Below are 57,671 nucleotides of genomic sequence, written 5' to 3' on the forward strand. Positions count from 1 at the left end.
GCCGTCGAGGTGCAGCACGTCGAAGAAGAAGGGCGTCAGCGCGGTGCCGGCCGCCACGTCGGCGTCGCGGGTGGCGGTGCGGGACGACGTCTCCTGGAACGGCCGCGGCCGACCGTTGCCGTCCAGCGACAGCGCCTCGCCGTCCAGCACCAGCGACTGCGCCGGCATGGCGCGGACGGCCGCGACCACCTCCGGCACCCGGTCGGTGATCTCGTCGAGGCTGCGTGTGAACACCCGCACCTCGTTCCCGTCCCGATGCACCTGGATGCGGATGCCGTCGAGCTTCACGTCGACCACGGCTGGTCGGTCGGCGGCGCCGTCGGCGCCCAGCGACGCGAACGCCGCCGCCACGTCTGGGGCCGACTGGGCGAGCATCGGCCGCACCGCGCGGCCGACGGTCAGCCCGAACCGTTCCAGCGCCGCGAGTGCACCGGGCCCGTCCGGCGCACCCAGGGCGGCCACCGCCACGGGTGCCGAGTCGCCGGCCAGCATCGCCGCACGTCGGACCGCCGCCTCGGGCACGCCGGCAGCGGCCGCGACGGCATCGAGCACCAGCGCGTCGAGGGCGCCCTGGCGCAGCTCACCCGTGACGAGGCCGCGCAGCAGGCGCTGCTCGACCACGGTGGCGGCGCCGAACAGCCGTACAGCTGCTGCCGTCCTGGTCGACGCGGAACCGACACCCGAGAGCGACGCCATCGTCTCGAACGCCGCGTCCACCTCGACGAGCGTCAGGCGGGGCTCGGCTGCCGGACCGGGCAGGCCGGCGAGCGACCGCCAGCCCAGGCCGGTGCGCCGCTGCCGCAGCTGTCCGGCCAGATAGCGCGTGGCCAGCGCGACGTCGTCCGGCCCGTCGTCCGCCGCGGCGCGCAACGTCGCGGCGAGCGCCTCACGCTTGGCCAGCCGGGAGCGTGTGGCGGCCACGGCCGCCGAGGTCTCCGCGATCTGCACCAGGCGCATGGGCGCCATGGTGCCGCGGGCCACCGACATGCGCCCGGCGGCGTCGCCGTGCCGCCGGCGGTGCGTCCCGGTCCTGACGCTGTTTACATGCCAGGGCGGCCGACCGACGATGGCCCGATGCACCTGGTGAGCGAGCTGACCGCCACGGGCGGCACGACGACGGGCATCCGGATTCCCGACGAGGCAGTGGCGGAGCTGGGCGGAGGGAACCGACCCAAGGTCGTCGCGACGGTGAACGGCCACACGTGGCGGACCAGCATCGCCCGGATGGGCGGCGCCTTCTGGCTGGGTGTCAGCGCCGAGAACCGCGCGGCGGCCGGACTGGCCGCAGGTGACCCGGTGCAGCTCGACGTCGAGCTCGACTCCGCGCCCCGCGCGGTCGAGGTGCCGGACGACCTCGCGGCAGCCCTCGCGGCCGACCCTGCTGCCAAGGCGGCCTTCGACGCCCTGGCGTACTCCCACCAGCGCCAGCACGTGCTCGCCGTCGAGTCCGCGAAGAAGCCGGAGACGCGCGCCCGCCGCATCGCCTCGACGATCGACGCGCTGAAGGGCTGAGCCGCCGGACGCCCCCATCGGCGAGCGGCACTTGCTCATTCCGCGGTCGCGCGTCGCAGGCTGGTTCCCGCCAGAGCCTCGATGCGTTCCAGCAGGCCTGGAGCCACTTCCGTTGGTGAGCCCTGCGCTCGCACTCTGATGCGCGACGGCGGCGTGCCGATGAGTGTCACCTGCGTGGCGGGCTGGAACTCAGGGAGCAGGAAGGCGGCGCGATTGAAGGCGTCGTCCGCGAATCGCAAAGTGCCGTCCGCTGCCACGAGGTCGAACTCGTACGCCACGGCCGGAGCGTACTCACCTGGTGGTAGACCAGGAGGACCCAGGCAAGCGAGCAGGGCAGCGACGAACGACCCGCGACGCGCGCATCATCTGCGTGTGAGCGACGACTCCGCGTCCATGGAATGTCAACGCTGCCACCGACCCGTCGTCGGAGAGCGGGCCGACTATGAGGCGTTCGAGTGCATGCACTGGTCGTGCTTTCACTTCGAGTTCGAGCACAGGAGCGCACCTGACGTCGCGTGCGGTGACCCTAGTTGCCCAGTACGCGCCTTCGACCCCGCGGGCTCGCTCACCTGGTTCGAGGGTCGCAGCTGACGTGCCGCTTGCGGGCGCCGTCTCGGACCAGGCGCATGAGCGGCTGACGGGTACGCCAGCGCTCTGCCGGGCCGGTCGTCCCCGCATCGGCGAGGACGACCGGCGGTCAGTCAGGCGCCCGTCGGGATCGGGCAGGCGACCCCGGTCGAGTTGATCGGGCAGTACCCGGCCGGGTTCTTGTCCAGGTACTGCTGGTGGTACCCCTCGGCGTAGAAGAACGGTCCGGCGTCCGCGGCCGGCCGGATCTCCGTCGTGATGTCTCCGTACCCGTTCGCCCGCAGCCGCGGCGCGAACTCCGTCCGCGTCGCCAGCGCCGCCGCCTGCTGCTCCGGCGTCGTGGTGTAGACGGCGGACCGGTACTGCGTGCCGACGTCGTTGCCCTGCCGGAACCCCTGCGTGGGGTCGTGCTCCTCCCAGAAGTGCCGCAGCAGGTCCACGTCGCTCAGCCTCGTGGGGTCGTACGCCACCATGACGGTCTCGGCGTGCCCCGTGCGGCCGGTGCACACCTCCTCGTACGTCGGGTTGGGCGTGTATCCGCCCATGTACCCGACGGCGGTGGTCACCACGCCCGGCAGCTGCCAGGCGGCCTTCTCGGCACCCCAGAAGCAGCCCGACGCCAGGTACAGCACCCGCGTGCCCTCCGGCCAGGGGCCGGCCAGCGGGGTGCCGAGCACCGTGTGCGTCGTCGGTACCTTGAACGCGGGGGACTCCCGGCCGGGCAGCGCATCGGTGCGCTCCACCATCGTCGTGCGCAGCGCGGATCCGAACAGCCAGCTCATGTGTTGCTCCCTTCCACGGCGTTCAACCGGCCCCCGCGCCTGGGTGTTCCGCGCTCGCGCCGGCGCGGTCCGCCGGGCTGGGGCGCCGTCGGTCCGACGGCCTAGCCTGACCCCGTGACCGACGACCAGGGCTTCGCCACCCGCGCCATCCATGCCGGACAGGAGGCGGACCCCGCCACCGGTGCGGTGGTGCCCCCGATCTACCAGGTGTCCACCTACAAGCAGGACGGTGTCGGCGGGCTGCGCGGCGGCTGGGAGTACTCCCGGTCCGGCAACCCGACCCGTGCGGCGCTCGAGGCGGCGCTCGCGGCCGTCGAGCGTGGTGCCGCCGGCTTCGCGTTCTCGTCGGGCCTAGCCGCGGAGGACACGCTGCTGCGCGCCGTGCTGCGACCCGGCGACCACGTGATCGTCCCGAACGACGCCTACGGCGGCACGTACCGCCTGGTCGCGCGGGTCTTCGGACCGTGGGGGATCGAGCACACGCCGGTCGACCTGTCGAACCCAGATGCGGTGCTCGAGGCGATCCAGCCCGGCCGCACCAAGCTGGTGTGGGTCGAGACACCGACCAACCCGCTGCTCGGCATCGCCGACATCGCGGCGATCGCGGCGCACGCGCGTGCCGCCGGTGCGCTGCTGGCCGTGGACAACACCTTCGCGACGCCGTACCTGCAGCAGCCGATCGCGCTGGGTGCGGACGTCGTCGTGCACTCGACCACCAAGTACATCGGCGGGCACTCGGACGTGGTGGGCGGTGCGCTGGTGGTGGCCGACGGTGCCCAGCTGCCGGTGGGTCTGGAAGGTCCGACGGGGACGACGAACGTGCGCGACGCGGTGGCGTTCCACCAGAACTCGTCGGGGGCGGTCGCCGGACCGTTCGACGCGTGGCTGACCCTGCGCGGGCTGCGCACCCTGGCCGTGCGGATGGACCGGCACCTGGCCAACGCCGCAGCCGTCGCCGAGTTCCTGGAGCAGCGGGGCGGCGTCACCCAGGTCCTCTATCCCGGGTTGGAGAGCCATCCCGGTCACGAGGTGGCCGCGCGGCAGATGAGCGGGTTCGGCGGCATGGTGTCGTTCCGCACCGGCTCCGCCGAGACGGCCGTCGCGGTGTGCGGCGCCACGCAGCTGTTCACGCTTGCCGAGTCGCTCGGCGGGGTCGAGTCGCTGATCGAGCACCCGGCGCGGATGACCCACGGCTCGGTGGCCGGTACCGCGCTGGAGGTGCCGGACGACCTGGTGCGCCTGTCGGTCGGCATCGAGGACGTGGACGACCTGGTCGCGGACCTGGCGCAGGCGCTCGACGCTGCGGGTGTGGGGCGGTGATCGGGCCGGCCGACGTCCGCGCGGCAGCCCAGCTGCTCGAGGGGGTCGCCGACCGCACCCCGGTCCAGTACAGCCGCGCGCTGACGGCGATCGCCGGCACCGACGTCTGGCTCAAGTGCGAGAACCTGCAGCGCGCCGGCTCGTTCAAGATCCGCGGCGCCTACACGCGCATGTCGCGCCTGTCCGACGACGAGAAGGCCCGCGGTGTCGTCGCCGCCAGTGCCGGCAACCACGCGCAGGGCGTCGCACTGGCCGCCTCGCTGCTGGGGATCAAGGCCGTCGTCTTCATGCCTGTCGACGCGGCGCTGCCCAAGATCGCCGCGACGCGCCAGTACGGCGCGCACGTGGAGCTGGTCGGCGCCAGCGTCGACGAGGCGCTGCTGTCCGCCGTCGCCCACTCCGAGGCGACCGGTGCCGTGCTGATCCACCCGTACGACCACCCGGACATCGACGCCGGTCAGGGCACCATCGCCCTGGAGATCCTCGAGCAGGTCCCGGACGTCGCCACCATCGTCGTGCCGGTGGGCGGCGGGGGACTGGCGGCGGGCATCTCGGCGGCGCTCGACGAGCGGCCGGACGTGCACGTGGTCGGCGTCCAGGCCGCCCGGGCCGCCGCGTATCCGCTCTCGCTCGCCGCGGGACACCCGGTCAGGGCGCCCGAGCTGCGCACGATGGCCGACGGCATCGCGATCGGGATGCCGGGTGCGGTGCCGTTCGAGGTGCTGTCCACCCACCACGTGCCGGTCCGCACCGTCTCGGAGGAGGACCTGTCCCGGGCCCTCCTGCTGGTGGCGGAGCGCGCCAAGCTGATCGTCGAGCCCTCGGGTGCGGCCTCCGTCGCCGCCCTGATGGCGGCGGGTGGCGACTTCGCCGGACGGGGACCGGCGGTCGCGGTCCTCTCCGGGGGCAACATCGACCCCCTGGTGCTGATGCGGGTGGTCCGGCACGGCCTCGCCTCCGCCGGTCGCTTCCTGCAGCTGCGCATCCGGATCTCGGACACGCCCGGCGCGCTCGCGGGCGTGCTGCGGGACGTGGCGGCCCTCGGCGGCAACGTGATGGACGTCGCCCACGCACGCACGGGTGGCGACCTGGCGTTCGACGAGGTGGCGATCGAGGTGCACGTGGAGACCAAGGGCCCCGAGCACTGCTCCCAGCTGGTGCGCCGCCTGCGGGACACCGGCTACCGCCTGTCCGACTGACCCCCCCGTCCGGCACGCCGCGAGGAGAGACCCATGCGCTTCAGCCAGGTCGACGTGTTCACCGACACCCTCACGCTCGGCAACCCGGTCGCGGTGGTGCACGACGCCGGCGGCCTGGACGAGTCGACGATGCAGGCCTTCGCCCGGTGGACCAACCTGTCCGAGACGACGTTCCTGCTCCCGGCGACCCAGGCCGGCGCGGACTACCGCCTGCGCGTCTTCACCCCGGGTGGCGAGCTGCCGTTCGCCGGTCACCCGACCCTCGGTTCCGCCCGTGCGTGGCTCGCAGCGGGTGGCGTCCCAGCGAACCCGGGCACGGTGGTGCAGGAGTGCGCGGTGGGCCTCGTGCCGATCCGGCTCGACGAGGCGGTGCCGGGCCGGGCGGCGTTCGCGGCACCGCCGCTGCGGCGCAGCGGACCGGTGGACGACGCGACCCGCGAGCGGCTGACCAGGGCGGTCGGTGTGCCGGCGGACCGGGTGCAGGCCGCGCAGTGGGTGGACAACGGTCCGGGCTGGGCGGCGCTGCTGCTGGCCACCGCGCAGGACGTGCTCGACGCCCGGGCGGACCGGGACCTGATCGGCGCCCAGGCCGTCGGGCTGGTCGCACCGCACCCTGCCGGCGGGCCCGCGGACGTCGAGGTCCGCGCGTTCCATCCCGGCGTCGGCGTGCAGGAGGACCCGGTCACCGGCAGCCTCGCGGCCGGCCTCGGGCAGTGGCTCACATCGGCCGGGCTGCTGCCCGACCGCTTCACCATCCGGCAGGGGACCGTCCTGGGCCGGCGCGGGCTGATCCGCCTCACGCGGGACGGCGAGCAGGTGTGGGTGGGTGGCGACACGGTGCTCGGCGTCCAGGGCACTGTCGCGCTCGACTGAACCGCCTCACCGAGCCCTTCCGGGTTCGCCGGGTAGGATGACCGTTTACGCCGACCCCGCGTGGGGACCGGTGACCCGCCGCCGAAGGGCTTCGGGCCACCGTCGTCCGCCGATCGCCGGGTCGACAACCCGACCGTCGCGTCCTTCGTCGCGCCGTGCCCGAGCAGGTGTCAGCGAGGTCATCACCCCGCTCGCCGAGCGGTACGCCCGACGAGGACGCACGTGAACTGCATGGAAGGAGCGATCGTGACCGAGACGACCGAGGCCACGTGGCTGACGCAGGAGGCCTACGACCGGCTCACGGCCGAGCTCGCCCACCTCGAGGGCGAGGGGCGCCGCGACATCGTCGACAAGATCGCCAAGGCGCGCGACGAGGGCGACCTCAAGGAGAACGGCGGCTACCACGCCGCCCGCGAGGAGCAGGCGAAGCAGGAGGCGCGCATCCGCGAGCTGAAGGCCAAGCTCGCGCACGTGCACATCGGCACCCCGTCCGACGACGGCGTGGTGGAGCCCGGCATGCTGGTGACCGCGACGGTCGCCGGCGACGAGATGACGTTCCTGCTGGGCTCGCGCGAGATCGCGGGCTCCGCCGACGTGGACGTCTTCTCGCCGACGTCACCGCTGGGTGCCGCGATCAACGGCCGCAAGGTGGGCGACACGACGTCCTACACCGCGCCGAACGGCCGCGACATCGGCGTGGAGATCGTCGCGGCGCGTCCGTTCTGACGTCCGGCACGCGCGTCCCGGCGAGCCCGGCGGGCTGCCCGGCGCCGGTGTCAGGACGTCACGACGTCGCACCCGGTGACCGTGCCGCTCACCGCCTCCTCGGCGGTCGGCACGGTCGCCGTGACGCGCACGGTCCGTGCGCTGGCCGGTCCCACGGTCACGTCCTTGACGCCGACGTGCCCGAACGACTTCGACAGCCCCACCACGCGGCAGCTGACGGTGGCCGTCGGCGCCTTGGTGACGTCGAACGTCACCTCGATCGACGAGGCGCCGTCCACGTGGAACCCCACGTCACGCCACTGCACGGGGTCGCGGAACACGCCCGAGCCGAGCCACACGAGGACGCCGAGGGTCGCCACGACGAGCGCCGCGAGGCCGATGCGTGCCCAGCGGCGTCGACTGGTGGTCGGCTCCGGGCCGTAGCGGCCCGCCGGCGGGCGGGTCGGGACCGTGGTCACGGGGCGACTCCTGCTGTGGTCGGGGTGCTGTGCGCCGTCGTTCCGGACGGCGGCCTGCGGGTGGCGGGGCGACGTGCGCGATCATTGTCACTCGTCGGGCTGGGCCCGGCGGCGTCCGAGACAGCAGGGACGCGGCGTCCCGGGCTCCCGGGGCGCGGTACGCAGCGAGCAGGGGAGGTCCGGTGGCCGACGAGCGACTGCGGCTGATGGCGGTGCACGCGCACCCCGACGACGAGTCCAGCAAGGGCGCCGCGACGCTGGCGCGCTACGTGGACGAGGGCGTGGACGTGCTCGTCGTCAGCTGCACGGGCGGTGAGCGCGGCGACGTGCTGAACCCCCGCTACGGCCGCGAGATCACCGATCTCGACGAGATGCGCGCGGTGCGCCGCGAGGAGATGGCTGCCGCCGCGGCTGCCCTCGGCATCCGTCAGACCTGGCTCGGCTTCATCGACTCCGGTCTGCCCGAGGGGGATCCCCTGCCGCCCCTGCCGGAGGGCTGCTTCGCGCTGCAGCCGCTCGAGGTCGCCGCGGCACCGCTGGTGGCCCTGGTGCGCGAGTTCCGTCCGCACGTCATGACGACGTACGACGAGACCGGCGGCTACCCCCACCCGGACCACGTGATGTGCCACCGGGTCAGCGTGGAGGCGTTCGCGGCCGCCGCCGACCCCGAGCGCTACCGCGGCACCGGCCGCCCGTGGGCGCCGTTGAAGCTCTACTACGACCACGGTTTCTCGCTGTCCCGGATGCGTGCGGTGCACGACGCGCTGACGGCCGAGGGCCTGACGAGCCCGTTCGGCGACTGGATCGACTCCCGTGCCGCCCGCGAGATCCCGGAGCGACCGGTCACGACGCGCATCGTCTGCGCCGACTGGTTCGACCGCCGTGACGCCGCCCTGCGGGCGCACGCGACCCAGATCGACCCCGAGGGGTGGTTCTTCGCCGCGCCCCGCGGCCTGGAACGCCGCGTGTGGCCCTGGGAGGAGTTCGAGCTCGCCGAGACGCGCGTCCCGGTGGAGCTGCCCGAGGACGACCTGTTCGCGGGCGTGCGGGGTCGGGTGGAGGGCCGATGAGCGCGGTGACGGGACTGGCGGTGTGGGTGGTGACCGCCGCGACGCCGGCACCGGGACCGGTGGGCAACCTGGACGACAACCCGGCGGGCGGTGGCACACCCGGTCTCGCGGGCTTCTTGTTCACCTTCGCGCTCGCGGTGGTGGTGATCGGCCTGGCGATCTCGTTGGTGCGCGGCATGCGCCGGATGGAGCGCAACAGCGCCCGCCTCGAGACACCGGGCACGATCCCCGTCCCCAGCGGCCCGCCCACCTCGTCGGTCGCCGAGCCGGCGGACGACCGGACCGACGCACCGAGTGCCGAACCGACCGGGCGCGGCACCCCGCCGACCGCCGGCTGACGCAACCGTCGGGTACCTCAGCACGCAGCCCACCCCGCACAGGAGGTCCGCATGGCCGACCGTCCCGTCCCGCCGGCGCGTCCCTCGGTGCGGGTGACGCTCGGTCAGCTGAGCACCGGCACCGACCGGGCGGCGAACCGGGAGGCGGTCCGCGACGCGTTCCGCACGGCCTCCTACGCCCGGGCCGACGTGCTGGTGCTGCCCGAGTACACCAGCGCCTTCGACCCTCGAGCGGTGGCCGTGGACCTCGCCGAACCGCTCGACGGACCGTTCGTCACCCTGCTGCGCGAGCAGGCGGTGCGGACCGGCGTCGCGGTGATCGCCGGGACCCTGCTGCCGTCGGCCGACCCGGCGCACGCCGTCAATGCGGTGGTCGCCGTGGACGGTGCGGGCGAGCTGGTCGGCGCGTACCGCAAGGTGCACCTGTACGACGCCTTCGGCGCGCGGGAGTCCGACGTGCTGGAGGCCGGCCCGGCCGACGCGACGCCCCTGGTGCTGTCGCTGCAGGGACTGCGGTTCGGCGTGCTGACGTGCTACGACCTGCGGTTCCCCGAGTCGGCCCGGCGGCTGGTGGACGCGGGAGCGAACGTGCTCGTGGTGCCCGCGGCGTGGGCGGACGGACCGCTCAAGGCGATGCACTGGCGCGCGCTGGCGATCGCCCGGGCGATCGAGAACACCTGCGCCGTGGTGGCGGTGGGCCAGGCCGGCAGGGGGGTGGTCGGCCGCTCGATCGTCGTCGGCCCGGACGGTGTGGTGGGCCTGGAGATGGACGACAAGCCGGCGCTGCGCACCGTCGACCTCGATGCGGACCGGCTGGACCAGGTGCGTGCTGCCAACCCGTCGCTGGCCAACCGCCGGTACGCCGTCGTCCCGCGCTGACCCTGCGCTCGTCGCGCCGGCCCCCTGCTCCGGCGCGACGCCCCTGCCGCCGCTCAGCGCAGCCGGTAGGTGGCGATCGACACGGCGGCGTAGTGGCAGGCGAACGCCAGCACCGTCAGCGTGTGGAACACCTCGTGGAACCCGAACCAGCGCGGGCTCGGGTCGGGCCGCTTGGTGCCGTAGACGATCGCGCCGGCGATGTAGGCGACGCCGCCGCCCAGCACCAGCCAGGCGACGGCCGGGCCGCCGGTGCGCGAGAACGCGGGGATGTAGCCCACGGCGACCAGGCCGAGCGCCACGTAGCTGGGCACGTACACCCAGCGCGGGGCGTTCAGCCAGAAGATGCGGGCCAGCGCACCGACGAGGGCACCGCTCCAGACGACCACGAGCAGCAGGCGTGCCGTGCGCGCACTCAGCATCAGCACCGCCAGCGGGGTGTAGGTGCCGGCGATGATCAGGAATATGTTCGTGTGGTCCAGCCGCCTCAGCACCGCGGCGGTGCGGGGCGACCAGCGGCCGCGGTGGTACACCGCGCTGGTGCCGAAGAGCAGCACCGCGGTCACCCCGAAGACGGCGGTGGACCAGCGGGCGGCCTCGGTGGGGGCCAGTGCCACCAGCACGATCGCCGCGACGAGCACGACGGGTGCAACACCGGCGTGGATCCAGCCGCGCAGCCGCGGCTTGACCTGCTCGGCCACTGTCTGACCCACCCGGGACAGCCCCTCGGCCACGTCGTGCGCCGCCTGGGAGGGGTCGGGCACGCCGTGCCCCGTGGAGGGGACCTGGCTCGAGCTCACGGCGTCTCCTCGGCTGGCTGACACGAACCTACGACACCGTAGGTTACGTGGGCGTAGCTCGGGGTGTCGACGCCGGGGCCTTCCGTCAACGGCCCGCACGAGGGCGGCGGAGTACCGTGATCCCGTGCCGAGCGGGGGTGCTCTCCCGCCACCACCCCGACCCGGAGGAGTCGTCGGCGTGCGTCTGCCACACCCGCTCTACGGGCTCTACGAGCGCCGTCTGGCCGCGAGCCTGCCGCGCGACCGTGTGCCGCGCCACGTCGGCGTGATCCTCGACGGCAACCGCCGCTGGGCCCGCAGCATCGGGCTGTCCTCGGCCACCGGCCACCGCGCCGGCGCGGACAAGATCGCCGAGCTGCTCGAGTGGAGCGAGGACATCGGCGTCGAGGTGGTCACCCTCTGGATGCTGTCCACCGACAACCTGTCCCGGGACCCGGAGGAGCTGGGGCCGCTCCTGGAGATCATCGAGGACGCGGTGCGCAACCTCGCGGCGACCCGGCGGTGGCGGCTGCAGGCGATGGGTGCGCTCGACCTGCTGCCCGAGCAGACGGCACGGGCGCTCAAGGACGCGGAGACCGCAACCGAGGGCGTCGTCGGCCTGCACGTCAACGTCGCGGTCGGCTACGGCGGGCGGCACGAGATCGCCGACGCCGTCCGGTCGTACCTGCGCGAGAACGCCGCGAAGGGCGCGAGCCTCGACGACCTGGCCGCCGACTTCGACGTGCAGCACATCGCGGCGCACCTGTACACCAAGGGTCAGCCGGATCCGGAGCTGGTGATCCGCACCTCCGGCGAGCAGCGGCTGGGCGGGTTCCTGCTGTGGCAGAGCGCGCACTCGGAGTTCTACTTCTGCGAGGCGTACTGGCCGAGCTTCCGCAAGGTCGACTTCCTGCGCGCGGTGCGCTCGTACGCCGCGCGGGAGCGCCGGCTCGGCCTGTAGGAGACGGACGACGACGTCCGTGTGACGACCAGGTGAACTCTTCGCCGTCGACCGGATGATCCGCCGGTACGGGGCGTGTCGTGGTGCGGAGCGCGCCGCGCACGGATTTAGCGTCGGCTCAGTGGACGGCTCCCGCCGTCCCCGGGAGGCCAGCCCATGGAGCATCCGCTCCGCGGAGGAGGGCCGGTCCGGCCCGAACCAGGGTCGGCCGACCGCACCCCGTCGCCGCTCGTCGGCGGTCCCTGCGGGGACGTCGGCGTGAGGTGCCCGACACGGCGCTGATGCGCCGGAGGGAGCCTGCCGTGGTCAGCACTGCGCAGAACGGATCGACCTCCCCCGGTACAAGCACGAGGACGAGCCCGAGCCCGACGTCCGGAACGACGGGCGGGGACGGACGCCGCACGCACGTGCTGGACACCTCGGTCCTGCTCTCGGATCCCAAGGCAATCGCCCGTTTCGCCGAGCACGACGTGGTGCTGCCCGTCGTCGTCATCACCGAGCTCGAGGCCAAGCGCCACCACGCCGAGCTCGGCTACTTCGCCCGCAGCGCCCTGCGTGCGCTCGACGACCTGCGCGTCACCTACGGCCGCCTCGACGCGCCCGTGCCGGTCAACGACGCGGGCGGCACGCTGCGGGTCGAGCTGAACCACATCGACCCGACGGTGCTGCCCGCCGGCTTCCGGCTGGGCGACAACGACACCCGCATCCTCGCCGTGGCCGCCAACCTCGCGGCGGAGGGGTGCGACGTCACGGTCGTGTCCAAGGACCTGCCCATGCGGGTCAAGGCGTCGGCGGTGGGGCTGCGGGCGGAGGAGTACCGGCACGAGCTCGCGGTCGACTCCGGCTGGACCGGCATGGACGCCCTGGACCTCACCGAGGAGCAGATGTCGCATCTCTGGGAGGACGAGAGCGTCGCCCTGGCCGACATCGACCTCACCTACGGGCTGGCACCGGGCGACGGTCCGCGGGACCTGCCGTGCCACACCGGCCTGGTGCTGCACAGCCCGCGCGGCTCGGCGCTCGGCCGCGTGACGGCCGACAAGCACGTGCAGCTGGTGCGCGGCGACCAGGACGTGTTCGGCGTGCACGGTCGCAGCGCCGAGCAGCGGATCGCCATCGACCTGCTGCTCGACGAGGAGATCGGCATCGTGTCGCTCGGCGGCCGGGCCGGCACCGGCAAGTCGGCCCTGGCCCTGTGCGCCGGCCTGGAGGCGGTGCTGGAGCGGCGCCAGCACCGCAAGGTGATGGTGTTCCGGCCGCTGTACGCGGTGGGCGGTCAGGAGCTCGGGTACCTGCCCGGCAACGAGGCCGAGAAGATGAACCCCTGGGCGCAGGCGGTGTTCGACACCCTCGGCGCCCTGGTCAGCAAGGAGGTGGTCGAGGAGGTGCTCGACCGCGACCTGCTCGAGGTGCTGCCGCTGACCCACATCCGCGGCCGCTCGCTGCACGACGCCTTCGTGATCGTCGACGAGGCGCAGTCGCTCGAGCGCAACGTGCTGCTGACCGTCCTGTCCCGGATCGGCCAGAGCTCGCGGGTGGTGCTCACCCACGACGTCGCGCAGCGGGACAACCTGCGGGTCGGTCGGCACGACGGCGTGGCGGCCGTGATCGAGGCGCTCAAGGGCCACCCGCTGTTCGCGCACGTGACGCTGACCCGGTCGGAGCGGTCGCCCGTCGCCGCCCTCGTCACCGAGATGCTCGAGGGCATCGAGGCGTAGCGCGCCACCGAAGGGCCGCGGAGGGCGGGGACCGTGGGGTCCCCGCCCTCCGGCGTCTCACCCTCGGCGGTCACCGCCCGGTTGTCACACGTGTTGTCACAGGTCCGGTCCGCGTGCGCCCGCCGCACACGGGCGCGCGAGTGTGCGCCCGACGATTCGTCCTGGTCAACCCCTGGTCAGCGCAGCCCCGCACCCGTTACGGTTCCCGCCAACTTGTGTAACACCTGTGGTGACTGACAGAGGGGGCGTCGATGACTCGACGGTCGGGGACCCGAATGTGGGCAGTGGCGGTGGGGGCTGCGGTCGCGACCGCGCTCGGCACGATCCCGGCGCAGGCGTCGCCGCCGGACCCGGGTGCCACCAACCGCTTCACGGCGGCGGCGGTGACCCCCTCGTCGGCGCCGATCGACACCCCGAAGGCGAGCCGCGCGCGGCTCGCGAAGAGCGATCCCGCCCTGCTCGCCCGGACGGACACCGCCCCCACGACGATCATGGTCAAGCTCGACTACGACGCGGCGGCCGCCTACTCCGGCGACGTGGCGGGCTTCGCGGCGACCAGCCCCGAGGTGACAGGCAAGGCGCTGCGCACGGGCGACTCGAACGTCTCGTCGTACCTGCGCCTGCTGGGCGGCAAGGCGGACAAGGCCTCGGCCGCCGTGCGCGCCGCCGTGCCGTCCGCGACCGTCCGCGGCACCTACAACCTCGCGTACGGCGGTCTGGCGGTCACTCTCCCGGCCAACCGTGCGAAGGACCTGCTCAAGGTCCCCGGCGTGGTGGCCGTGCAGCAGGACGCGCTCGAGCACGTGCAGACGGAGCTGGGCTCCGGGACCTCGACGACGGCGCTCGCCGGTACCCCCGCGACCCCGACCGCAGGTGCGCTCGAGAACGGCACCACGGCCTTCGTCGGCGCGGAGAAGGTGTGGCCCTCGCTGGGCGGCCGTGACCACGCAGGTCAGGGCGTCATCGTCGGCGTGCTGGACACCGGCATCTGGCCGGAGCACCCGATGCTGACCGACGTCGGGCTGCCCAAGCCGGCCGGCGGCCCGTGGGCGTGCCAGTTCGGCGACGGCAGCGACCCGGCGCTCGGTGCCGCGTTCACCTGCAACGACAAGCTGATCGGCGCGTACGCCTTCCTCGACACGGCCCGAGCCCAGGGCGCGATCGGCAAGGACGAGTACTGCTCGGCGACCGCGTGCTCGGTGCGCGACGCCGACGGGCACGGCACGCACACGGCCACGACGGCGGCGGGCAGCTACGTCGCCAGCGCGCCGCTGCTCGGCACGGACCGCGGGCCGGTGGCCGGCATGGCGCCGGGCGCCTCGGTCATCGCCTACAAGGTGTGCGCCGTGGCGGGCTGCTACCAGTCCGACTCGGTGGCGGCCGTGCAGCAGGCGATCCTCGACGGGGTCGACGTGATCAACTACTCGATCAGCGGCGGCACCTCGGCGTACACCGACCCGGTGGAGCTGGCGTTCCTCGACGCCTACGAGGCCGGCATCAGCGTGAACGCGTCCGCCGGGAACGACGGGCCCACCGCCGGCACCGCGAACCACGCCGGGCCGTGGGTGACCACCGTCGGCGCGTCCACGTCCGACCGGGCCTTCGCCTCCGTGCTGCACCTGACCGCGGCCGACGGCGCCACCTACAGCAAGCAGGGCGCCACGCTGACCACCGGCGTCACCGACGCTCCGGTGGTGCTCGCCGCGGACGTGCCGGGCTACACCGGCGGCCAGTACTGCCTCAAGCCGTTCGCCGCCGGTTCGCTGACCGGCAAGGTGGTGGTCTGCGAGCGCGGCGGCGGTGGCGGCGGGCGCGTCGAGAAGGGGTACTTCGCCAGCCAGGGTGGTGCCGCCGGCATGGTGCTGTACAACCCGACGGCCTCGGACACCGAGACGGACAACCACTTCCTGCCGGCCATCCACCTCGAGGGTCCGAACGACGAGCTGCTGGCGTTCCTCGCGGCCCACACGGGCGTGACGGCCACCTGGGCGACGGGCGCGCTGACGCCCGCCACCGGCGACGTGATGGCCGGGTTCAGCTCCCGCGGACCGGTGGGCGACTTCCTCAAGCCGGACATCACAGCGCCGGGCGTCCAGGTGCTCGCGGGGAACACCCCGACGCCCGTGGACATCCCGGCCGGACCCAAGGGCCAGCTGTACCAGGCGATCGCGGGCACCTCGATGTCCAGCCCGCACGCCACCGGCATCTCCGCCCTGGTCCGTGCGGCGCACCCGGACTGGACGCCGGGACAGGTGAAGTCGGCGCTGATGACCTCCTCGCTGCAGCAGGTGGTCAACGCCGACGGCAGCCCGGCCGGGGTGTTCGACCGCGGCGCGGGCTCCATCCGGGCGGACCGGGCGGTGCAGCCGACGCTGACGTTCGACGTCTCGGCGAAGGACATGGCGGCCAGTGCCACCGACCCGCTGCACCGCGTGGACCTGGACCTGCCGAGCATCGCGGTGAACCCGCTGCCGGGGGCGCTGCTGACCACGCGCACGGCGAAGAACGTCTCGGGACGCACCCTGGCGTTCTCGGCGGCGGCGACCGGCGCCGACGGGCTGAAGGTGACCGTGCAGCCGGCGCGGTTCACGCTGCGGCCGGGCCAGACGCAGAAGCTGCGGATCCTGGTGGACGGCACGGCGACCGCGCACGGCTGGCACAGCGGGCAGATCACGCTGACCAGCGGGGGAGCGGTGCCCGTGGTGCTGCCGGTGGTGGTGAACACGGGTGACGCGGCGGTCCACCTGACGCAGACGTGCGACCCGTCGACGGTGGCGCGGGGCGCCAGCACGGACTGCACGGTGACGGCGACCAACTTCGCCGCCGTGGCTGCACCCACCACGGTCGAGGTCTCCTCGACGCCCGGTCTGCCGATCACCTCGGTGGCGGCGCCCGGGACGGCCACGCGGTCGGGGCTGCGCTGGACGGGCACGCTGAGCCCGGCGCTGCCGCCGACGATCACGTCCATCACCCCCGGCGCCAGCCCCGCAGGTGGGTACCTGCCGCTGTCGTCCTTCGGCATCCCGGCGGCCACCGGGTTCGGTGACGAGACGATCACCAACTACGACGTGCCGGCCTTCCAGTACGGCGGGGAGACGTACACGCGGATCGGCATCGACTCGAACGGCTACGTCGTCGTCGGCGGCGGCACGGCCGAGGACAACGACTGCTGCAACACGCAGACGTTCCCCGACCCGGCCCGGCCCAACAACGTGCTGGCGCCGTACTGGACGGACCTGTCCCTCGACCCGGCCACCGGCGGCGGCGCCATCCGGGTGGGCACGCTGTCCGACGGGACGAACCACTGGCTCGTCGTCGACTACGACCAGGTGCAGGCGTGGGGCCACGGCCCGGCCAGCTCGTTCGAGATCTGGATCCAGACGGGGACCACCGAGGGTCAGTGGTTCTCCTACGGCACGCTCGGTGGGTCCGCCGGTGCGCCCCTGTCGTCCGGTGCCGAGAACCGGGACGGCACCAGCGGCGTGAACATCACCGCGGCCTCCGGGACGGAGTGGGCGATCACCACCGCCCCGCCGACCCCCGGCGGCTCGATCAGCCTGGGCTACCGGGCCACCGCGCGACAGCCGGGGACCCAGACGCTCACGGCCAGGCTGTCCTCCCCGATCATCCGGGCTACCCCCGTGGTGCAGACGGCGGTCACCGTCACCAGGCGGTAGTCGCGGCGGAGGAGGCCGCACGCAGACGGGCGGTGCCGGGGGAGGGCCCGGCACCGCCCGTCTGCTCGTGCGCTTGCCGAGCGCCGCCGTGTCCCCTTATGGTTTCCACGGACTATTCCGCAGGGAACATACCGAGGGGAGCGCCGATGCCGCAGCTGTCGGTCGTCGCCGTCATGACGCTCGCGCTGCTGCACGAGGAGCCGATGCACCCGTACGAGGTGTTCCGCACGCTCGAGCAGCGCGCCGAGACCCGTCTCACCCGGGTGACCGTCGGTGCCGTCTACCACGCGGTGGAACGCCTGGTCGCCGACGGCCTCGCCGAGGCGGTGGGGACGGAGCGGCAAGGCCGGCGCCCTGAGCGGACGACGTACCGCGCCACGGACGCGGGCACCGCGGCGCTGATCCCGCGGCTCACCGGCCTGCTGGCGGACGACGAGCGGACGTACCCGCCGTTCGCGGTCGGTCTGGCGGAAGCTCCGCACCTGCCACGGGACCAGGCCCTCGCCGCGCTCGCGGCCCGGCGGCAGCGGCTCGCCGCTGCCCACGAGTCCGCCACGTCGACGCTCACCCACCTGCGGACGGAGCGTGAGCTGCCGCTGCGGTTCGTCCTCGACGTCGACCACGAGCGGGCGATGCTCGCCGCGGAGATCGCCTGGCTCGACGACGTCGTCGCCCGTCTCGAGGCCGACCCCGAACCCTGGGAGTCGGACCTCTACCTGGCACGCACCGGCTCTGTCGGTGGCGTGCCGCATGCTGCTCCCTAGCCCCAGCCAGCCCCTGAGGAAGGTCCCATGTCCCGCAACGGGCAGTCCACCACCGCGCCACGCGCGCTCGTCGACCTGCACGGGCGCAGCCCGTGGAGCATCCTGCCGGCCCTGTGCCTCGGCTTCTTCATGATCATGGTCGACACGACGATCGTGAACATCGCCGTGCCGACGCTGGTGAAGTCGTTCGGCGCCGACCTGACCACGGTCGGGTGGGTGAACAGCGCCTACCTGCTGACCTTCGCCGTGCTGCTGCTGGTCACCGGCCGGATGGGCGACACCTTCGGCCCCAGGCCGGTGTTCATCGCCGGTCTGGTGGTGTTCACGCTGTCCTCCCTGGCGTGCGGCCTGTCGGGGTCCATCGGCCTGCTGATCGCCGCCCGCGCGGTGCAGGGCATCGGCGGCGCGCTGATGACGCCCCAGACCATGTCGATGATCACGCGCGTCTTCCCGCCGCAGCAGCGCGGTGCCGCGCTCGGGATCTGGGGCTCGGTCGCGGGCGTCGCGACGATCACCGGTCCGCTGCTCGGCGGGATCCTGGTGGAGTCGGTCGGCTGGGAGTGGATCTTCTACGTCAACGTGCCGGTCGGGCTGGTCGCCCTGTGGTTCGCCCTCACGCGGCTGCCGTCGCTCGAGCGTCACGTGCGCTCGGTGGACCTGCTCGGCATGGTGATGTCGGTCGGCGGGATGTTCCTGCTGGTGTTCGGCCTGCAGGAGGGGTCGACGTACAGCTGGGGGACCATCCGCGGACCGGTCACCGTCTGGGGCGTGATCGGCGTCGGGGTGGCGGTGCTGCTCGTCTTCGGCTGGCTGCAGGTGCGGCGGGGCGAGGAGGCGCTGCTGCCGATGCGGCTGTTCCGGAACCGGAACTTCCTGCTGGCCAACGTGTCCGGTGCGGCGGTCGGCTTCGCGATGATCGGCATCTTCTTCCCGTTCACGCTCTTCCTGCAGGAGGTCGCGGGTCTGTCGCCGCTGCACGCGGCGCTGGTCGGGCTGCCGTCCTCGCTGGTGTCCGGGGTGGTGGCGCCGATCGCCGGTCGGCTCTCCGACCGCATCCCGCCGAAGTGGGTGGTCACCTTCGGCTTCGTGATGTTCATCATCTCGATCACGTGGGTGTCGCGCTGGATCGACCCCGACGCGTCACCGTGGCGGTTGCTCCTCCCGATGGCGCTCTTCGGGCTCGGCACGTCCTGCGTGTTCTCCCCGCTCGCCAACCTGGCGACCAGCGGGCTGGACCACCGGACGGCGGGTGCGGGTGCGGGCGCGTTCAACACCAACCGCCAGATCGGCGGCGTGATCGGCTCCGCGGCCATCGTCGCGATGCTGACGTCGCGGCTCGGTCACACGGTGCCGGCGGCGGCGAAGGACGCCGCGGTGTCGCTCCCGGACGCCGTGCGGGGCCAGTTCCTCGACCGGTTCTCGCACCTGTCGGGGTCCGCGTTCTCGTCCGGGTCCGCCTCGGCCCCGCAGCTGCCCTCGTCGGTGCCGCCGGCCGTCGCCGACCAGATCAAGGCCGCTGCGCTTCAGGCCGTGCACCACGGCTTCGCCACCGCCGTGGCGGAGACGATGCTGCTGGCGGTCGCGGTGTTCACGCTCGGGCTGGTGTCCGCCCTGCTGATGCACGGTCAGCGCGCGCAGCGGCGCAGCGTGCCGGACGAGACGCCGGCGGCAGCCGCGGCCTGAGGGGTCCGCTGCGGCACGGCTGCGGCCCACGACCGCCGGGCCACCGAACGGGCGCGGCCCGGCGCCCTCTACAGGGTGGCCGGGCCGCTGCTGCGCTCAGCGGGTCTGCGGCGGCCTCGTCATCGCCAGCACGTCGAGCGCCGTGTCGAGCTGCTCCTCGGTGATCTCGCCGCGGTCGACGAAACCGAGGTCGATCACCGACTGGCGGACGGTGATGCCGGCCTTGACGGCGTGCTTGGCGATCTTCGCGGCTGCCTCGTAACCGACCACCCGGTTGAGGGGCGTGACGATCGAGGGCGACGACTCGGCGAGCGCGCGGGACCGCTCGACGTTGGGCGTGATGCCGTCCACCGTGCGGTCCGCCAGCACCCGTGAGGCGTTCGAGAGCAGGCGGATGGACTCGAGCACCGCCGAGGCCATCACCGGCATCTGCACGTTGAGCTCGAAGGCACCGCTCGCACCTGCCCAGGCGACGGTCGCGTCGTTGCCCACCACCCGCGCCGCGACCATCAGCGTCGCCTCCGGGACGACCGGGTTGACCTTGCCCGGCATGATCGACGAGCCGGGCTGCAGGTCCGGGATGGCGATCTCACCCAGGCCCGTGTTGGGGCCGGAGCCCATCCAGCGCAGGTCGTTGCAGATCTTCGTCAGGCTCACCGCGATGGTGCGCAGCGCGCCCGACAGCTCGACGAGGCCGTCGCGGGCGCCCTGCGCCTCGAAGTGGTTGCGCGCCTCGGTCAGCGGCAGGCCGGTGTCCTCGCGCAGCAGGGCGATCACGCGCTGCGGGAAGCCGGCGGGCGTGTTGATGCCGGTGCCCACTGCCGTGCCGCCCAGCGGCACCTCGGCGACGCGGGGGAGAGCGGCCTGCAGCCTCTCGACGCCGTACCGGATCGCTGCGCCGTAGCCGCTGAACTCCTGGCCGAGGGTCACGGGCGTGGCGTCCATCAGGTGGGTGCGGCCGGACTTCACGACGTCGGCCCAGGCGGTGGCCTTCGCCTCGAACGCCTCGGCGAGGTGCTCGAGGGCGGGCACCAGGTCGCGCACGACGCCGGCGGTCGCCGCGACGTGCACGGAGGTGGGGAACACGTCGTTGGACGACTGCGAGGCGTTGACGTGGTCGTTCGGGTGGACCTCGCGGCCCAGCGCCCGGGTGGCCAGCGTGGCGATCACCTCGTTGGTGTTCATGTTCGAGCTGGTCCCGGAGCCGGTCTGGTAGACGTCCACCGGGAAGTGCTCGTCGTGCGCGCCGGACGCCACCTCGTCGGCCGCCGCGACGATCGCGTCGGCGACGTCACCGGCCAGCACGCCGAGCTCGGCGTTGGCCCGGGCTGCCGCCTTCTTGATCCGCGCCAGAGCCTCGATGTGACCCCGCTCCAGACCGCTGCCGGAGATCGGGAAGTTCTCCACGGCGCGCTGCGTCTGTGCGCGGTACAGGGCGTGGGCGGGGACGCGCACCTCGCCCATCGTGTCGTGCTCGATGCGGAAGCCCGCGTCCGCGGGCACGGCGGCACTGCCGGTTGTGGGGGTCATGGACTCATCTTGCCGCAGCCCGCCCGCCGGCTCGGAGGCGGCTCGGGGACGACGTCACCGCAGCCGGAACCGCCCGGGGACGGTTCCGGCCGCGTGAGACGTGGCGGGTGTGGAACAGCGCAGGTCAGTCGAGGCGGCCGACCGTCTCCACGAGCTTCGCGCGGCCGTCCTCCAACGTGTACTCCACGGCGACGATCGCGCAGCTGCCGTCGGCCGTCCGCCGGGAGAGCACTGCCGAGTAGTCGGCGAGCATGTGCGCCGTCTGCCGGACGTGCTCGTGGCCGAGCTCCGCGGCGTCGAAGGAGTCGAGCGGCCGCCCGGTGCTGGTCAGGCCGACGATGCTCGGGATCACCCGGTCGACCACCGCGCGGACGAACCCCGGCGCCTGCTCGCCGCTGGCGAGCGTCTTGGCGGCGGCGGCCACCGCCCCGCACTTGTCGTGCGCCAGCACGACCACCAGCGGCGTGCCGAGCACCTCGACGCCGAACTCGATCGAGCCGAGCACCGTGGTGTCGATGACGTGACCGGCGGTGCGCACGACGAAGGCGTCGCCGAGCCCCTGGTCGAACACGATCTCGGCCGCGACACGGCTGTCCGAGCACCCGAACACGACGGCGAACGGCTGCTGGCTCGAGCTGAGGGCGGTGCGGTGCGCCGCGTCCTGCGACGGGTGCACCATCTCGCCTCGGACGAACCGCTCGTTGCCCTCGAGCAGCGCGGCCCAGGCCTGTCCCGGGGTCGTCGGTCGGTCGGTCGTGCTCGTCATGCATCCACCTCCGCAGCAGTCGGGGGATTGGCCCCGGCGCGCGACACGGTGATGGCGGCGATCCGCGCGCACCGCTCCATCACAGCCGTCAGCGTCCCCTCGTCGATCGCGTGCAGCGCCTCGCGCCGGTCGGCGCCCAGCAGCCCGGCCGTCCAGAGGCCGTCGATCAGGCCGCTCATGAACGAGTCCCCGGCACCGACCGTGTCCGCCACTGTGACGCGTGGCGCGACGATCTGCACGCGGAGACCGGTGGACGTGACCGCGAAGGCGCCCTCACCACCGTGGGTCACCACCACGACGGCCGGTCCGGCCGTCGCCCAGCGGGCCGCGACGTCGTCCGGCGCCTCGTCGGGGTGCAGCCACAGCAGGTCCTCGTCGCTGACCTTGATCACGTCCGCGGCGGCGACCAGGGCGTCCACCACCGGCAGGGTCTGCGCGGGCGAGCCCATCAGCGCCGGGCGCATGTTGGGGTCGTAGCTGATGGTGGACGTGGCTCGGCGCGCCTCCACCAGACGCGCCACGGCGGCGCCGCCCGGCTGCAACGTGGTGGCGATCGAGCCCGTGTGCACCACGACCGGGTCGACGTCGTCGCCCTCCCACGTCGCCGGCAGGTCCCACTCCAGGTCGAACTCGTAGGTCGCGGCGCCGGTGGCGTCGAGATGGGCCACGGCGACCGGCGTGCGGGTCGCGTGCACCGGTGCGTTCAGCACGTGCACCCCGGACGCCGCCAGGTGGTCCCGCACGCGGTCGCCGTAGGCGTCCGGCGCGAGCCAGGTCAGCAGGTCCGCCTGGCGACCCAGCCGAGCGAGCCCGAGAGCCACGTTGGCCGGGCTGCCGCCGGGGTGCTCCTCGCGGCTGCCGTCCTCCCGGACCACCACGTCCACCAGCGCCTCGCCGATCACCAGCGCCCGTTCGTCGTTCACTCGTCGTCCCCGTCCTCGTCGTCGGTACCGGCCTGCTGCTGCGGCCGTTCGTCGTGTGTGCCGGCCGCACCGGCCGTGCTCGTCTGACCTGCGCCTCTGGGTGCCGCCGCGGTCGCCAGCCGCTCCCGCGCACCGTCCAGCCACTGCTGGCAGCGGGCGGCCAGCGCCTCGCCCCGCTCCCACAGCGCCAGGGCCTCCTCGAGGGAGCCGGCGCCGCTCTCCAGGCGTGCGACCACGGCCACGAGCTCGTCACGCGCCTGCTCGTACCCCAGGCCCTGCACGTCGGCGTTCGGGTCGGTCGGCGGTACGGCTGGCTTCGGCACGGGAGAAGTCAACCAGCCCTCACCGACGCGGCGTGCGAGGGCGCGTGCCCGCCCCGTCCGGCTGCGCAGCCGCCGCGGGCGTCGAGACGGTGACGGCGAACCGACCCCGCGCCACGCGGACCGCGAGCGGCTCGCCGTCGGCCACCTCCGCCGGGTCGCGCACCACCGCACCGTCGGCGCGTTGCACCACCGCGTACCCGCGGTCGAGCGTCGCGGCCGGGGACAGCGCCCGCACCTGTGCGGCGAGCCGCGCCGTGGCGATCCCCGCCTCGGCGAGCGCTGCGCCGACGGTTCGGCGGCCGTGGTCCACCAGCCGGTCGAGCGCGAGCTGGTGCGGTTCGACCAGCGTGACGGGACGTGCCAGCACCGGCCGCCCGCGCCAGTTGTCCAGCGTCGACTGCTCACGCGTGAGGCGCCCGAGCACGGCCGCGCGGGCACGGTGGCGCGCCTGCGTCAGGCGGGCGCGTTCCTCGGTGACGTCGGGGACCACCCGCTTCGCGGCATCCGTCGGTGTGGAGGCGCGCCAGTCGGCCACCAGGTCGAGCAGCGGAGCGTCGAGGTGGTGCCCGATCGCGCTGATCAGAGGCGTGCGGCAGGCGGCGGCTGCGCGCACCAGCGCCTCGTTGCTGAACGGGAGCAGGTCCTCGAACGACCCGCCGCCCCGCGCGACGACGATCACCTCGACCCGCGGGTCGGCGTCGAGCTCGGCGATCGCGGCCGTCACCTCCGGCACCGCGCGAGGGCCCTGGACGGTGACCCGCCGGATCTCGAACTGCACCGCGGCCCAGCGGGCCCGCGCGTTGGAGACCACGTCGTGCTCGGCGTCCCCCTGCTGCGCGCACACGAGCCCGACCACCGCCGGCAGGAAGGGCAGCGGCCGCTTGCGGTCCTCGTCGAACAGGCCCTCCGCCCCGAGCACGCCCTTGAGGTGCTCGATCCGCGCGAGCAGCTCGCCCAGGCCGACCAGTCGGACGGCGTCGGCGGCGAACGTCAGCTCGCCCCGTTTCTCGTGGTACCGGGGCCGGGCGTGCACCACCAGGTGCGAGCCGTCGGACAGCCGGTCGGCGACGGAGGCGATCGCGCCCGCCGGGACGGTGACGGACAGCGACATGTCGAGGTCCGTGTCCCGCAGCGTCAGGAAGTACAGGGAGTTCCACCGCTTGAGGTTGAGCACCTGGCCCTCGACCCACACCGGGGGCATCCGGGCGACGTAGTCGGCGATCTTCGGCGCGAGGTGCCGGACCGGCCACGGTCGGTCCGGCGTGGTGTCGGCGGCGCGGAGGGGGAGCGGGCCGCGGGCCGTCAGGTCCGGGTCCTGCGGGCGGACGACGGGGCTGCCGGGCGGTGGGAACGCGGCATGCCCTGCTGCCCGGTCCGCCGCCCGATCGGCCGATGCGCTCACGGTCACCAGACTGCCCCATGCCGCCCACGGGACCTGCACGCGTCCGCCGCCGGCCGCCCGGGGACGGTCCCGAGGCCCGACCTAGACTGGGGCGGTGAACCCCCACCGTCCGTCCGTCGACCGTGCCGTCGACCGTGCTGTGGACCTGGCCGTGGACAAGGCCGTGGACCTGGCCGTGGACAAGGCCGTGCCCGACGCCGGTGCGGCGACCCCGTCGTCCGACGTGGTCCGGCGCGTGCTGCTCGCCTCGCCGCGCGGGTACTGCGCGGGCGTGGACCGCGCCGTGGTGGCCGTGGAGAAGGCGCTCGAGCACTACGGCCCGCCGGTGTACGTCCGCAAGGAGATCGTGCACAACCGGCACGTCGTGGACACGCTGGCGGCCCGCGGGGCCGTGTTCGTCGCGGACACCGACGACGTCCCGGAGGGTGCCCGGGTGGTGTTCTCCGCGCACGGCGTCTCGCCGGCGGTGCGGGCAGCGGCGGCCGCTCGTTCGCTGCTCACCATCGACGCGACGTGCCCCCTGGTCACCAAGGTGCACAAGGAGGCCGTGCGGTTCGCCGACGACGACTTCGACATCCTGCTGATCGGCCACGCCGGGCACGAGGAGGTCGAGGGGACGTCGGGGGAGGCGCCGGAGCACATCCAGGTGGTCAACTCCCCGGACGACGTGGACGCCGTCGAGGTCCGCGACCCCGAGCGTGTCGTCTGGATCTCGCAGACCACCCTGTCGGTGGACGAGACGATGGAGACCGTCCGACGGCTGCGTGAGCGGTTCCCCGCGCTGCAGGACCCGCCGAGCGACGACATCTGCTACGCGACGCAGAACCGTCAGGTGGCGGTGAAGAAGATGGCGCCGTCGTGCGACGTGGTCGTGGTGGTCGGTTCCGCGAACTCGTCGAACTCCGTGCGGCTGGTCGAGGTGGCCCTGGAGTCGGGCGCCCGCGCGGCGCACCGGATCGACACCGCCGCGGAGATCGACCCGGCATGGGTGGCCGGTGCGACGACCGTGGGCGTCACCTCCGGCGCCTCGGTGCCCGAGATCCTCGTCAGGGACGTGCTGGCCCGCCTGGCCGAGCTCGGCTTCGGCGACGTGGAGGAGGTCCGCACCGCGACCGAGGACCTGATGTTCTCCCTGCCGCGAGAGCTGCGCGCCGACCTGAAGGCGGCGGGCGCCGAGACGCGGCCGGCACGCGAGGGCCGGCGCTCGCTGGACGTCCAGGGCGTCTAGCGCTCGTCCGACGTCGGGCCGGTCCGCTCGTTCGCGGCGCGGGTGTCCGGCCGCGCGGGCTGTTCACGCGACACCGCTGCCGCCCGGGCTCAACCTGCGACCTCCGTCGCGCCGGCGTGCGGGGAGGCCGCCTCGGCGCGCAGTGCGGCGGCATCCCGGCGGCCGTCCTCCTCGGCCAGCGCGGCCTGCTCCAGCACCACCAGCCGCTCGTCGGTGGAGGCCAGCAGCTCCGGTGCGGTCAGCGTGGTCAGGCGAGGGTCGACGGGCGCCGGCGAGGGCAGCTCGGCGTCGGTGACGTGCAGGTCGGCGAACCGCCGGGCGCTGACCAGCACCCGTGTCTCGAGGGAGCCGACCGTCTGGTTGTACGCGGAGGCGGTCGCGTCGATCGCCCGGCCCATCCGCGCGAGGTGCGAGCCCATCGTCGCGAGCCGACCGTGCAGCTCCTTGCCCAGCGACAGCACCGCCTGGGCGTTGGCGGCGAGGGCGTCCTGCTTCCAGGCGTAGGCGACCGTCCGGAGCAGGGCCAGCAGCGTGGAGGGGGTCGCCACCACGACGTGCCGGTCGAACGCGTACTCCGCCAGGCCCGGGTCCTCGTCGAGCGCGGCGTGCCAGAAGGCGTCCGCGGGGACGAACATCACGACGAACTCCGGTGCGGGCGCGAACTGCTCCCAGTACTGCTTGGCCGCCAGGTCGTCGACGTGCCGGCGCACGTGCCGCGCGTGGTCGCTCAGCCGCGCGGCCCGGACTGCGGGGTCCGACGCCTGCGCGGCGTCGAGGAACCCGAGGAACGCCACCTTCGCGTCCACCACCACGTTCTTGCCGCCCGCCAGGTGCACCACCATGTCGGGCCGCAGCAGACCGTCGTCGGTGCGGACGTTCTCCTGCTCGACGAAGTCGACGTGCGGCAGCATCCCCGCCGCCTCGACCACCCGCCGCAGCTGGACCTCGCCCCACCGGCCGCGCACCTGGGACGCCCGCAGGGCGGTGACCAGCTGCGCCGTCTCGCCGCGCAGCTGCTCGGACACCGCGTGCATGGCGCGGACCTGCTCACCGAGCGCCGCCTGGCCGGCGGCACGGGCCTGCTCCGCCACCTGCAGCTGCTCGCGCACCTGGTCCAGCGTGCGCCCGACCGGCTCTACCAGGGCGCGGACCGCCTGCTCGCGCTGCGCCAGCTCACCGACCTGGGTCTGGTGCTCGGCGGCCAGCCGCTGGTGCGCCAGCGCGAGGAACTGCTCGCTGCTCGCGGCCAGGGCGTCGGCGGCCAGCGCCTTGAACCGTTCGGCCGCTCGCTCGTCGTCCGCGCGGGCGGCCGCCGCCGCGGTGCGCTCCGCCGCCCAGCCCGCCTCCGCGCGGACCGCCGTCACCTCGGCCGCCCGGACGCGGGCTGCTGCCCGGGTTCCTGCCCCCACCCAGCCGAGGGCCGCCCCCAGCGCGACCCCGACCGCCAGTCCCAGCAGCAGCACGCCCACGTCCATGCCGCCAGGGTGCCGCCGACCACCGACATGCCGGTCGCGGCGCGCACGGCAGACGTCCTCCCGTCCCTCCACCGGCGCGGGGCCGCGCCAGAACCCCGGACCCGCGTGGGTGCCCGCACCTATGCTGACGCCCGTGCCCGACGGCAACCAGGGGCCGCAGCTCCCTCCCGATCCACCACCGCCGCTCGCCCCTGCTCGGCCGCTCGCCGAGCCCCCGGCACTGGTGCTCCGTGGCCTGTGGCGTCGCTTCGGCAGCACCATCGCGGTCGCCGGTCTGGACCTCGACGTGCCGACCGGCTCCTGCTACGGCCTCGTGGGGCCCAACGGTGCCGGCAAGACCACCACACTGCTGATGGCGACCGGTCTGCTGCGCCCCGACTTCGGCAGCGTGTGGGTGCAGGGCGTCGACCTGTGGGCCGATCCGCTGCGCGGCAAGGCGTTGCTCGGCGTGCTGCCGGACGGCATCCCGCTGTTCGACCGTCTGACCGGCGCGCAGGCGATCACGTACGCCGGTCTGCTCCGCGGCCTCGACCGGGACACGGTGGCTGCCCGCACCGCCGACCTGCTGCGGACCATGGACCTGGAGCGGGACGCGGACACGCTCGTGGTCGACTACTCGGCCGGCATGACGAAGAAGATCGCGCTCGCGTGCGCCCTGGTGCACGCACCCCGGCTGCTGGTGCTCGACGAGCCGTTCGAGGCGGTCGACCCCGTCTCGGCCGCGAACATCCGGGACATCCTCGCGGCGTACGTGGCGGGCGGCGGCACGGTGATCGTCTCGTCGCACGTGATGGACCTGGTCCAGCGGATGTGCGACCACGTCGCGGTGATCGCCGGCGGCCACGTGCTGGCCGCGGGCACGGTGGACGAGGTGCGCGGAGCCGGCACGCTGGAGGACCGGTTCGTGCAGCTGGTCGGCGGACGCATCACGGGCGGGGGACTGGCGTGGTTGGGCACCTCGTCCGCCTCAAGCTGAGGCTGCTCGCCAACGGGCTGAAGCGCAGCGCCTGGCAGGTGGTGCTGATGATCCTCGGCCTGGTGTACGGCCTGGGCCTGCTCATGACGGTGGCGGGCGGCTTGGTCTACGTCAGCACCCAGGCGCTGGTGCTTCGCGAGCTCGTGGTCGTCGTCGCCGGTGCTGCGCTGGTGCTCGCGTGGTGCGTGGTGCCGCTCGTCGCGTTCGGCGTCGACGCGACGATGGACCCCGCGCGCTTCGCGCCCTATCCCATCCGTCGGGCGCACCTGCTCACCGGCCTGGCGGTCTCCGGGCTGGTCGGCGTCCCCGGCCTGATGACGGTGCTCGCCGCGCTGGGCTCGGCGATCCTGTGGTGGCGCGAACCGGCGGCCCTGGTCGCCAGCCTGCTGGGCGCCGTCCTCGCGGTGGCGACCTGCGTCGTCGGCTCGCGCGCGCTGACCACCGCGCTGGCTCGGGTGGTGGTGCGTCGGCGGGTGCGCGAGCTCGGCGCCGCGCTGGTGCTGATCCCGATGATGTTCATCGGCCCGGCGATGTCCGCCCTCACCATGGGTGCGTCCCGCATCCGTGCGGCCGACATGACGCCGGTGGTGCAGGCCGTCGGCTGGACGCCGTTCGGGGCGGCCTGGGCCCTGGCGCCCGACGTGGCGTCGGGACGCTGGTGGCAGGCGCTGGCGCGGCTGGTGGTCGCCCTCGCCACGGTCGCGGTGGCGGTGCTCGTCTGGGACCGGTCGCTCGCCCGGGCCCTGGTCGACCCGCCGCACGACGTGGCCGGGCGGCGTCAGCGCGGGCTCGGCTGGTTCGCCCGCGTGCCGGCCAGCCCACGGGGAGCCGTGGTGGCCCGGTGCCTGACCTACTGGATCCGCGATCCGCGCTACGCCATGGCGGTCGTGGCCGTGCCGATCTTCCCCGTGCTCTTCGCCGTGCTCGGCATGGGCAGCGGCCTGGTGCTGGCCGCGGGACCGCTCGCAGGTTTCCTGCTCGGCTGGTCCATCTCCTCCGACATCAGCTTCGACGGCCCGGCGTTCTGGGTGCACGTCGCTGCGGGGGTGCGCGGCGGGGTGGACCGCGTGGGACGCGTGCTGGCCGCCCTGGTGCTCGGCGTGCCGGTGGTGACGGTCATGACGATCGCGTGCGCGCTCTTCCTGCACCGTCCGGACGCCGTCGCGCCGCTGCTCGGCAGCGCCCTCGGCACCCTGACCACGACGCTCGGGGTCTCGTCCGTCGCCTCCGCACTCGTCGTCTACCGCGTGCGCAAGGCGGGAGAGAACCCGTTCTCCACCCAGCAGGGCGCCACGGTCCCCGCGATGCTCACGCAGCTCGCGGGGTGGACGACGGTCGGGCTGCTGTGCGCGCCGGTCACGGTGCTCGCCGTGATGTCGGTGGCCGGGCACCGCGAGGCGCTCGGCTGGGTCACCCTCGCGGTCGGCCCGGCGCTCGGGACGGGGCTGATGGCCCTCGGTGTGCGGCTCGGCGGTCGCACGCTCGACCGCACCGCCCCTGACCTGCTGCGCCGGCTGATCGCCATGGCCTGACCCGTAGACTCTCCCGCCGTGGCGCTCACCATCGGCATCGTCGGCCTGCCCAACGTCGGCAAGTCCACCCTCTTCAACGCTCTGACGCAGGCCCAGGTGCTCGCCGCCAACTACCCGTTCGCGACCATCGAGCCCAACGTCGGCGTGGTTCCGCTGCCTGACCCCCGGCTGACCGAGCTCGCGCGCGTGTTCGACTCCGAGCGGACGATCCCGGCCACCGTGTCGTTCGTCGACATCGCCGGCATCGTCAAGGGTGCGAGCGAGGGCGAGGGGCTGGGCAACAAGTTCCTCGCCAACATCCGTGAGGCCGACGCGATCTGCGTGGTGACCAGGGCGTTCGCCGACCCGGACGTGGTCCACGTCGAGGGTCGTGTCGAGCCGCTGGCGGACATCGAGACGATCCACACCGAGCTGGCGCTCGCGGACCTGCAGACCCTGGAGAAGGTGGTGCCGCGCCTGGAGAAGGAGGTGCGGCTCAAGCGGGCCGACGCCGCATCCCTGGCCGCCGCGCAGCAGGCGCAGGCGGTGCTGGAGGACGGTCGCCCGCTCTCACTGGCCGACGGTGTGGACGTCCAGACGCTGGCGGAGTTCGGCCTGCTCACGACCAAGCCGTTCATCTACGTGTTCAACACGGACGACGAGGGCCTGGCGGACACCGCGATGCAGGAGAGGCTGCGGGCGGCCGTCGCGCCCGCCGACGCCGTGTTCCTCGACGCGAAGTTCGAGGCCGAGCTGGTCGAGCTCGAGCCGGACGAGGCCCGCGAGATGCTCGCCGCAAACGGTCAGGAGGAGTCCGGGCTGGACCAGCTGGCCCGCGTCGGGTTCCACACCCTCGGCCTGCAGACGTACCTCACCGCCGGCCCGAAGGAGGCCCGCGCGTGGACCATCCACCAGGGCTGGACGGCACCGCAGGCGGCCGGGGTGATCCACACGGACTTCCAGAAGGGCTTCATCAAGGCCGAGGTGATCAGCTACGCGGACCTGGTCGAGGCGGGCTCCGTGGCAGCGGTGCGCGCCGCCGGCAAGGCGCGGATCGAGGGCAAGGACTACGTGATGGCCGACGGCGACGTGGTGGAGTTCCGCTTCAACGTGTGACCCTGGTGGCCGCACCGACCGGCCCGGCGAGCCGCCGGTCGGACCGCAGGCTGCGACTGGAGGGAGCACGCGCGTGACGGTGATCGCAGACGCGGCCTCGCCCCTGCGCCGGCTGACCCTCGGTGACGCACCGGTCCTCGCGCGGCTGGTCCGGGCAAACCGGGACTTCCTCGCGCCGACGAGCCCGGTGCGCACCGAGGACTGGTTCACCGACGAGGGGCAGGAGCGCGCGGTGCGGACGGCGCTTGCGTCCGCCGAGGCGGGAACGATCTACCCCGCCGTGCTGGTCGAGGGCGGCGACGTGGTGGGGATCCTCAACCTCAACAGCATCATCCGGGGCGCCTTCCAGTCCGCGAGCGTCGGCTACTGGGTGGCGCAGGACCGCAACGGCCGTGGGATCGCGACGAGGGCGGTCGCCGCAGCCAAGCGGCTCGCGGCTGAGGAGCTCGGGCTCCATCGGCTCGAGGCGAGCACGCTGCTCGACAACACCGCCTCCCAGCGCGTGCTGACCTCGAACGGGTTCGTCCAGTACGGCGTGGCGCCGGACTACCTGCGAATCGCGGGCCGGTGGCAAGCCCATGCACTCTTCCAGGTGACATTCCCGGGCTCGTGACGGCCGCTCGACGCCTGCGCGGGGATGCGGTCCCGCCCAGGCCCAGCAGTGGAGGGACGAGGTACCGAGCGAGTCCTCAGGCGCGACGGTCAGGCAAGAGGGAGCACCGTCAGCGTCACCCAGGCGTTGAGGCCGCGATGCTGCGCGTGGATCTCGTGCGGGCCGACAGCTGTGGGCTGGCACAACCCGTGCAGGCACGGCTGACCGTCCCAGGTGATGGTGGCCTCGTCGGTGGCGTCGCCGATGAGTGTCCCGTCCGGCTGATAGGCCTGGACGGTGTAGGTCTGACCCCAACCGAGATACACGCTGGTGTCCTGATTGGGCGACAACGAGATGCTTCCGACCCAGGGGCGCGTCGACTCGTTGTTCCAGTACTCGTCGGAGGCGACGATGCCGCCGATGATCTGCTCGTCGCGCGCCCCGTTCTGGATGGCCGCGACCCAGGTGCCTTGTCCCGGTTCGATGCTCCGGCGGAGGAGCCGCTGGTAGTAGCCGTCGACGACCGTGGTCAGATACTCGGTCGACAGCAGGAAGCCCAGCGAGACCTGCGTGCGGGTCGCTCCGCGGTCGAGCGCCGCCACCCAGCCGGTGACCTCTGAGCTACCGGCATCGCGGCCGAGGACATCGCGGTACAGGGCCCTGACCCAGTCCGCGGAGGTCCCGCCGTTGGTCGCCCAGTACTCAGGTGAGGCGATGAAGCCCGAGTCGAGCTGCTCGACGGTCATGCCTGCGCTCATGCCGCCTAGCCAGGACTGCAGGCCGCCTGCGTCGGGACCACGCCCCAGGTAGGTGTCGTAGGCGTCGTCGATCAGGCCGGTCCGGAACTCCTCCGAGGAGGTGATCGCGTTGGCCACCGCGATGCGTGGCGTGCCCGAGATCAGTGCGGTCGACCACCCCACTTCGCCCGACCACTCCGGCGCCCGGTGGAAGAGATCCTCGTAGATGGAGATCACGTAGTTGTAGACCGCGTTCGCGGATGCGGGGTCGAGGACGGTGTGCCGGGGCGCAGCAGAGGCGGGTGCGGCCGTCGAGGCGACCAGCAGGCTGACGGCGGCGAGCGCGAGGGCCCGGTGAGTGATGCGCACGTGGTCTCCAGGGGCTACCCGAGGAACAGGCGCGGCGGTGTCGCCGTGTCCGACGCCGGAATCGGTGTAGTGCGCACCAGCGCACCAGTGCACCGCGGCCGTGAGCGGAGCGTAGCCAGCCGCGGCGCCCTCGTGGCGCGATTCGCATTGCTGGTATGCGCCGACGCGGTGCAGCTCGGAGCACCCGCTCAAGAAGCAGCACGCTGCACCTCGGGGTACGGCCTGGACCCGGCCAGCAGCGGTTCCGGCAGGCCGCGCGCCACGTGGTCGACGAACGCGGCCAGGTAGGCGTCGGTGATGGCCAGCGCGTGGTCGCCGTCGATCGACCCGAGCCCGACCAGGGCGCGGAGCGGGGCGGCCAGGTAGTAGGCGCCGTAGTCGCTGAAGTTGAGGTGCCGGGCCCCGTCGAGCTGGAAGCTCCAGACAGGCCCGGTGCTGGCGGTCAGCAAGGTGCGGGCCGCATCGCGTGCGGACTGCTCGTCGGAGCCGCTCGGCCGGCAGGTGCCGGTGATGCAGGTGCCCTGGCTGGCCAGCAGCAGCACGGGCTTCTGCAGTCCGGACTGGACGACCGTGCCGAACTGGGTCCCGTCGAGGTCGGCCGCGCCTACGCAGTGCGGGTCGTCGTGGCAGGCCTGCAGGGCGGCGGCGCCGCCGAAGGAGTGCCCCAGGTACACGGTGGTGGCCGCGTCGACATGCCCCGCGAACCGGCCGGTCGCATCCAGCGCCGCGACCCGGGACGCGGCGAAGCGGTCGTCGGCTGCCCATACGCTGACCAGCCGGTCGGCGGCCGGACGCATGGCCGCCGCGTCGGACTCCTGCAGGTTGCCGGCGGGTGTCGCACCCACCGGCCGTCCGTCCAGCACGGTCAGGTGGGCGCTGTAGGTGGGTGTGATGCCGGCGACCAGGTATCCGTGGCTCGCCAGGTTCTCCGCGAGCGTGGTGTATTGCGGCGCGGCCAGACCCAACCCTGGTTCGAGCACGACCACGGGGAACCGACCGGCCGCGGCGGGGGCGTCGGCGACGGCGTGCACCCGGACGTGGTCGAAACGGGTCTCGCCCAGCCCGAGCGGGCCGTGCAGGTGCAGTCCTGACCATGCGCCCGGGGTGTAGCGCGCAGGTGCCGCGCCTGGCGCCGGTGCGGCCGGGTACCAGAGCCACACGGACAGCTCGCGTGGCGTGCCCGCCCGTGGGGCGAGCGGGTCGCTGCGGGCGTCGTCGGTCCAGTCGGCCATCGTCCGGCCGACGGGATACCGGCCGGTCGGGGCGGGGAGGGCGACCTCCTGCTGCTGCCGGACCGTCACGTAGCCGACGTACCCGCCGAGCGCCACCACCAGCACGATCGCCAGGACCAGCAGGGTCTTCAGCGCTCGGCGCAGCCCTCGACGGTGGGTGCGCATCCACGCTGCTCCGAGTGGTGGCACGTGAATCGAACCTCCCTGCCGCGTGGTGGGCCCGCGATGAGCCGTGCTGGGACGATCCCACCGTTCAGGGTCTCCGGTCAGGCGTGCACCGCGCGGAGCCTGTCCAGCAGCGCCTGGCCGTCGGGAACGCCCAGGCCGGTGCACGGGTCCCAGCCGGGGCCGGCGGAGTAGGCCCCGTTGGTGCCCGACGTGATGTCCCGCAGGCCGCCGGTCGGCGCCCCCGCACGTGCACCGGCGTAGAGCTGCGGACCCAGCGGGCCGGGCAGCCGACCCAGCCCTTCGGACAGGCGGCACACGAGTGCCGCCCACAGCGGTGCGACGGCGCTCGTCCCCCCGATGACGGTGTCCGTCCCGTCCACCCGGACGTCGTACCCCGTGGCGGGGTCGGCATCCCCGGCGACGTCGGGCACACCACGCCCCGACCGCCCGGTCGCGGCGTTCGCCGGCACGCCGACGCGGGACTGCCACGCCGGCGTCGGGTAGACGTCGCTCACCCCACCGCCCGTACCGCCCTGGCCGGCGCCGTGGAACCACACCGTCTCGGTCGCGACCCGGCCAGTCGTGGCGTCGGCGTGCAGCGTGGTGCCGCCGCAGCCGAGCGCCTGCGGGCTGGAGGCGGGGTAGTCGACGTGCGGCCGACCGTCGGTGGAGTTGTCGTTGCTGCCGTCGTCGCCGGAGGCCACGCACACCGTGACGCCCAGGGCGCCGGCGTCCGCCATCGCCTGGTCCATCGCGGCCCGGGCCTGCGCGGTCCACTGGTCCTCCGACTGCCCCCAGCTGATGCTCACGGCGGCCGGCGTCGGGCTCGCGTGCACCGCGGTCGCCAGCGCGTCGAGGAAGCCACGGTCGGTGTTCGGTGCGAAGTGCACCACCAGGTCAGCGCCGGAGCAGAGAGCACCGGCGACCTCGATGTCGAGCATCACCTCACCGTCCGCGCCGGACGGGTTGCCGTCCGGGGCGTTCCCGGCGCCGTCCACGCCGACGGCCGTCACGGTCGGCGGGGAGATCACCCCGACGCGGGTCCAGTAGGCGGCCAGGTCGGCGTCGGTGTAGCCGCCGCCGAGCTCGAGGATGGCGAGCCTCTGCCCGGCGCCGGTGGTGCCGGCGGGGAACCGGTAGACGGTGCCGAGCTGCTGCGGGGTGAACGCTCTGGCGCCGGCGGCGGCGGGTCGAAACCGGGTCCTCGCCTGGGGCCTGTCGTCCAGACCCAGGACCGCGACCACCACGCCGGCCAACGGGCCGGGCACCGACAGCTCGCCGGTCCGCTGCCGGTGCGTGACGGTGCCGGTCCCGTCCGGTGCGGGTGACTCCACGAGCCCGAGGGAGGTGCCGAACACCCGTTCCAACGTCTGCAGGCTGCCCTGCGCCTGGACGCGCCGCGAGACCGGGTCCTCGGCCGTCACGCTGACCCCGGCCGCCGCCAGCGTGCGGCGCACCAGCTCCAGGTCCTGCGGATCCGCGCCGGCCGTCGCGGCGAGCTGCTCGCGGCTCAGCGGCGCACCACCGGGCGGTGGCAGCTCACCACGGCGGCGCAGCACGAGCGTCACCTCCACCGTCGCGGTCGGCTCGGGGCCGCCCACCGGCCGGGCGTCGGGCACCGGGTGCCGGGTGCTGCCGGGCAGGGAGTGTCGTTCCTCGCTCATCCCCGCACCCTCCCTCCGTGCACCCACACCCGCCACCGCGGGAGCCGGGCCGGTGGGCTCAGTGCGCGACGGCCCCGGGCCTCTCGTCCCGCCGGGCCCGCGCGCCGACGACGACGCTCAGCCACACGTGCCGCAGCATCGCGAGGAACACCACGATCCAGGCGACCAGCGCCACCCACAGCTCCACGCGCCCGACCATCCCCACCACCGGCAGCTGGTCCGCCTGGCCCAGGTAGATGCCGGCGACGCCGTACATGCCGAGCGGGAACACGATGCTCCACAGCGTGGCGTCGTACGGCAGGGGCAGGCGTCGGGCGACGTGCCGCCACCAGCCGGCGGCGACCAGCGCCGGGATCAGCCAGGTGGCGAACGCCCACAGCACCACGGTCAGGCCGGCGATCAGGCCTCGCGTCGCCTGCACCATCGGCGCGTCGGCCATCTCGACGATGCGCGCGCCCGCCAGCACCGAGATCGCGAGGGCGCCCATCGACACCCAGTAGGGCGCCGTGAGGTCCTCCGGCCCGAACCGGTAGAGCATCAGCCGCAGCGCGACGAAGATCCCCGCGGCCGCGTAGAGGAACACCCCCACGGACCACGAGGTGACGGCGAGCACAGCCAGCTCGCGGCGGCCGGTGCCGAAGACGGGCTCGATGGTGGCCGCCGCGATCGCGACCGACTGGCTGGCGACCACCCAGATGAACCAGGTGCCGTTCGCGTCCGCGACGATCGGCCGTTGCTGCCGACCGAGGGCGGCGGTCCACGGGACGACGTACCCGAGCACCAGCCACGAGGCGCCCGAGACGACCAGCAGCGCGGCGGTCGCCGCATGGTGGCCGTCGGCCCCGAGCCGGACGCCCAGCACGTTGGTGGCGGCGACGAAGGTGAAGAAGCCGAAGGCACGTCTCGGGTCGTTGAAGTCGTCGCTCACGGCGCGCCGGTACACGAGCAGGCGCCACGCGGTCAGGACGACCAGCACGGCGTAGCCGGCAGCGGTGATCGCGAGCAGGGTGTCGGAGATGACGACGAACCCCTCGAGCCGCATGCCGACGGAGATGATGCCGGTGGCCATCACCAGAGCGAAGTACCCGGGCGTCAGGCCCTCGACGGCGCCGCGCACCCGGCCGCTCAGCTCGGTGGTCACCCGCCGCAGGCTACTGGGAGGCGATCTCCCAGACCGTGCCGGTCGGGTCGCGGAACGCGGCCGTGCGCGGGCCCCAAGGGCGGTCCATCGGCCCGTTCAGCAGGGTGACGCCTCGGCGCTCGAGCTCGGCGCACATCGCGTCGACGTCCGCGACCTTGAGCGTCAGCTGGCTGCGCACGCCGGCCTCCGGCGGTGCGATCGGCGCGGGTCCGACGAGCCCCGGCGCCTGCGACACCGCCAGCAGGTTGATCAACGTCTCGCCGAGCTGGAACACCGCCGAGTTGGCGTCCTCGTAGACGACGGGCAGCCCGAACACCTCGGTGTAGAAGCGCTTGGTATCGCCGAGGTCCTCGGCGAACAGGGTCAGGGCGAAGATCGGTCCCGGCCACTCGCTCATGGCGCCTCCTCGGATGACGGTGCGGTCGGCGGCTCACGGTGCGGCGCCGGCGGGTGTCGGCCGGGCCTACCTTGGCACCCGGTGGCGACCCTGTCACCGGTGAGGGGGTCGGCATGGCGGCGGTGACGGGGCAGGGGCGTCGGTGGCTCACCCGCAACCTCGTCGTGCTCACGCTCGTGTCCCTGTTCCAGGACACGGCGAGCGAGCTGCTGTACCCGTTGCTCCCGGTGCTGGTCACGGGGGTGCTCGCGGCGCCACCCGTGGTGCTCGGCGTGATCGAGGGCGGTGCGGAGGGCGTGGCCGGCCTGACGCGCTACGTGACCGGCCGCTGGTCGGACCGGGCGGGGCGCGTGCGGTTCATCGGCGCCGGCTACGGTCTCGCCGCGGTCGGCAAGGTGCTGGTCGCGGCGGCCGGGGCGTGGCCGATGGTGCTGGCCGGCCGGACGGTCGACCGTCTGGGCAAAGGCGTGCGGTCGGCACCGCGGGATGCGCTGATCGCCGCGTCGGTCCCGTCGGAGAACCTCGGCCGGGCGTTCGGCTTCCACCGGGCGGGGGACACGCTCGGAGCGGTGGTCGGGCCGCTGCTCGGGCTGCTCGCGCTGTCCGTGATGGGTGGCAACCTGCACGCGGCCCTGTGGTGGGCGGTGGTGCCGGCGGCGCTGTCCGCCGGCCTCGTCGTGCTGGTGCGCGACCATCGGGCACCCGCGCCCGCAGGCGCCCCGGTCCGACCCGCCGCGGCATCCGCGGCGCCGTCCCACCCGCTGCCCGGGGCGTACTGGTGGGTGGTCGGCGTGCTCGTCGTCGTCGGGCTGGTCAACTTCTCCGACACGTTGCTGCTGCTGCGGGTCTCGGAGCTCGGGTTCGGCACCACGCAGGTGGTGCTCGCCTACGTGCTGTTCAACGTCGTCTACGCGGTCGGCTCGTACCCGGCCGGTGCGCTGACGGACCGCTGGCCGCGGGCCTACGTCTACGCGGTGGGCCTGCTGGCGTTCGCCGTCGGCTACGTCGGCCTCGCGCTGGTCGGCAAGGGGCCGGTCGTGTTCGTCCTGCTGGCCGTCTACGGCCTGTTCCCGGCCCTGACCGACGGTGTGGGCAAGGCGTGGATCTCCTCGCTGGTGCCGGCGGAGCACCGTGGCCGCGCCCAGGGCGCGTTCCAGGCGTTGAGCAGCGGGGCCGTGCTCGTGGCCGGCCTCTGGGCGGGGCTGCTGTGGGACGTGGGTCGCGGCAGGGGAACCGTGCCGCTGCTGGTCTCCGGTGCGGGAGCCGTGATCGCAGTCCCGGTGCTCGCGGCATTGCGCTTCCGCGCCAGGCCGCGTCCGTGATCTGGTGGTCGGCATGAGCGACACGTGGACCACTCCCGAGCTCGACCCCCGCACCTACGGGAACCCCGTGGGGGAGCTGGCGACGTACCGGGAGTACCTGACCAACTACCGGCTGACCATCGAGCTGAAGTGCCAGGACCTCGACGCCGAGCAGCTGGCGCTCCGCTCGGTGCCGCCCAGCACCCTGAGCCTCCTGGGCCTCGTGCGCCACCTCGCGCACGTGGAGCAGAGCTGGTTCCGGCGCGTGCTGCAGGGGCGCCAGGACGAGCCGCCGCTCTACTGGGCCCCGGACGCGCCCGACGACGACTTCGACGGCGCCGTGCCGGACCAGGGCGTGGTCGACGAGGCGTTCGCGACGTGGAAGCAGCAGATCGCGCTGGCCGACGAGCTGCTGGACGGCCTGGACGACGACCACCTCGGCGACACGGTGCCGCACCGTGACGGCACCGTGTCGGTGCGCGACGTCCTGGTGCACCTGATCGAGGAGTACGCGCGGCACGCCGGGCACGCCGACCTGCTGCGCGAGTGCATCGACGGCCGCACCGGCCAATGACCACCGCCACCCCGTCCGCGGTCTCGGACGCCGCCGTCTCGACGGGCCCGGCCGTCTGCGCCGCGCTCGAGGTGAGCGCGGAACGCGGGCTCAGCTCCGACGAGGCCGCTCGGCGGCTCCTGCAGCACGGACCCAACGCGGTCTCCTCGCACCGCGCCCGGCTGCTCCCCGTCCTGTGGCACCAGGTGCGCTCCCCGCTCCTCGGGCTGCTGCTGGCCGCGGCCGCGGCGTCGTACCTGGTCGGGGAGCGCAGCGACGCCGTCATCATCGGCGTGATCGTCGCGATGTCCGTCGGGCTCGGGTTCGTCAACGAGTACCGGGCGGAGCGAGCGGCACAGGCCCTGCACTCGACCATCCGGCACCAGGCCGTGGTCGTCCGCGACGGTCGGGCACAGTCGATCGACGTCACCGCGCTGGTCCCGGGAGATGTGATCGAGCTGCGGCTGGGCGAGGTGGTGCCGGCCGACGTGCGGCTGCTCGCGGTCGCCGGACTCGCCTGCACCGAGTCCGTGCTGACGGGCGAGGGACTGCCGGTCGACAAGGCGACGGACCCGGTGGGCGTCGGCACCCCGCTCGCGGAGCTGAGGTGCTGCGCGCTGATGGGCACGGTCGTGCACGCGGGCAGTGGCCGCGGCGTCGTGGTCTCCACCGGACGCGGCACGGAGTTCGGGGCGATCGCGGCGGGGCTGGGGACCCATCAGCTCGAGACCCAGTTCCAGGTGGGTCTGCGCCGGTTCTCCATGCTGCTGGTGTACGTCGCGGGGGCGCTGACCACGTCGATCTTCGCGGTCAACCTGGTGCTGCATCGTCCGTTCCTCGACGCGCTGCTCTTCTCGTTGGCCATCGCGGTCGGCATCACACCGCAGCTGCTGCCCGCCGTCGTGTCGACCAGCCTCACGGCGGGCTCGCGCCGGATGATCCGCCGCAAGGTGCTCGTCAAGCGACTGGTGTGCATCGAGGACCTCGGCGACGTCGACGTCCTGTTCACGGACAAGACCGGCACCCTCACGCTCGGACAGGTGGCATACGCGCGCGCGTGGGCCACCGGTGACCTGCACCCGCGCGACGTGCTGCGCTGGGGCTTGCTCTCCACCGAGAACGCGACCGAGGACGGCCGGTCCGTCGGCGGCAACCCGCTCGACGAGGCGCTCTGGGAGTCACCGGCTGCGCTCGCGGTCAAGGCGGAGGTCGCTCGCTGGACCACGCTGGGCGTGCTGCCCTTCGACCACGAGCGCCGGATGGTCTCGGTCGTGGTCCGCGACCCGGCGGGTGCGACCGCCCTGGTCACCAAGGGAGCGCCGGAGACCGTGCTCGAACGCTGCACGGACGTGCCGGAGCAGGCTCGCGCCGCGCTGGAGGCGGAGTTCGTGGCCGGCAACCGGGTGGTGGCGGTCGCGACCCGACCCGTCGCCTCGGAGGCGCCTCCGACGCCCGACGACGAGCACGACCTGCACCTGACCGGCCTGCTGGTGTTCCTCGACCCGCCGAAGCCCAGCGCGGCGACCGCCCTGCAGCGGCTGGCCCGCCTCGGCATCGCGGTCAAGATCGTGACGGGGGACAACGCCGCGGTCGCGGTCAAGGTGTGCCGGGACCTGGGCCTGGACGTCGGGCGGGCCCTGAGCGGTCCCGACCTGGCCGCGATGGGCGAGGAGGAGCTGGGCGCGGCCCTCGCCACGACGACCGTCTTCGCCCGGGTCTCACCCGAGGACAAGGCTCGCATCGTCCGCGCGCAGCGACGGACGGGGGGTGGGGTGGCCTTCCTCGGCGACGGCGTCAACGACGCCCTCGCGCTGCACGCCGCAGACGTCGGCATCTCGGTGGACTCGGCGACCGACGTCGCCAAGGACGCCGCCGACGTGATCCTGCTCGAGAAGGACCTCGACGTGCTCGCGGACGGGGTTGCCGAGGGCCGGCGGATCTTCGCGAACACGATCAAGTACGTGCTGATGGGCACGTCGAGCAACTTCGGCAACATGGCCTCGGCCGCACTGGCCTCGCTCTTCCTCAGCTTCCTGCCGATGCTGCCGTCGCAGATCCTCCTGAACAACCTGCTCTACGACACCAGCCAGCTGGCGATCCCGACGGACGACGTGGACGAGGAGCAGCTGCAGCGGCCCTCGCACTGGGACATCGCGTCGATCCGCCGCTTCATGGTCCGGTTCGGACCCCTCAGCTCGGTGTTCGACCTGCTCACGTTCGCCGTGATGCTCTGGGTGTTCCACTCCGGCCCGGCGCAGTTCCGTTCCGGCTGGTTCGTCGAGTCGCTCGCCACGCAGACGTTGATCATCTTCGCGATCCGTACCCACCGGGTCCCGTTCTTCCGGAGCCGCCCGAGTCTCCCGCTGACGCTCGCGGCGCTCGGCACCGTCGTCGTCGGTGCGGTGCTGCCCTCGACGCCGCTCGCGCACGCCCTCGGGTTCCAGCCCCTCCCGGGGGCGTTCTTCGCGGCTCTCGCCGCCATGGTGGCGGCCTACCTCGTGCTCGTCGAGCTGGCCAAGCGGCTCTTCTACGGCGCGGTACCCGCGGTCCCGCGCGTGGAACCCGTCGACCGCCGGCCGCAGCGCATCCGTCGGCGGGCGGCGCGGTTCAGCACGGCCCTGCCTCGGCCTCGGGTTGTGCGACGCCGCGTCGGCTGAGGGCCGTCACTCGGACGCGGTCCTGCGGGACGTGAACCGCTTGCGCAGGTGCCACACCAGCAGACCGACGAGGACGATCCCGAGCACGACCAGGGCCGAGTCCGTGCCCAGCTTCTTCTCCACCGCGGCGTAGGAGGCGCCGGCGAGGTAGCCGACGCTGACGACGACCGACCCCCAGATGATCCCGCCGACGGCGTTGAACGGCAGGAACACGTGGTACGGCATGCGGGCCAGACCGGCCAGGGCCGGCATGACGGCGCGGAAGAAGGCGACCCAGCGGCCGAGCAGCACGGCCCAGCCGCCGCGCCGGGCCAGGAACTCCTGCGCGCCCTCGATGCGCTCGCGCCGCTTCGCCACGATCCGGGACGCGAGCACGCGCGGTCCGATCAGCCGTCCGACCTCGTACCCGACGCTGTCTCCGACGATCGCGGCCACGATCACCACCGCCAGCACGGCCGCGAACGCCACGTGCCCCCGGTGCGCCGCGACGCCACCGAGGATCGCCGCGGTCTCGCCCGGCAGCACGAAGCCGACGAACAGCGCGTCCTCGGCGAACACCACGAGCCCGACGACGAGCAGCACGGCCCACGGGGCGGCACCGAGCACCTGGTCCAGGAAGGCCGTCATGGCGCGACGGTATCCGGCGATCGGCAGATCGGCCCGGTGCCGCCCACCGCGGCACGCGCCGTCAGCCGGTGTACCCGACGTCCTGCCAGCGCACGTCCTGGAACTGCGACGGGCCGTAGTTGGCCAGGTCCGAGCGGACCACCCACGTCGACGGCTCGACGAACAGCGGGATCATGGTGAACAGGTCCAGCGCACGCTTGTCGACGTCCGCGGCGAGCGTCAGCCGCTTCGCCGGGTCCAGCTGGGCGTTCAGCGCGTCCCAGTCGCTGCCGAGGGTCTTGTCCGTGACGCCGCCGTAGTTGGACCCGGAGTCGGTCGGGTAGAAGTACGCCTCGGCGGTCGCGATGGGGAACGCCCCCGCCACCCAGGCGAACGACGTCACGTCGAAGTTGCGCTTGTCCGTGGTGACGTAGCTGCTGAAGAAGTCGCTGCCGGGCACCGTCTGGACGCTCACGTCGAAGCCCGCCGCCTTCGCCTGCTGGCTCACCAGCTGTGCGATCGTCGCGACCGCCGCCGCGCCCTGCGGGGCGACGAAACGGGCGGTCAGCCGGGTGCCGCCCTTCGTCGCCACCCCGTCCTGCCCGATCGTCCAGCCCGCCGCCTGCAAGGTGCTGCGCGCGTCCGCCGCAGAGCCGGTGAGCACCCCTCCCGTGTGGTCGGCGTACCCCTTCTGCCCAGGGACGAAGATCACGCTGCCGAGCGTCTGCACCGGCGCCCCCACCTGGCCGAGCACCGCCTGGGCGAGCACCGTGCGATCGACCGCCTGGGCGAACGCCTTGCGGACCGCCGGGTCGGCGAACACGCCTGCGGTGCCGTTGAGCGTCAGCTGCCGCGCCACCGTGCCGCCGGACTGCTCCACGGTGGTGCCCTGCCGGGCACGCGCGGCGGTGAGCACGTCCGGCATGCCCATCACGTCGACCGCGTCCAGCTCCTGGTTGGCGAAGCTCTGGCCGAGGCTGTCCCGGGCCACCGTGCGGAACACGACCGTGTCGAGACGAGCCGGGTCGCCCCACCACCGGGGGTTGCGGCCGAGGGTGACCACCCCGGCGTTCGTGTCGATCGAGCGCACGACGAAGGGCCCCGCGGAGACGTACGTCGTGCCGTCTGCCGCGAACGGGCCGTTCTTCCACGCCGAGGCGAAGTGCGCCGGCGTGTCCACGGCCCACGACGGGTACACGCTGGCCAGCAGCGCCGGCCAGTCGGCATCGGTCTTGGCGAAGGTGATCAGCACGTCGCGGTCGTCGTCCCCGCGCGTCACCGACTTCACGTCCTGCCACACCGCCGTCGACGCCGGTGCGTACGCCGAGTTGGTGCCGTTGAACGCCTGCCAGCTCGCGGCGAGGTCGCGCCAGCTCAACGGCGTGCCGTCCGACCAGGTGGCGGCCGGGGCGATGCGCAGCTCGACCACCTCGGGGTCCTGCGACGTCACGGTCAGCGAGGCGGTGTAGTCGGGGTCCGGCGACCAGCTGCCGTCCGCCCCGATCCGCACGAACGACGGCAGGTACAGGTTGGAGATCCGCTGCAGGTCCAGCGAGGAGTTCGGGTCGTTGAGCTGGTAGGTCTGCGGCAGCGCGTCGACGCTGAGGGTGAGGGAGCCGCCGTCGCGCACCTGCGCGCGGGGCACGGCTCGCCACGCCGTGCCCGGCAGTGCGGCGGTCGTGGCCACGCCCGTCGTCCCGGTGGTGGCACGGGGGGTGGGGGACCCGGAGGTGCACCCGGCGAGGCCGAGCAGCACGGCGACGAGGCCCGCGCACAGCCGTGCGGACGTCCTGGGGTAGGCCATGGTCCTCACATCGTGTTCAGCGCCGAGACGTGGCGAACGTGCACCCCTGCGTGGCCATCATGTCGTCCGGAGCGCCCGCGGCCAACCTCTGACCGAGAACCGGTCTCGGATGCGGAGTGCCTGGTGGGCGCGGCGTGTCGCACCTGTCCGGTTCGTCCCGGCGTGGTCGGCGCCGCGGGAGCGACCCGGTGTTAGCGTCGGCGCGATGCTCCGGTTCCTCCTGCGCCGGGCCGCGGGCTACGGGGTGCTGGCGACGGTCGCGACGGCGCTGGGCTACGTGCTCGCCAGCCTGACGCTGCACCCGGCGGCGCGGTACGCGGGTCGGACCCCGCCCGTGCCCCCCTCGGTGGTGCACGCGGAGCTCGCTGCGCTCGGCGTGGACCCCGGGGTCCCGGTGCCGGCCCGCCTGTGGCACTGGCTGACCGAGCTCGTCACCCACGGTTCCCTCGGGCTCAGCGTGCGGGGCGTGCCGGTGACCGCCGAGATCGCGGCCCGTGCGGGCACCAGCCTGCGCCTGCTGCTCCTCGGCAGCCTGCTCGGCGCCCTGCTCGGGGTGGCGGTGGGCACGTGGGGCGCCTCCCGTCAGTACCGCTGGCCGGACCGGGTGACCACGGTGGGCTCGTTCGTGCTGCTGGCCACCCCACCGTTCGTCCTCGCGGTGGTGCTGATGACCCTCGCGGTGCGACTGGACTCGGCCGCGGGTCGCACCCTGGTCCCCTTCACCGGGGAGTACACGCCGGGCCTGGCCGGTGGCTGGCCGGCGCAGCTGGGGGACCGGGCGGCGCACCTGCTGCTGCCGACCCTCTGCCTCGCGCTGGGCACGGCCGCGACGTGGTCCCGCTACCAGCGCGCGGCGATGCTCGACGTGCTCGCGGCGGACCACGTCCGCACGGCGCGGTCGATGGGCCACACCCGCCGTTCCGCCCTGTGGCGCCACGGGGTCCGGGTGGCGCTGATCCCCATGTCCACGTTCTTCGCGTACTCCTTCGGCCTGATCCTGACCGGCGCGGCGATCACCGAGCTCGCCTTCAGCTGGCACGGCATGGGGGAGTACCTGGTCCGGTCGGTCGTCGACGACGACGTGAACGCGGCGGCCGGCACGGTCCTGTTCACCGCCGTCCTGGTGCTGCTCGCCGGGGTGCTCGCCGACGTGCTGCACGCCGCCCTCGACCCCCGTGTGCGGACCTGACGTGGCCGTCACCGACCTGACCGCCGCACCGACCCCCGGGTCCGGTGCGCCCGGGGTGCTGCGTCGTACCGTCCGAGCACCGCAGGCCCGGGTGGGCTTGGCGGTGCTGGCGCTGGTCGTCCTCGCGGCCGTCCTCGGTCCCGTCCTGTCGCGCTGGGACCCGTTCACCTCGGACGTGACGGCCTTCGGGCGTCCGCCGACGGCGCTGCACTGGTTCGGCACGGACTCCTCCGGTCGGGACCTGTTCGTCCGCACCCTCGTCGGGCTGCGCACGTCGCTCGCCGTCGGGCTGGTCGCCGGCCCGCTGTCGACGCTGGTCGCCGCCGTGGTCGGCGCCGTCGGCGGCTACCTCGGAGGCCGGGTCGACCGCGTGGTGGTGTGGGGCATCGACCTCGCGCTCGTGCTCCCGTCCTTCTACCTGCTGGTGCTTCTCGCCCCGACGGCGGGCCGTGCCGGCTGGTTCGCGGTGGCGCTCGCCATCGCGCTGCTGGGCTGGATGGTGATGGCACGCCTGGTCCGGGCGCAGGCCCGCTCGCTGCGCCGCCGCGACTTCGTGACGGCGGCGCGGTTCCTCGGCGTGCCCACGGGTGCGGTGCTGCGCCGGCACGTGCTGCCGCACCTCGCGTCCCTCCTGGTGGTGGACGCGACGCTGGGCGTCGCAGCGGCGGTGCTCACCGAGGCGACGCTCGGCTGGGTCGGTCTCGGCCTCGGGCCGCCCGCGGTGTCGCTGGGCACCCTCCTCGCCGCCGGCAGCGCCTCGGCGGTCACGCGGCCCTGGCTGTTCTGGTTCCCGGCCGGTCTACTGGTCGTGACGGTCCTCGCGACCAGCCTCGTCGGCGACGCGCTGCGCGACGCCCTCGACCCCACGACGGGGACAGCCGGTGAGTGAGCCGCTGCTCGCCGTGGAGGGGCTGGGTGTCACCTTCCGTGCCCCCCGTGCGGCACGGCTGGGGCCGCGCCCGTGTGGCCGGTCCGCCGCACCCGGGGGTGTGCCGGCCGTCCGAGACGTCTCGTTCACCGTCTCGGCCGACGAGGTGGTCGCCCTGGTCGGCGAGTCGGGGGCGGGGAAGACGACGACGGCGCTCGCCGTCCTCGGGCTGCTCCCCTCGAGCGCGCGCGTGCGCGGCTCGGTCCGGCTGGAGGGAACCTCGCTCCTCGACCTGCCCGACCGCGCGTTCTCCGCGCTGCGCGGCGCGCGGATCGCGATGGTGTTCCAGGACCCGCGCTCGGCGCTGCCCCCGGTGCACCGCGTCGGCGCCCTGCTCGTCGAGGCGCTCCAGCTGCACGACCGACGGCTGTCCCGTGCGGCCGCGCTCGCCCGGGCGGCGCAGCTGTGCACCCTCGTCGGCCTGCCGGGCCGGACCCTCGACGCCTACCCGCACCAGCTGTCCGGCGGCCAGCGCCAGCGCGTGCTCGTCGCGGTCGCGGTCGCCAACCGCCCCCGGCTGATCGTCGCCGACGAGCCCACCTCGTCCCTGGACGTCACGGTCCAGGCGCAGGTGCTCGAGGTGCTGCACCGGGCGCGCGAGGCGGCCGGCGCGTCGCTGCTCCTCATCACGCACGACCCGGGGGTGGTGGCGGGGCATGCGGACCGCGTCGTGGTGCTGCGGGACGGGCAGGTCGTGGAGCAGGGCGACGTGACGACGTTGTTCGACGCGCCCCGTCAGGACTACACCGCCAGCCTGCTCCGGGCCGAGGCGTCCGCCGCCACCCGGTCCGAGGTGGAGCCCACCGGGCCTGCGGCCGTCGAGCTGGTCGACGTGCATCGCACCTTCCGGTCGCGGAGCAGGTGGAGGGGGCGCGCGGCCGACCAGGCCGTCGCGGCGATGGACGGGGTGAGCCTCGTCGTGCCGCGGGGCGCCACGTTGGCTCTGGTCGGGGAGAGCGGGAGCGGGAAGACGACGACGGCGTTGGCCATCGCGTCCCTCGAGCCGCCCGAGGCCGGGACCGTGCGGGTGGTCGGCACCGACGTGTCCACGGTGCCGCGGCTCGGTCGCGCCGAGCGCCTGGCCCTGCGCCGACGGGTGCAGCTGGTGTTCCAGGACGCCGGCGGCTCGCTCGACCCGCGCATGACGGTGCGGGAGTCCCTGGCCGAGGGCCTCCGGGCGGCCGCCGCGACCGGTACGGACGTCGCCGGCGTCCTGCGACTGGTCGGCCTGCCCGCGGCCCTCGCGGACCGGTACCCGCACGAGCTCTCGGGCGGTCAGCTGCAGCGCGTCGCCCTGGCCCGCGCGCTCGCCGCCCGGCCCGAGGTCCTGGTGCTGGATGAGCCGGTCTCGGCGCTCGACGCACCGGTCCGAGCCGCGCTGCTCGCCCTGGTGGACCGGTTGCGCGACGAGCTGCGGCTGACCTGCGTCCTCGTCGCCCACGACCTGGGGGTGGTGCGCGCCCACGCCGAGCTGGTCGCGGTGATGTACCGCGGCCGCGTGGTCGAGCAGGGGCCGGCGCACGTGGTGCTCGACGACCCGCGGCACCCGTACACGCGTGCCCTGCTCGCAGCCGTCCCGGTCGCCGACCCGCGCGTGCGACCGGCTCCGGTGCCGCTGCTGGACGACGACGCGCCGCCGACGACCGGGTGCCGCTTCCGTCACCGGTGTGCGCTCCGCGCCGAGCTGCCCGACGACCTCGCGCAGCTGTGCACACGGGTGGACCCGGTGTCTCGCCGGACCGAGGGCCGGGACGTGGCGTGCCACCACGCGGACGTCCCCGTTCAACGACACCCCTGATCGCAGGCATCGTGTTACCAACATGTTTCGCGCGGGTGTCGGGGCGGGCATCCTCCCAGCGCGGGACCTACTGGGCAGTATCGATCACGTAACGATTCGAAACTGGTGTCCAGCCTGTCGCGAATGTCCGTCTCGACCGCCCTACGGTGGCTCCCAACGTGTGGCGGTCGGCGACGTCCCCACGCGCACCCGGCGACGCCGGTGGCGCTGGCAGTCGCCCGGCCACTCCCATCCCAGGAGGAACATTGAAGATCAGGCGTAGCGCAGGCCTGCTCGCGACGATCACGGCTGGTGCCCTGCTCCTCGCGGCCTGCTCCAGCGGCGGCTCGTCGAGCTCCAGCTCGACCACGGCGGCCAGCGGCGGGACCAGCACGGGCATCGTCACGGCATGGGGCAGCGAGCCCGAGAACCCGCTGATCCCCACCAACACCAACGAGACCGGTGGCGGGACGATCCTCACCCAGATCTTCGCGGGCCTCGTGTACTACGACGCCAAGGGCAAGACGCACAACGAGGTCGCCGACTCGATCACGTCGTCGGACAACACCAACTGGACCATCAAGCTGAAGTCCGGCTGGAAGTTCACCAACGGTGAGCCCGTCACGGCCAAGAGCTTCGTGGACGCGTGGAACTACGGCGCCGTCTCAACCAACGCCCAGCTGAACAGCGGCTGGTTCCAGGACCCGAGCTACGGCATCCCGATCGTCGGCTACGACGACACGCAGGCCGCGGACGCCTCGAGCCAGCCGAAGGCCACGACGATGTCCGGCCTGAAGGTCGTGGACGACACCACCTTCACGGTCCAGCTGACCACCCCGCTGTCGGACTTCCCGGTCCGCATCGGCTACTCGGCGTTCTTCCCGCTGCCGTCCGTGGCGTTCAAGGACATGAAGGCGTTCGGCGAGAACCCGATCGGCAACGGCCCGTACAAGGTCGCCGACAACGGCTGGACCCACAACGTCGACATCAAGCTGGTGCCGAACGCGGACTTCACCGGTGACCGCAAGGCGCGCAACGGTGGGCTGGACATCAAGTTCTACACATCTCAGGACACGGCCTACAACGACCTGCTCGCCGGCCAGCTCGACGTCCTGCAGACCGTCCCGTCGTCCGCTCTGGGCACCTTCCAGAACGACCTGGGCAGCAACGCGGTGAACATCCCGGGCGCCGTGTGGCAGGGCTTCACGATCCCGCAGAACCTCGCGCACTTCACCGGCGCCGAGGGTCAGCTCCGCCGTGCGGCTCTCTCCCACGCGATCGACCGTGACACCATCACCAAGACGATCTTCCACGGCACCCGTACCCCGGCGACCGACTTCACCTCCCCGGTCATCCCGGGCTGGTCGGACAAGATCGACGGCTCCGACGTGCTGAAGTACGACCCGGCTGCCGCCAAGAAGCTCTGGGCCCAGGCGGACGCCATGTCGCCGTGGTCGGGCAGCTTCACCATCGCGTACAACGCCGACGGTGGGCACCAGGCATGGGTCGACGCCGTGACCAACAGCATCAAGAACGCGCTGGGCATCGACGCGGCCGGCCAGCCGTACCCGGTCTTCAAGGACCTGCGTACGGACATCAACGCCAGCAAGAAGGGCAAGAAGACCGGTCTGACCGGTGCCTTCCGCAGCGGCTGGCAGGGTGACTACCCGGGCGCGCTCGACTTCCTCGGTGCCATGTGGGCCACGGGAGCCGGCTCGAACGACGGCAGCTACTCGAACCCGCAGTTCGACGCGCTGCTGAGCAAGGGTGCGCAGGAGAAGTCTCTGGACGACGCGAACAAGGACTTCGCCCAGGCCCAGACGATCCTGTTCAAGGACCTGCCGTCGATCCCGCTGTGGTACTCGAACTCCACGGGCGGCTTCGCCAAGACGGTGAAGAACGTCGAGTTCGGCTGGGACGGCGTCCCGCTGTACTACGCGGTCACCAAGTCCTGACCTGATCGCTCCACGAGTGGGGGCGGGGCCCGCTGGGGCCCCGCCCCCACTCGTCTGCGGTGGTCGGACGGCGCCGATGGACTACAGTTCACCGGTCGGCGCTCCGCCTCCGTGAGGGAGCGGACCCCCCTGTCGCGGCACTGATCGCCGCGACCCCTGACTCGAAGGAAGGCTGATGGCCCGCTATCTCGGCCGCCGCCTGCTCCAGGCGATCCCCGTGTTCTTCGGGGCGACGCTGCTGATCTACTTCATGGTGTTCTCGCTGCCCGGCGACCCTGTGCTCGCGCTGGGCGGTGACAAGGGTGTGAGCGATGCGCTGGCGGCGCAGCTGCGCTCCAAGTACAACCTGGACAAGCCTTTCCTGGTCCAGTACGTGCTGTACCTCAAGGGCATCTTCACCGGGAACTTCGGCGTGACCTTCTCGGGACGCCCCGTCGGTGAGCTGCTGGCGCACGCGTACCCGATCACCTTCAAGCTCGCGATCATGGCGCTGGTCTTCGAGGGCGTGTTCGGCATCGGCGCCGGACTGCTCGCCGGCCTGCGCAAGGGCAAGCTGTTCGACTCCACGCTGCTGGTCGTCAGCCTCGTGGTGATCGCCGTGCCGACCTTCGTCATCGGCTTCGTGCTCCAGTTCTTCGTCGGCGTGAAGTGGCACCTGCTGCCGGTGTCCGTCGGGTCGGACGTGTCGTTCCGGACGTTGCTGATGCCGGCGATCGTGCTGGGGGCGGTGTCGTTCGCCTACGTGCTGCGGCTGACCCGGACGTCCGTCTTCGAGAACCTCACCGCCGACTTCGTCCGCACCGCGACCGCCAAGGGTCTGTCCCGGCCCCGCGTGGTGATGGTGCACGTGCTGCGCAACTCGCTGATCCCCGTCGTGACGTTCCTCGGGTCCGACCTCGGCAGCCTGATGGGCGGCGCGATCGTCACCGAGGGCATCTTCAACATCTCGGGCGTCGGCGGAACCCTCTACCAGGCGATCCGCCAGGGGAGCGCGCCCACCATCGTGTCCTTCACCACGATCCTCGTGATCGTGTTCATCGCGGCGAACCTGATCGTGGACCTGCTGTACGCCGCACTCGACCCGAGGATCCGTTATGCCTGAGCCCCTCGTCCGTCAGGACCAGGCGCACTTCTTCGCCTCGCTGGACGAGGACGTGCTCGCCGCCGTCGACGCCGTCGACGAGACCGAGGCGCCTGCCAGCATGTGGCAGGACGCCTGGCGCAACCTCCGGACCCGCCCGCTGTTCTGGGTGTCCGCGGCGATCATCCTGCTGGTGGTCGTCGTCGCGATCTTCCCGAAGCTGTTCACCTCGGTGGACCCGAACTTCTGCGAGCTGCAGAACAGCCTGAAGCGGCCGGCGTCGGGACACCCGTTCGGCTTCGACTTCCAAGGCTGCGACATCTACGCCCGCACCATCTACGGCGCCCGTGCGTCGGTCGCGGTCGGCGTGCTGACCACCATTCTCGTCACCATCCTCGGCGCGGTGATCGGCGCGATCGCCGGCTTCTACGCCGGCTGGTTCGACGCGCTGCTGTCGCGCGTGACCGACATCTTCTTCGCGATCCCGTTCGTGCTCGCCGCCGTGCTGGTCATGGCGATGTTCCGGGCGCACCGCAACATCTTCACCGTGGTGCTGGTGCTCGGGGTCTTCGGCTGGCCGCAGATCGCCCGCATCACTCGCGGCGCCGTGATGAGCGTCAAGAACGCCGACTTCATCACTGCCGCCAAGGCGCTCGGCGCCTCACGACCGGCGGCGCTGGTGCGGCACGTGATGCCGAACTCGCTGGCCCCGATCATCGTGACCGCGACCGTGTCCCTCGGCACGTTCATCGTGGCCGAGGCGACGCTGTCGTTCCTCGGTCTCGGGCTGCCGCCGTCGGTGGTCTCGTGGGGAGCGGACGTGGCCAAGGCCCAGCAGCAGCTGCGCAGCTACCCGGGCATCCTCTTCTACCCGGCCGGTGCCCTCGCCCTGACGGTGCTCGGCTTCATCATGATGGGCGACGCCGTGCGTGACGCCCTCGACCCGAAGGCCCGGAAGCGATGAGCAGGACGACGGTGGAGCTGACCGACACGCAGGCGCCGTTGGTCGACCGCAACAGCCCCTTGCTCCAGGTGCGCAACCTGGACGTCTCGTTCACCACCGGGACCGGTGTGGTCAACGCGGTGCGCGGCGCGGACCTGACCATCTACCCCGGCCAGGCCGTCGCCATCGTGGGCGAGTCGGGCTCGGGCAAGTCGACGCTCGCGCACTCGATCATCAACCTGCTGCCCGGCACCGGCCGGGTCACCGCGGGATCGATCCTGTTCGACGGCCGCGAGCTGGTCGGCGCCGACAAGAAGACGTTCGTCGGCCTGCGCGGCAAGGAGATCGGCCTGGTTCCGCAGGACCCGATGACCAACCTGAACCCCGTCTGGAAGATCGGGTACCAGGTCAAGGAGGCCCTCAAGGCCAACGGCATCGCGTCCGGCAAGGCCGCGATGACCCGCGTCGCCGAGCTGCTCGCGGAGGCCGGTCTGCCGGACGCCGCACGGCGTGCCAACCAGTACCCGCACGAGTTCTCCGGCGGTATGCGCCAGCGCGCGCTCATCGCGATCGGCCTGGCGGCACGGCCCAAGCTGCTGATCGCCGACGAGCCGACGTCGGCCCTCGACGTGACGGTGCAGCGCAAGATCCTCGACCACCTCGAGGGTCTGACGGACCAGCTGGGCACGGCGGTCCTGTTCATCACCCACGACCTGGGCCTCGCGGCGGAGCGCGCCGAGCACCTCGTCGTGATGTACCGCGGCCAGGTGGTCGAGTCCGGGCCGGCGCGCAAGATCCTGGCCGACCCGCAGCACCCGTACACCAAGCGGCTGGTCGCCTCGGCGCCCTCGCTCGCGTCGCGCCGCATCCAGAGCGCCAAGGAGCGCGGCGAGCGTGCCACGGAGCTGCTGGCCATCACGCACGGCGACGGCGTCAGCCCCGCCCGTGAGGAGCTGATCCGCGTCGAGCACCTGACGAAGGTGTTCGAGCTGCGCGGTGGCGGCGCAGGCGTGGCCAAGGAGTTCAAGGCGGTGGACGACGTCTCGTTCACCGTGCGCCGTGGCACCACGATGGCGCTGGTGGGCGAGTCGGGCTCCGGCAAGTCGACGGTGGCCAACATCATGCTCAACCTGCTGCAGCCCACCGAGGGGAAGATCTACTTCGAGGGCACCGACCTGCACTCGCTCGACCGCAAGGGCGAGTTCTCGTTCCGCCGCCGGGTGCAGCCGATCTTCCAGAACCCGTACGGGTCGCTGGACCCGATGTACTCGATCTTCCGCACGCTCGAGGAGCCGCTGCGGATCCACCACGTCGGTGACAAGAAGGCTCGCGAGAAGCGGGTGCGCGAGCTGCTCGACATGGTGGCGCTGCCGGCGTCGACCATGCGGCGGTTCCCCAACGAGCTGTCCGGTGGTCAGCGGCAGCGCATCGCCGTCGCCCGCGCCCTCGCGCTCGAGCCCGACGTGATCGTGTGCGACGAGGCGGTCTCCGCACTGGACGTGCTGGTGCAGGCGCAGATCCTCACGCTGCTGAACGACCTGCAGGCCGAGCTGGGCCTGACGTACCTCTTCATCACCCACGACCTGGCCGTCGTGCGGCAGATCGCCGACGAGGTCTCCGTCATGCAGTCCGGTCGCATCGTCGAGGCGGCCACCACCGACGAGGTGTTCGACAACCCGCGCGAGGAGTACACGCGCGAGCTGCTGAACGCGATCCCGGGCGCGCACCTCGACGTGTTCGGCGCCCCGCCGGCCGCCTGAGCACCGTGCGCCGCCGTCGTGGGCAGCTGATCGCCGCCCTCGTGGCGGCGGCTGCCCTCTCGGTGGCCGGATGCACCGCGACCACGGTCGACCCGCAGCGGTCGCGCACGGTGGTGGTCACGGTCGACCTGCCCTTCGAGTCGCTCAACGCCGCGACGACCGCGGGCCGGACACCGGGCAGCACGCTGGTCCGCGGGCTGGTGCAGGACCGGTTCACCACGGTGGACGAGGCAGGTGCCGTGGTCCCGGACACGGCGATGGGCACGGTCGAGAAGACGTCCGACAACCCGTTGACCGTGCGGTACACCGTCGCGCCGAACGCCCGCTGGTCGGACGGTGTGCCGGTCACCGGGGACGACCTGCTGCTGGAGTGGGCGGCGCGGTCGGGTCAGCTCGACGAGACCCCGCCGGACACGGGTGCCGGCGGTGCCGCGACGGCGAGCCCTGCTCCGAGCGGCTCGGCGACGGCGCCGGCCGTGCCGAGCGCGAGCTCCGCCGCGGCGGGCACCGCGCCCGCACCGGGCTCCTCGGCGACCCCGTCGACCGCGCCCGCCCCGGACACCGTGTGGTTCGGCGCGGTGTCGCCGGTGCTGGTGCACGCCCCTGCCGTCCCGACGGTGGACGAGCACGGGCTCACGCTCGTGTACGCCGATCCCGTCGCGGACTGGCAGTCCGCCCTCGACGTCAACCTCCCCGCCCATGTCGTCGGCCGGCTGGCGCTGGGCGGCGCGACGGCTTCGACCGAGGGGCCGACCGCGAGCGCTGCGTCGTCCTCCACGCCCGGGGCCTCGTCCGCGACGGCCGACGGGTCGCCCGCTCCGACGTCGACCGCCGGGGCGGACGCGGCACACTGGTCCGCCCTGGTGACCGCGGCGATCCAGCACGCGGACCGGAAGGCGCTGATCCCGGTCTCGCGCGTGTGGCGCACGGAGGCCGACGCCGCGGCGTTGAAGGACGACCCCGCCGCTGCGGTGACCACCGGCCCGTACCGGGTCGACGTGGTGGACCCCGGCAAGCGGGTGGAGCTGGTCCGCAACGAGGCGTACTCGGGTGCCCGCCCTGCCGCGTACGACCGTGTGGTGGTGCGCTCCGACCTCGACCCGCTCGCCCAGGTGGCGGCCCTGCGCGCCGGCACGGCGGACGTGGTGGCTCCCGTCGCGACGGCGGACGTCCGCTCGGCGCTGCAGAAGGTGCCGAACGTCCGGGTGTCCGACGGTGGTGGTGCGGTGCTGCAGCTCCAGCTGCAGGAGGGCGGCGGCAGCGTCTTCGACCCGGCGCACTGGACGTCGTCGGGTGGCGACGGCACGGCACGGGCGGCGGCGCTGCGCGCGGCGTTCGTCGGTGCGGTGGACCGCGGACGGCTGGCAGGCCTCGCCCACGGGTCGCCGAGCGGCGCCGTCCTCGCCGCCGTCGGCCCGAGCGTGACGAGCTCGACGGCGGCACCGAGCTCGTCGTCCAGCCCGGCTCCTTCCGACAGGGCGACGAGCACTCCCGAGCCGTCGGCGACACCGGGCGGCCCGTCCTCGACGGCCGTGCCGGTTCGCGTCCTGGTGAGCACGGACGACGAGGTGCGCCGGGACATGCTGGCGGCGCTGACGACACAGCTGGCCCCTGCGGGGTTCGCGGTCACGCAGGCACGGCCCGCCGACCCGGCCACGGCGCTGTGGGCCGACCCGGGCTCCTGGGACGTCGCGCTGCTGCCCGTGCCGCAGAGTCCCGCACCGGTGGCCTCGGTGCTGGCCCGGTGGCGCACGGGCGGCGCCACCAACGTCACGTCGCACCGCGACCCTGCGCTGGACGCGCTGCTGGACCAGGCTGCGAGGCAGACCGATGCGGCGGCCGTCGCCGCGTCGCTCGCCAGCGTGTCGGCGGCGCTCACCACGGCGGACGTCGTGGTGCCCCTGGCGCGTCAGCCGGAGCTGGCGGCGACGGTGGGTGCCGGGACGTCGACCGCCTCGTCCGACGGCCGGCCTCGGCTGGCACAGGTTCCCGCCATCCCGTGGGGGTCGGCCGACCTGACGTCGTGGTGGCGCTGGGCGAGCACGGCCGCCTGAGGCCTGCCGCTCCCCGGGACGTGCAGCCGCCGGCGACGGTCACGGGGCCGACCCGGGGCCCGCGGCGCGGACCGCGTAGAATCGTCGGGCGCCCGCCGTCGTGGCGCGCTCCCCACCCTCGAACAGAGATGAGTCTCGTATGCCCGCCGTGCGTCCGGACCTGCGCAACGTCGCGATCGTCGCGCACGTCGACCACGGCAAGACCACCCTGGTCGACGCCATGCTGTGGCAGACCGGGGCGTTCGGCGCCCACGAGCACGTCGAGCGGCGCGCGATGGACTCCGGCGAGCTGGAGCGCGAGAAGGGCATCACGATCCTCGCCAAGAACACCGCGGTCCGGTACTCCGGCCCCGCGGCGGCCGAGGCGGGCCAGCCCGACGGCATCACGATCAACGTGATCGACACCCCCGGCCACGCCGACTTCGGCGGTGAGGTGGAGCGTGGCCTGTCGATGGTCGACGGCGTGGTGCTGCTGGTGGACGCCAGCGAGGGCCCGCTCCCGCAGACGCGCTTCGTGCTGCGCAAGGCGCTCGCGGCGAAGCTGCCGGTGATCCTCGTCGTGAACAAGGTGGACCGGCCCGACGCCCGCATCAGCGAGGTCGTCTCCGAGACCACGGACCTGCTGCTCGGCCTCGCCTCCGACCTGCACGACGACGTGCCGGACCTCGACCTCGACTCGATCCTGGACGTGCCCGTCGTGTACGCGGCGGCCAAGGCGGGGCGTGCCTCGCTGGAGCAGCCGGCCGACGGCGGGCTGCCGGACAACGAGGACCTCGAGCCCCTGTTCACCACCATCGTCGAGAAGATCCCGGCTCCGACGTACGACGAGGACGCACCGCTGCAGGCGCACGTCACCAACCTCGACGCGTCGCCCTTCCTCGGCCGCCTCGCGCTGCTGCGCATCTTCAACGGCACGCTGCGCAAGGGGCAGACCGTCGCCTGGGCCCGCCACGACGGCAGCATCCAGAACGTCAAGGTGACCGAGCTGCTGGAGACCAAGGCGCTCGAGCGGGTCCCCACCGAGGAGGCCCGTCCGGGCGACATCGTCGCGGTGGCCGGCATCGAGGACATCACCATCGGCGAGACGCTGACGGACCCGGACGACCCCCGGCCGCTGCCGCTGATCACGGTCGACGACCCGGCGATCTCCGTCACCATCGGGATCAACACGTCCCCGCTCGCCGGCAAGGGCGGCAAGGGCCACAAGGTGACCGCCCGCCAGGTGAAGGACCGCCTGGACCGCGAGCTGGTGGGCAACGTGTCGCTGCGCGTGCTGCCGACCAGCCGGCCGGACGCCTGGGAGGTGCAGGGCCGCGGTGAGCTGGCGCTGGCCATCCTGGTCGAGCAGATGCGCCGCGAGGGCTTCGAGCTGACCGTCGGCAAGCCGCAGGTGGTCACCAAGCAGATCGACGGCCACACCTGGGAGCCGACCGAGCGGATGACCATCGACGTGCCGGAGGAGTTCCTCGGCGCCGTCACGCAGCTGATGGCGCAGCGCCGCGGCCGCATGCAGACGATGTCGAACCACGGCACCGGCTGGGTGCGCATGGAGTTCCTGGTGCCGGCCCGCGGGCTGATCGGCTTCCGCACCCGGTTCCTCACCGACACCCGTGGCACCGGTATCGCGTCCTCGATCGCCGAGGGCTACGAGCCGTGGGCCGGGACCATCGAGTCCCGCTCGACCGGTTCGCTCGTCGCCGACCGCGCCGGCGTCGCGACCCCGTACGCCATGACCAACCTGCAGGACCGCGGCACGTTCTTCGTCGACCCCACCCAGGAGGTCTACGAGGGCATGATCGTCGGCGAGAACCCGCGCAACGAGGACATGGACGTCAACATCACCAAGGAGAAGAAGCTCACCAACATGCGCTCCTCCACGGCTGACGTCTTCGAGACGCTCGTGCCGCCGCGCAAGCTGACGCTCGAGGAGTCCCTCGAGTTCGCGCGGGAGGACGAGTGCGTCGAGGTGACGCCCGAGGTGGTGCGGCTGCGCAAGGTCGAGCTCGACCAGACCGAGCGCGCGCGCATGACGGCCCGGGCCAAGGCCGCCGCGCGGTCGTGACGCCGCCGGGCGCGGTCGCGTCGAGCCAGGACGTGACCGGCGGCCTGGTCGCGGTGCACGCGCACCCGGACGACGAGACGCTGGCGACCGGAGCGCTGCTCGCGGCGTTCGCCGGCGCCGGCCTGCC

Annotated in this window: 49 protein-coding genes (2 of these 49 only partly in view); 31 read left to right on the forward strand and 18 right to left on the reverse strand. The window is 73.2% G+C overall.

Annotated features, from left to right (window positions below):
* A protein-coding gene (locus QMF98_RS04445; RefSeq protein ID WP_337974861.1) for an ATP-dependent DNA ligase crosses the window boundary here: on the reverse strand, window positions 1-957 show its 5' portion. It extends 663 nt beyond the left edge of the window; only the first 957 of its 1,620 coding nucleotides appear in the window; it begins with the start codon at window positions 955-957; its stop codon lies beyond the left edge, outside the window.
* 117 nt (window positions 958-1,074) lie between these two features.
* On the opposite strand from QMF98_RS04445, the gene QMF98_RS04450 reads away from it, so the two are divergent.
* Entirely contained in the window at window positions 1,075-1,512 is a 438-nt protein-coding gene (locus QMF98_RS04450) for a YdeI/OmpD-associated family protein (protein ID WP_337974862.1), read from the forward strand.
* A 35-nt stretch (window positions 1,513-1,547) separates the two neighbouring features.
* Here QMF98_RS04450 and QMF98_RS04455 read toward each other — a convergent pair whose 3' ends face one another.
* Both QMF98_RS04455 and msrA read right to left on the reverse strand, forming a co-directional pair.
* Window positions 1,548-1,790 (reverse strand): hypothetical protein, encoded by a 243-nt coding sequence (locus tag QMF98_RS04455; protein ID WP_337974863.1) that lies wholly within the window; start codon window positions 1,788-1,790, stop codon window positions 1,548-1,550.
* A gap of 423 nt (window positions 1,791-2,213) precedes the next feature.
* Window positions 2,214-2,882 (reverse strand): peptide-methionine (S)-S-oxide reductase MsrA, encoded by a 669-nt coding sequence (gene msrA / locus QMF98_RS04460; RefSeq protein WP_337974864.1) that lies wholly within the window; start codon window positions 2,880-2,882, stop codon window positions 2,214-2,216.
* A gap of 114 nt (window positions 2,883-2,996) precedes the next feature.
* Here msrA and QMF98_RS04465 point away from each other — a divergent pair, with 114 nt between their 5' ends.
* From QMF98_RS04465 to greA, 4 genes are all read left to right on the forward strand, one after another.
* A complete protein-coding gene (locus tag QMF98_RS04465) occupies window positions 2,997-4,202 on the forward strand; it encodes a cystathionine gamma-synthase (protein ID WP_337974865.1) in 1,206 nt (401 codons plus the stop codon).
* On the forward strand, window positions 4,199-5,401 hold the full coding sequence (ilvA, locus tag QMF98_RS04470; RefSeq protein WP_337974866.1) for a threonine ammonia-lyase: 1,203 nt from the start codon (window positions 4,199-4,201) through the stop codon (window positions 5,399-5,401). Before QMF98_RS04465 ends, ilvA begins: the two co-directional genes overlap by 4 nt.
* Window positions 5,402-5,434: 33 nt before the next feature.
* Window positions 5,435-6,274 (forward strand): PhzF family phenazine biosynthesis protein, encoded by an 840-nt coding sequence (locus tag QMF98_RS04475; protein WP_337974867.1) that lies wholly within the window; start codon window positions 5,435-5,437, stop codon window positions 6,272-6,274.
* A gap of 246 nt (window positions 6,275-6,520) precedes the next feature.
* Window positions 6,521-7,000 carry a transcription elongation factor GreA gene (gene greA / locus QMF98_RS04480; protein WP_291763300.1) on the forward strand — a complete coding sequence of 160 codons (480 nt, stop codon included), beginning with the start codon at window positions 6,521-6,523 and terminating at the stop codon, window positions 6,998-7,000.
* Between the two features lie 50 nt (window positions 7,001-7,050).
* Here the strand turns inward: greA and QMF98_RS04485 are convergent, their stop codons facing one another.
* A complete protein-coding gene (locus tag QMF98_RS04485) occupies window positions 7,051-7,458 on the reverse strand; it encodes a DUF4307 domain-containing protein (protein ID WP_337974868.1) in 408 nt (135 codons plus the stop codon).
* 182 nt (window positions 7,459-7,640) lie between these two features.
* On the opposite strand from QMF98_RS04485, the gene mca reads away from it, so the two are divergent.
* From mca to QMF98_RS04500, 3 genes are read left to right on the forward strand one after another with little or no spacing between them, the layout of a single operon-like run.
* Window positions 7,641-8,528 (forward strand): mycothiol conjugate amidase Mca, encoded by an 888-nt coding sequence (gene mca, locus QMF98_RS04490; protein ID WP_337974869.1) that lies wholly within the window; start codon window positions 7,641-7,643, stop codon window positions 8,526-8,528.
* Complete coding sequence (locus QMF98_RS04495; protein WP_337974870.1) at window positions 8,525-8,866, forward strand: hypothetical protein; 342 nt, start codon at window positions 8,525-8,527, stop codon at window positions 8,864-8,866. Before mca ends, QMF98_RS04495 begins: the two co-directional genes overlap by 4 nt.
* A gap of 51 nt (window positions 8,867-8,917) precedes the next feature.
* Window positions 8,918-9,745 (forward strand): carbon-nitrogen hydrolase family protein, encoded by an 828-nt coding sequence (locus QMF98_RS04500; protein ID WP_337974871.1) that lies wholly within the window; start codon window positions 8,918-8,920, stop codon window positions 9,743-9,745.
* 53 nt (window positions 9,746-9,798) lie between these two features.
* Here the strand turns inward: QMF98_RS04500 and trhA are convergent, their stop codons facing one another.
* A complete protein-coding gene (gene trhA, locus QMF98_RS04505) occupies window positions 9,799-10,542 on the reverse strand; it encodes a PAQR family membrane homeostasis protein TrhA (protein WP_490715643.1) in 744 nt (247 codons plus the stop codon).
* Between the two features lie 178 nt (window positions 10,543-10,720).
* On the opposite strand from trhA, the gene QMF98_RS04510 reads away from it, so the two are divergent.
* The 5 genes from QMF98_RS04510 (at window position 10,721) to QMF98_RS04530 (ending at window position 19,324) form a co-directional block, all read left to right on the forward strand.
* Window positions 10,721-11,482 carry an isoprenyl transferase gene (locus QMF98_RS04510; RefSeq protein WP_337974872.1) on the forward strand — a complete coding sequence of 254 codons (762 nt, stop codon included), beginning with the start codon at window positions 10,721-10,723 and terminating at the stop codon, window positions 11,480-11,482.
* Window positions 11,483-11,763: 281 nt separating this feature from the next.
* Window positions 11,764-13,200: an RNA 5'-3' helicase PhoH2 gene (gene phoH2 / locus QMF98_RS04515; RefSeq protein WP_337975540.1), complete on the forward strand. Its 1,437-nt coding sequence runs from the start codon at window positions 11,764-11,766 to the stop codon at window positions 13,198-13,200.
* Window positions 13,201-13,484: 284 nt separating this feature from the next.
* On the forward strand, window positions 13,485-16,877 hold the full coding sequence (locus QMF98_RS04520) for a S8 family serine peptidase (protein ID WP_337974873.1): 3,393 nt from the start codon (window positions 13,485-13,487) through the stop codon (window positions 16,875-16,877).
* 146 nt (window positions 16,878-17,023) lie between these two features.
* Window positions 17,024-17,641 (forward strand): PadR family transcriptional regulator, encoded by a 618-nt coding sequence (locus QMF98_RS04525; RefSeq protein WP_337974874.1) that lies wholly within the window; start codon window positions 17,024-17,026, stop codon window positions 17,639-17,641.
* A 27-nt stretch (window positions 17,642-17,668) separates the two neighbouring features.
* The gene (locus QMF98_RS04530; RefSeq protein WP_337974875.1) at window positions 17,669-19,324 is read left to right on the forward strand and encodes a DHA2 family efflux MFS transporter permease subunit; all 1,656 of its coding nucleotides are present in this window, start codon (window positions 17,669-17,671) and stop codon (window positions 19,322-19,324) included.
* Window positions 19,325-19,420: 96 nt separating this feature from the next.
* On the opposite strand, the gene QMF98_RS04535 is transcribed toward QMF98_RS04530, so the two are convergent.
* The 5 genes from QMF98_RS04535 to xseA form a co-directional block, all read right to left on the reverse strand.
* On the reverse strand, window positions 19,421-20,854 hold the full coding sequence (locus QMF98_RS04535) for a class II fumarate hydratase (RefSeq protein WP_337974876.1): 1,434 nt from the start codon (window positions 20,852-20,854) through the stop codon (window positions 19,421-19,423).
* Window positions 20,855-20,978: 124 nt separating this feature from the next.
* Complete coding sequence (locus QMF98_RS04540) at window positions 20,979-21,620, reverse strand: carbonic anhydrase (RefSeq protein WP_337974877.1); 642 nt, start codon at window positions 21,618-21,620, stop codon at window positions 20,979-20,981.
* Window positions 21,617-22,543: a carbohydrate kinase family protein gene (locus QMF98_RS04545; protein ID WP_337974878.1), complete on the reverse strand. Its 927-nt coding sequence runs from the start codon at window positions 22,541-22,543 to the stop codon at window positions 21,617-21,619. Before QMF98_RS04545 ends, QMF98_RS04540 begins: the two co-directional genes overlap by 4 nt.
* Window positions 22,540-22,866 carry an exodeoxyribonuclease VII small subunit gene (locus QMF98_RS04550; protein WP_337974879.1) on the reverse strand — a complete coding sequence of 109 codons (327 nt, stop codon included), beginning with the start codon at window positions 22,864-22,866 and terminating at the stop codon, window positions 22,540-22,542. Before QMF98_RS04550 ends, QMF98_RS04545 begins: the two co-directional genes overlap by 4 nt.
* 19 nt (window positions 22,867-22,885) lie before the next feature.
* Window positions 22,886-24,172 carry an exodeoxyribonuclease VII large subunit gene (xseA, locus tag QMF98_RS04555; protein ID WP_337975541.1) on the reverse strand — a complete coding sequence of 429 codons (1,287 nt, stop codon included), beginning with the start codon at window positions 24,170-24,172 and terminating at the stop codon, window positions 22,886-22,888.
* A 271-nt stretch (window positions 24,173-24,443) separates the two neighbouring features.
* Here xseA and QMF98_RS04560 point away from each other — a divergent pair, with 271 nt between their 5' ends.
* Window positions 24,444-25,496, forward strand: a complete 1,053-nt coding sequence (locus QMF98_RS04560) for a 4-hydroxy-3-methylbut-2-enyl diphosphate reductase (protein WP_490715659.1) — start codon at window positions 24,444-24,446, stop codon at window positions 25,494-25,496.
* 89 nt (window positions 25,497-25,585) lie between these two features.
* Here the strand turns inward: QMF98_RS04560 and QMF98_RS04565 are convergent, their stop codons facing one another.
* Window positions 25,586-26,971: a DNA recombination protein RmuC gene (locus QMF98_RS04565; protein WP_337974881.1), complete on the reverse strand. Its 1,386-nt coding sequence runs from the start codon at window positions 26,969-26,971 to the stop codon at window positions 25,586-25,588.
* Window positions 26,972-27,092: 121 nt separating this feature from the next.
* Here QMF98_RS04565 and QMF98_RS04570 point away from each other — a divergent pair, with 121 nt between their 5' ends.
* The 4 genes from QMF98_RS04570 to QMF98_RS04585 all read left to right on the forward strand — a co-directional run bounded on the left by QMF98_RS04570 (window position 27,093) and on the right by QMF98_RS04585 (window position 31,187).
* On the forward strand, window positions 27,093-27,947 hold the full coding sequence (locus QMF98_RS04570; protein WP_337974882.1) for an ABC transporter ATP-binding protein: 855 nt from the start codon (window positions 27,093-27,095) through the stop codon (window positions 27,945-27,947).
* A complete protein-coding gene (locus QMF98_RS04575) occupies window positions 27,917-29,479 on the forward strand; it encodes a hypothetical protein (protein WP_337974883.1) in 1,563 nt (520 codons plus the stop codon). Before QMF98_RS04570 ends, QMF98_RS04575 begins: the two co-directional genes overlap by 31 nt.
* A gap of 18 nt (window positions 29,480-29,497) precedes the next feature.
* Complete coding sequence (ychF, locus tag QMF98_RS04580; protein WP_337974884.1) at window positions 29,498-30,574, forward strand: redox-regulated ATPase YchF; 1,077 nt, start codon at window positions 29,498-29,500, stop codon at window positions 30,572-30,574.
* 73 nt (window positions 30,575-30,647) lie between these two features.
* A complete protein-coding gene (locus QMF98_RS04585; RefSeq protein ID WP_337974885.1) occupies window positions 30,648-31,187 on the forward strand; it encodes a GNAT family N-acetyltransferase in 540 nt (179 codons plus the stop codon).
* Window positions 31,188-31,276: 89 nt separating this feature from the next.
* Here the strand turns inward: QMF98_RS04585 and QMF98_RS04590 are convergent, their stop codons facing one another.
* From QMF98_RS04590 to QMF98_RS04610, 5 genes are all read right to left on the reverse strand, one after another.
* Window positions 31,277-32,464 (reverse strand): DUF4214 domain-containing protein, encoded by a 1,188-nt coding sequence (locus QMF98_RS04590; RefSeq protein ID WP_337974886.1) that lies wholly within the window; start codon window positions 32,462-32,464, stop codon window positions 31,277-31,279.
* Entirely contained in the window at window positions 32,461-33,669 is a 1,209-nt protein-coding gene (locus QMF98_RS04595) for an alpha/beta hydrolase (protein ID WP_337974887.1), read from the reverse strand. The genes QMF98_RS04590 and QMF98_RS04595 overlap by 4 nt, the downstream gene beginning before the upstream one ends.
* A gap of 101 nt (window positions 33,670-33,770) precedes the next feature.
* On the reverse strand, window positions 33,771-35,336 hold the full coding sequence (locus QMF98_RS04600) for a S53 family peptidase (RefSeq protein ID WP_337974888.1): 1,566 nt from the start codon (window positions 35,334-35,336) through the stop codon (window positions 33,771-33,773).
* A 58-nt stretch (window positions 35,337-35,394) separates the two neighbouring features.
* Window positions 35,395-36,477: a tellurite resistance/C4-dicarboxylate transporter family protein gene (locus QMF98_RS04605; protein WP_337974889.1), complete on the reverse strand. Its 1,083-nt coding sequence runs from the start codon at window positions 36,475-36,477 to the stop codon at window positions 35,395-35,397.
* 10 nt (window positions 36,478-36,487) lie between these two features.
* The gene (locus tag QMF98_RS04610) at window positions 36,488-36,874 is read right to left on the reverse strand and encodes a VOC family protein (RefSeq protein WP_337974890.1); all 387 of its coding nucleotides are present in this window, start codon (window positions 36,872-36,874) and stop codon (window positions 36,488-36,490) included.
* Window positions 36,875-36,987: 113 nt separating this feature from the next.
* On the opposite strand from QMF98_RS04610, the gene QMF98_RS04615 reads away from it, so the two are divergent.
* Genes QMF98_RS04615 through mgtA form a run of 3 tightly spaced genes read left to right on the forward strand, consistent with a single transcriptional unit; the run spans window position 36,988 to window position 41,385 of the window.
* The gene (locus QMF98_RS04615) at window positions 36,988-38,196 is read left to right on the forward strand and encodes an MFS transporter (RefSeq protein ID WP_337974891.1); all 1,209 of its coding nucleotides are present in this window, start codon (window positions 36,988-36,990) and stop codon (window positions 38,194-38,196) included.
* A gap of 13 nt (window positions 38,197-38,209) precedes the next feature.
* Window positions 38,210-38,749: a DinB family protein gene (locus QMF98_RS04620; protein WP_337974892.1), complete on the forward strand. Its 540-nt coding sequence runs from the start codon at window positions 38,210-38,212 to the stop codon at window positions 38,747-38,749.
* The gene (gene mgtA, locus QMF98_RS04625) at window positions 38,746-41,385 is read left to right on the forward strand and encodes a magnesium-translocating P-type ATPase (protein ID WP_337974893.1); all 2,640 of its coding nucleotides are present in this window, start codon (window positions 38,746-38,748) and stop codon (window positions 41,383-41,385) included. The genes QMF98_RS04620 and mgtA overlap by 4 nt, the downstream gene beginning before the upstream one ends.
* Window positions 41,386-41,391: 6 nt before the next feature.
* Here the strand turns inward: mgtA and QMF98_RS04630 are convergent, their stop codons facing one another.
* Together QMF98_RS04630 and QMF98_RS04635 are read right to left on the reverse strand one after the other, a co-directional pair.
* The gene (locus tag QMF98_RS04630; RefSeq protein ID WP_337974894.1) at window positions 41,392-42,012 is read right to left on the reverse strand and encodes a DedA family protein; all 621 of its coding nucleotides are present in this window, start codon (window positions 42,010-42,012) and stop codon (window positions 41,392-41,394) included.
* A gap of 61 nt (window positions 42,013-42,073) precedes the next feature.
* On the reverse strand, window positions 42,074-43,795 hold the full coding sequence (locus tag QMF98_RS04635) for an ABC transporter family substrate-binding protein (RefSeq protein ID WP_337974895.1): 1,722 nt from the start codon (window positions 43,793-43,795) through the stop codon (window positions 42,074-42,076).
* Between the two features lie 205 nt (window positions 43,796-44,000).
* Between QMF98_RS04635 and QMF98_RS04640 the strand changes: the two genes are divergently transcribed.
* From QMF98_RS04640 to QMF98_RS04685, 10 genes are all read left to right on the forward strand, one after another.
* Complete coding sequence (locus QMF98_RS04640; protein ID WP_337974896.1) at window positions 44,001-44,984, forward strand: ABC transporter permease; 984 nt, start codon at window positions 44,001-44,003, stop codon at window positions 44,982-44,984.
* Window position 44,985: 1 nt separating this feature from the next.
* Window positions 44,986-45,873 (forward strand): ABC transporter permease, encoded by an 888-nt coding sequence (locus tag QMF98_RS04645; protein ID WP_337974897.1) that lies wholly within the window; start codon window positions 44,986-44,988, stop codon window positions 45,871-45,873.
* Window positions 45,866-47,710 carry an ABC transporter ATP-binding protein gene (locus QMF98_RS04650; RefSeq protein WP_337974898.1) on the forward strand — a complete coding sequence of 615 codons (1,845 nt, stop codon included), beginning with the start codon at window positions 45,866-45,868 and terminating at the stop codon, window positions 47,708-47,710. The genes QMF98_RS04645 and QMF98_RS04650 overlap by 8 nt, the downstream gene beginning before the upstream one ends.
* Window positions 47,711-47,955: 245 nt before the next feature.
* Window positions 47,956-49,644 (forward strand): peptide ABC transporter substrate-binding protein, encoded by a 1,689-nt coding sequence (locus QMF98_RS04655; RefSeq protein WP_337974899.1) that lies wholly within the window; start codon window positions 47,956-47,958, stop codon window positions 49,642-49,644.
* Between the two features lie 175 nt (window positions 49,645-49,819).
* Window positions 49,820-50,746 carry an ABC transporter permease gene (locus QMF98_RS04660; protein WP_291763227.1) on the forward strand — a complete coding sequence of 309 codons (927 nt, stop codon included), beginning with the start codon at window positions 49,820-49,822 and terminating at the stop codon, window positions 50,744-50,746.
* Window positions 50,739-51,689, forward strand: coding sequence for an ABC transporter permease (locus QMF98_RS04665; protein WP_337974900.1), 951 nt, complete (start codon window positions 50,739-50,741; stop codon window positions 51,687-51,689). Before QMF98_RS04660 ends, QMF98_RS04665 begins: the two co-directional genes overlap by 8 nt.
* On the forward strand, window positions 51,686-53,428 hold the full coding sequence (locus tag QMF98_RS04670) for a dipeptide ABC transporter ATP-binding protein (protein ID WP_337974901.1): 1,743 nt from the start codon (window positions 51,686-51,688) through the stop codon (window positions 53,426-53,428). The genes QMF98_RS04665 and QMF98_RS04670 overlap by 4 nt, the downstream gene beginning before the upstream one ends.
* A gap of 5 nt (window positions 53,429-53,433) precedes the next feature.
* Window positions 53,434-55,482 carry an ABC transporter substrate-binding protein gene (locus QMF98_RS04675; protein ID WP_337974902.1) on the forward strand — a complete coding sequence of 683 codons (2,049 nt, stop codon included), beginning with the start codon at window positions 53,434-53,436 and terminating at the stop codon, window positions 55,480-55,482.
* A 139-nt stretch (window positions 55,483-55,621) separates the two neighbouring features.
* Entirely contained in the window at window positions 55,622-57,544 is a 1,923-nt protein-coding gene (typA, locus tag QMF98_RS04680; RefSeq protein ID WP_337974903.1) for a translational GTPase TypA, read from the forward strand.
* Window positions 57,545-57,576: 32 nt separating this feature from the next.
* Window positions 57,577-57,671, forward strand: partial view of a PIG-L family deacetylase gene (locus QMF98_RS04685; protein WP_337974904.1) — the 5' end (the start) only. It continues 847 nt past the right edge of the window; only the first 95 of its 942 coding nucleotides appear in the window; it begins with the start codon at window positions 57,577-57,579; the stop codon falls past the right edge of the window.

The sequence above is a fragment of the Cellulomonas sp. NTE-D12 genome (assembly GCF_027923705.1).
GTDB lineage: Bacteria > Actinomycetota > Actinomycetes > Actinomycetales > Cellulomonadaceae > Cellulomonas.

What these genes read in the sequence shown, in the direction of transcription:
- QMF98_RS04475 (WP_337974867.1), top strand. Translation starts at nt 5,435, where the DNA reads ATGCGCTTCAGCCAGGTCGACGTGTTCACCGACACCCTCACGCTCGGC.
- QMF98_RS04525 (WP_337974874.1), top strand. Translation starts at nt 17,024, where the DNA reads ATGCCGCAGCTGTCGGTCGTCGCCGTCATGACGCTCGCGCTGCTGCAC.
- QMF98_RS04610 (WP_337974890.1), bottom strand. Translation starts at nt 36,874, where the DNA reads ATGAGCGAGTGGCCGGGACCGATCTTCGCCCTGACCCTGTTCGCCGAG.
- QMF98_RS04570 (WP_337974882.1), top strand. Translation starts at nt 27,093, where the DNA reads ATGCTGACGCCCGTGCCCGACGGCAACCAGGGGCCGCAGCTCCCTCCC.
- QMF98_RS04600 (WP_337974888.1), bottom strand. Translation starts at nt 35,336, where the DNA reads ATGAGCGAGGAACGACACTCCCTGCCCGGCAGCACCCGGCACCCGGTG.
- QMF98_RS04565 (WP_337974881.1), bottom strand. Translation starts at nt 26,971, where the DNA reads ATGGACGTGGGCGTGCTGCTGCTGGGACTGGCGGTCGGGGTCGCGCTG.
- QMF98_RS04615 (WP_337974891.1), top strand. Translation starts at nt 36,988, where the DNA reads ATGGCGGCGGTGACGGGGCAGGGGCGTCGGTGGCTCACCCGCAACCTC.
- QMF98_RS04535 (WP_337974876.1), bottom strand. Translation starts at nt 20,854, where the DNA reads ATGACCCCCACAACCGGCAGTGCCGCCGTGCCCGCGGACGCGGGCTTC.
- QMF98_RS04665 (WP_337974900.1), top strand. Translation starts at nt 50,739, where the DNA reads ATGCCTGAGCCCCTCGTCCGTCAGGACCAGGCGCACTTCTTCGCCTCG.
- QMF98_RS04450 (WP_337974862.1), top strand. Translation starts at nt 1,075, where the DNA reads ATGCACCTGGTGAGCGAGCTGACCGCCACGGGCGGCACGACGACGGGC.
- QMF98_RS04540 (WP_337974877.1), bottom strand. Translation starts at nt 21,620, where the DNA reads ATGACGAGCACGACCGACCGACCGACGACCCCGGGACAGGCCTGGGCC.
- QMF98_RS04635 (WP_337974895.1), bottom strand. Translation starts at nt 43,795, where the DNA reads ATGGCCTACCCCAGGACGTCCGCACGGCTGTGCGCGGGCCTCGTCGCC.
- QMF98_RS04660 (WP_291763227.1), top strand. Translation starts at nt 49,820, where the DNA reads ATGGCCCGCTATCTCGGCCGCCGCCTGCTCCAGGCGATCCCCGTGTTC.
- QMF98_RS04670 (WP_337974901.1), top strand. Translation starts at nt 51,686, where the DNA reads ATGAGCAGGACGACGGTGGAGCTGACCGACACGCAGGCGCCGTTGGTC.
- QMF98_RS04640 (WP_337974896.1), top strand. Translation starts at nt 44,001, where the DNA reads ATGCTCCGGTTCCTCCTGCGCCGGGCCGCGGGCTACGGGGTGCTGGCG.
- mgtA (WP_337974893.1), top strand. Translation starts at nt 38,746, where the DNA reads ATGACCACCGCCACCCCGTCCGCGGTCTCGGACGCCGCCGTCTCGACG.
- phoH2 (WP_337975540.1), top strand. Translation starts at nt 11,764, where the DNA reads ATGCGCCGGAGGGAGCCTGCCGTGGTCAGCACTGCGCAGAACGGATCG.
- typA (WP_337974903.1), top strand. Translation starts at nt 55,622, where the DNA reads ATGCCCGCCGTGCGTCCGGACCTGCGCAACGTCGCGATCGTCGCGCAC.
- QMF98_RS04495 (WP_337974870.1), top strand. Translation starts at nt 8,525, where the DNA reads ATGAGCGCGGTGACGGGACTGGCGGTGTGGGTGGTGACCGCCGCGACG.
- QMF98_RS04630 (WP_337974894.1), bottom strand. Translation starts at nt 42,012, where the DNA reads ATGACGGCCTTCCTGGACCAGGTGCTCGGTGCCGCCCCGTGGGCCGTG.
- QMF98_RS04530 (WP_337974875.1), top strand. Translation starts at nt 17,669, where the DNA reads ATGTCCCGCAACGGGCAGTCCACCACCGCGCCACGCGCGCTCGTCGAC.
- QMF98_RS04620 (WP_337974892.1), top strand. Translation starts at nt 38,210, where the DNA reads ATGAGCGACACGTGGACCACTCCCGAGCTCGACCCCCGCACCTACGGG.
- msrA (WP_337974864.1), bottom strand. Translation starts at nt 2,882, where the DNA reads ATGAGCTGGCTGTTCGGATCCGCGCTGCGCACGACGATGGTGGAGCGC.
- QMF98_RS04500 (WP_337974871.1), top strand. Translation starts at nt 8,918, where the DNA reads ATGGCCGACCGTCCCGTCCCGCCGGCGCGTCCCTCGGTGCGGGTGACG.
- QMF98_RS04595 (WP_337974887.1), bottom strand. Translation starts at nt 33,669, where the DNA reads ATGCGCACCCACCGTCGAGGGCTGCGCCGAGCGCTGAAGACCCTGCTG.